General features: G+C 70.2%; 32 protein-coding genes and 4 pseudogenes. 16 read left to right on the top strand and 20 right to left on the bottom strand.

The annotated features are described in order from the left end of the window. Positions 1-104: 104 nt before the first annotated feature. Positions 105-911: a transposase family protein gene (locus OO47_RS29125; RefSeq protein ID WP_078490018.1), complete on the bottom strand. Its 807-nt coding sequence runs from the start codon at positions 909-911 to the stop codon at positions 105-107. 201 nt (positions 912-1,112) lie between these two features. Here OO47_RS29125 and OO47_RS35635 point away from each other — a divergent pair. The 3 genes from OO47_RS35635 (at position 1,113) to OO47_RS29110 (ending at position 3,842) form a co-directional block, all read left to right on the top strand. Then, a protein-coding gene (locus tag OO47_RS35635; protein WP_167345363.1) for an IS5 family transposase occupies positions 1,113-1,902 on the top strand; the annotation gives its coding sequence in 2 pieces (ribosomal slippage) (positions 1,113-1,429 and positions 1,428-1,902; 792 coding nt in all). 900 nt (positions 1,903-2,802) lie between these two features. Then, a complete protein-coding gene (locus OO47_RS29115; protein WP_033210665.1) occupies positions 2,803-3,180 on the top strand; it encodes a hypothetical protein in 378 nt (125 codons plus the stop codon). Continuing rightward, positions 3,177-3,842, top strand: coding sequence for a restriction endonuclease (locus OO47_RS29110; protein WP_106969497.1), 666 nt, complete (start codon positions 3,177-3,179; stop codon positions 3,840-3,842). Before OO47_RS29115 ends, OO47_RS29110 begins: the two co-directional genes overlap by 4 nt. A gap of 925 nt (positions 3,843-4,767) precedes the next feature. Here the strand turns inward: OO47_RS29110 and OO47_RS37440 are convergent. The 3 genes from OO47_RS37440 to OO47_RS29100 form a co-directional block, all read right to left on the bottom strand. Beyond that, positions 4,768-4,944: a hypothetical protein gene (locus OO47_RS37440; protein ID WP_167345362.1), complete on the bottom strand. Its 177-nt coding sequence runs from the start codon at positions 4,942-4,944 to the stop codon at positions 4,768-4,770. 835 nt (positions 4,945-5,779) lie between these two features. Further along, positions 5,780-5,983: a hypothetical protein gene (locus tag OO47_RS29105; protein WP_030221644.1), complete on the bottom strand. Its 204-nt coding sequence runs from the start codon at positions 5,981-5,983 to the stop codon at positions 5,780-5,782. Between the two features lie 229 nt (positions 5,984-6,212). Next, positions 6,213-6,809 carry a TetR family transcriptional regulator gene (locus OO47_RS29100; RefSeq protein WP_030221641.1) on the bottom strand — a complete coding sequence of 199 codons (597 nt, stop codon included), beginning with the start codon at positions 6,807-6,809 and terminating at the stop codon, positions 6,213-6,215. Between the two features lie 71 nt (positions 6,810-6,880). Here OO47_RS29100 and OO47_RS29095 point away from each other — a divergent pair, with 71 nt between their 5' ends. Then, positions 6,881-7,396, top strand: coding sequence for a GNAT family N-acetyltransferase (locus OO47_RS29095; RefSeq protein WP_030221638.1), 516 nt, complete (start codon positions 6,881-6,883; stop codon positions 7,394-7,396). 176 nt (positions 7,397-7,572) lie between these two features. On the opposite strand, the gene OO47_RS29090 is transcribed toward OO47_RS29095, so the two are convergent. The 6 genes from OO47_RS29090 to OO47_RS29060 form a co-directional block, all read right to left on the bottom strand. Continuing rightward, on the bottom strand, positions 7,573-8,175 hold the full coding sequence (locus tag OO47_RS29090) for a hypothetical protein (protein WP_030221634.1): 603 nt from the start codon (positions 8,173-8,175) through the stop codon (positions 7,573-7,575). Further along, positions 8,175-9,974, bottom strand: coding sequence for a hypothetical protein (locus tag OO47_RS38215; RefSeq protein WP_030221631.1), 1,800 nt, complete (start codon positions 9,972-9,974; stop codon positions 8,175-8,177). Before OO47_RS38215 ends, OO47_RS29090 begins: the two co-directional genes overlap by 1 nt. 284 nt (positions 9,975-10,258) lie before the next feature. Then, complete coding sequence (locus OO47_RS29075) at positions 10,259-10,453, bottom strand: hypothetical protein (RefSeq protein ID WP_030221628.1); 195 nt, start codon at positions 10,451-10,453, stop codon at positions 10,259-10,261. Positions 10,454-10,624: 171 nt separating this feature from the next. Then, on the bottom strand, positions 10,625-12,328 hold the full coding sequence (locus OO47_RS29070; RefSeq protein WP_030221624.1) for a CocE/NonD family hydrolase: 1,704 nt from the start codon (positions 12,326-12,328) through the stop codon (positions 10,625-10,627). A gap of 205 nt (positions 12,329-12,533) precedes the next feature. Next, the gene (locus OO47_RS34220; RefSeq protein WP_051716349.1) at positions 12,534-13,067 is read right to left on the bottom strand and encodes an SRPBCC family protein; all 534 of its coding nucleotides are present in this window, start codon (positions 13,065-13,067) and stop codon (positions 12,534-12,536) included. Further along, positions 13,064-14,083 (bottom strand): sterol desaturase family protein, encoded by a 1,020-nt coding sequence (locus OO47_RS29060; protein WP_063831947.1) that lies wholly within the window; start codon positions 14,081-14,083, stop codon positions 13,064-13,066. Before OO47_RS29060 ends, OO47_RS34220 begins: the two co-directional genes overlap by 4 nt. A 78-nt stretch (positions 14,084-14,161) precedes the next feature. Here OO47_RS29060 and OO47_RS29055 point away from each other — a divergent pair, with 78 nt between their 5' ends. The 5 genes from OO47_RS29055 (at position 14,162) to OO47_RS33650 (ending at position 19,277) form a co-directional block, all read left to right on the top strand. After that, entirely contained in the window at positions 14,162-14,824 is a 663-nt protein-coding gene (locus OO47_RS29055) for a TetR/AcrR family transcriptional regulator (RefSeq protein WP_199812356.1), read from the top strand. A 246-nt stretch (positions 14,825-15,070) separates the two neighbouring features. Further along, complete coding sequence (locus OO47_RS29050) at positions 15,071-17,176, top strand: hypothetical protein (protein ID WP_158708716.1); 2,106 nt, start codon at positions 15,071-15,073, stop codon at positions 17,174-17,176. A 247-nt stretch (positions 17,177-17,423) separates the two neighbouring features. After that, on the top strand, positions 17,424-18,614 hold the full coding sequence (locus OO47_RS29045; protein WP_051716348.1) for a low temperature requirement protein A: 1,191 nt from the start codon (positions 17,424-17,426) through the stop codon (positions 18,612-18,614). A 112-nt stretch (positions 18,615-18,726) separates the two neighbouring features. Continuing rightward, complete coding sequence (locus OO47_RS38525; RefSeq protein WP_267883725.1) at positions 18,727-18,858, top strand: hypothetical protein; 132 nt, start codon at positions 18,727-18,729, stop codon at positions 18,856-18,858. Further along, entirely contained in the window at positions 18,858-19,277 is a 420-nt protein-coding gene (locus tag OO47_RS33650; RefSeq protein WP_051716347.1) for a hypothetical protein, read from the top strand. The genes OO47_RS38525 and OO47_RS33650 overlap by 1 nt, the downstream gene beginning before the upstream one ends. Positions 19,278-19,362: 85 nt before the next feature. On the opposite strand, the gene OO47_RS29035 is transcribed toward OO47_RS33650, so the two are convergent. Further along, positions 19,363-19,716 carry a hypothetical protein gene (locus OO47_RS29035; RefSeq protein WP_051716346.1) on the bottom strand — a complete coding sequence of 118 codons (354 nt, stop codon included), beginning with the start codon at positions 19,714-19,716 and terminating at the stop codon, positions 19,363-19,365. A gap of 235 nt (positions 19,717-19,951) precedes the next feature. Continuing rightward, positions 19,952-26,038: a DNRLRE domain-containing protein gene (locus OO47_RS29030; protein WP_234323332.1), complete on the bottom strand. Its 6,087-nt coding sequence runs from the start codon at positions 26,036-26,038 to the stop codon at positions 19,952-19,954. A gap of 1,010 nt (positions 26,039-27,048) precedes the next feature. On the opposite strand from OO47_RS29030, the pseudogene OO47_RS38210 reads away from it, so the two are divergent. The 3 genes and pseudogenes from OO47_RS38210 to OO47_RS29015 form a co-directional block, all read left to right on the top strand. Next, positions 27,049-27,201: pseudogene (locus OO47_RS38210) on the top strand (IS5/IS1182 family transposase); the annotation flags it as partial. 590 nt (positions 27,202-27,791) lie between these two features. Beyond that, positions 27,792-27,989, top strand: coding sequence for a hypothetical protein (locus tag OO47_RS29020; protein ID WP_030221598.1), 198 nt, complete (start codon positions 27,792-27,794; stop codon positions 27,987-27,989). A 152-nt stretch (positions 27,990-28,141) separates the two neighbouring features. Then, a complete protein-coding gene (locus OO47_RS29015; protein ID WP_033210672.1) occupies positions 28,142-28,813 on the top strand; it encodes an NADPH-dependent F420 reductase in 672 nt (223 codons plus the stop codon). A gap of 126 nt (positions 28,814-28,939) precedes the next feature. Here the strand turns inward: OO47_RS29015 and OO47_RS29010 are convergent. Further along, positions 28,940-29,140, bottom strand: a pseudogene (locus tag OO47_RS29010) (IS5/IS1182 family transposase); the annotation flags it as partial. Between the two features lie 698 nt (positions 29,141-29,838). Then, complete coding sequence (locus OO47_RS29005; protein ID WP_030221588.1) at positions 29,839-30,666, bottom strand: oxidoreductase; 828 nt, start codon at positions 30,664-30,666, stop codon at positions 29,839-29,841. A gap of 89 nt (positions 30,667-30,755) precedes the next feature. On the opposite strand from OO47_RS29005, the gene OO47_RS29000 reads away from it, so the two are divergent. Further along, positions 30,756-31,730, top strand: coding sequence for a LysR family transcriptional regulator (locus tag OO47_RS29000; RefSeq protein WP_078490012.1), 975 nt, complete (start codon positions 30,756-30,758; stop codon positions 31,728-31,730). A 104-nt stretch (positions 31,731-31,834) separates the two neighbouring features. Here OO47_RS29000 and OO47_RS38205 read toward each other — a convergent pair whose 3' ends face one another. Then, the gene (locus OO47_RS38205; RefSeq protein ID WP_407696367.1) at positions 31,835-33,454 is read right to left on the bottom strand and encodes a serine/threonine-protein kinase; all 1,620 of its coding nucleotides are present in this window, start codon (positions 33,452-33,454) and stop codon (positions 31,835-31,837) included. Between the two features lie 320 nt (positions 33,455-33,774). Between OO47_RS38205 and OO47_RS35620 the strand changes: the two are divergent. Next, positions 33,775-34,572, top strand: a pseudogene (locus OO47_RS35620) (IS5 family transposase). A 108-nt stretch (positions 34,573-34,680) separates the two neighbouring features. Here OO47_RS35620 and OO47_RS28985 read toward each other — a convergent pair. After that, positions 34,681-35,892, bottom strand: a complete 1,212-nt coding sequence (locus OO47_RS28985) for an MFS transporter (protein ID WP_030221574.1) — start codon at positions 35,890-35,892, stop codon at positions 34,681-34,683. Positions 35,893-35,964: 72 nt separating this feature from the next. Between OO47_RS28985 and OO47_RS28980 the strand changes: the two genes are divergently transcribed. Next, complete coding sequence (locus OO47_RS28980; protein WP_030221571.1) at positions 35,965-36,807, top strand: LysR family transcriptional regulator; 843 nt, start codon at positions 35,965-35,967, stop codon at positions 36,805-36,807. A gap of 395 nt (positions 36,808-37,202) precedes the next feature. On the opposite strand, the gene OO47_RS28975 is transcribed toward OO47_RS28980, so the two are convergent. The 3 genes from OO47_RS28975 to OO47_RS28965 all read right to left on the bottom strand — a co-directional run bounded on the left by OO47_RS28975 (position 37,203) and on the right by OO47_RS28965 (position 39,595). After that, positions 37,203-37,607: a RidA family protein gene (locus tag OO47_RS28975; RefSeq protein ID WP_030221567.1), complete on the bottom strand. Its 405-nt coding sequence runs from the start codon at positions 37,605-37,607 to the stop codon at positions 37,203-37,205. 895 nt (positions 37,608-38,502) lie between these two features. Continuing rightward, a complete protein-coding gene (gcvH, locus tag OO47_RS28970) occupies positions 38,503-38,886 on the bottom strand; it encodes a glycine cleavage system protein GcvH (RefSeq protein ID WP_234323330.1) in 384 nt (127 codons plus the stop codon). A gap of 301 nt (positions 38,887-39,187) precedes the next feature. Beyond that, on the bottom strand, positions 39,188-39,595 hold the full coding sequence (locus tag OO47_RS28965; protein WP_033210660.1) for an ATP-binding protein: 408 nt from the start codon (positions 39,593-39,595) through the stop codon (positions 39,188-39,190). A 229-nt stretch (positions 39,596-39,824) separates the two neighbouring features. Here OO47_RS28965 and OO47_RS28960 point away from each other — a divergent pair, with 229 nt between their 5' ends. Next, positions 39,825-40,187, top strand: coding sequence for an STAS domain-containing protein (locus tag OO47_RS28960; protein ID WP_030221557.1), 363 nt, complete (start codon positions 39,825-39,827; stop codon positions 40,185-40,187). Between the two features lie 273 nt (positions 40,188-40,460). On the opposite strand, the pseudogene OO47_RS28955 reads toward OO47_RS28960, so the two are convergent. Continuing rightward, positions 40,461-40,654: pseudogene (locus OO47_RS28955) on the bottom strand (ATP-binding protein); the annotation flags it as partial.

The raw sequence follows: 40,654 nt of genomic DNA, 5'->3' as shown, positions 1-40,654 counted from the left end.
CCGCTGGGCCGTGATCGGCATCATGGTCCACCGACTCACCCGCGGCCGACCGGCAACCCGACCAAGCCCCCGACCCCTCACACACGTCAATCATTGAGCCTCTTTCATCCTGAATAGTTGCAGGTCATCAGGGTGTGGATGGCTTGGACGATGGTGCTGATGCGGCGGGTGGAGCATCGGGCCCGGCGGAGGATCCGCCAGGATTTGAGCTGTGCGAAGGCGCGTTCGCCGGGAGCTCTGAGTCGGGCGTGGTCGCGGTTGAACTGCTGGTAGTGATCGGGCTGTTCGCGGTGGTTTTTGTACGAGGTGCGGACGGTGGCGCCGGCGCCCTGGTAGGCGCGGTCCGCCAGGACAAGGATCTGCCGCGTCAGACAGGCCTGCACGATCCCGTGGGCCCGGGCTGCGGCCAGATCATGGGTGCGGCCCGGTGTCGCACGCGAGAACCACAGAGGTGTGCCGTCAGGATGGGCGATGACCTGCACGTTCATGCCGTGCCGGCGGTGCTTCATCGAGTAATACGGCTCGTCCGCACGGATGCGGTCGATGGGGATCAGCGTGCCGTCAACGATGACGTAGTCGCCTTCACCAAGGCCGGTGAGCGCTTCGTGGAGGCCGGGAGCCCAGCCGGCCAGGACGTCCAGAGTCTCGTCGACGTACCACCAGGCGGTGGCCTGCGATATCCCGAAACTGGCTCCGAGCTGGGAGAACGTCTCGTTCTTCCGCAGATGGACCAGCGTGAGCAGAGCCTGTTTGAAGCATCCGAGCTTGCGCCAGCGGGTGTTGCGGGCTTGGCGATGCTCGTGGAGCAGCCGGGCAACGTGCTCGACCAGCTCGTGCGGGACGTCGAGCATGGCAGGATACGGAACCACCAGGGCCCCTTCGGTCGCCAGCGTGTTGAGTGAGATCACCACGCCAACGACGAGGGGCCCTGCCTCGTCACCACACCTGCTGACCAGCCCATTTCACCCTCCAGCACAGGATGAAAGAGGCTCACTGATCGTTTCAGAATGAGGTTCGTAGAGCTCGTAACACGATCTTGTTGAACGTCCGTGGTCGGCCGTGACCGGTGTGATGATTCGGCCGTTCGGGATGGTGCGAGTACCCGGCCGTGGATCGTGGACGATGACCTGTGGGCGCTGATCGAGCCGCTGCTGCCGCCCTGGCCCGAGAAGGCTCCCGGCCCCCGGCCGGTGCCGGACCGGATGCGCCTGCAGGGCATCCTGTACGTGCTGCACAACGACGTAGCCTGGCAACTGCTGCCCCTGGAACTGGGGTTCGGCTCCGGGCAGACCTGCTGGCAGCGCCTGGGGCGGTGGCAGAAGGCCGGGGTCTTCGACCGGCTGCACCGGGTCCTGCTCGCCGAAATAGACGCGGCCGGCGAGTTGGACTGGTCCAGAGCGTGCGTCGACGGCTCCCACGTCCGCGCGAAAAAGGGGAGCTGACACCGGTCCGTCGCCGGTCGACCGGCTGAAGACGGGCAGCAAGCACCACCTGATCTGCGACGGACGCGGCACCCCGCTGACGGTCATCACCGCCGCCGCCAACGTCAACGACGTCACCCAGACCCTCGCCCTGATCGACGGCATCCCTCCCGTCGCCGGCCGCCCAGGGCGGCCCCGCCGACGCCCTCAGTCCCTCCTCGGCGACAAGGGCTACGACTCCCACCCCAACCGGCGCGAACTCCGCAAGCGCCGGATCCTCCCGGTCATCTCCCGCAGAGGCGCCCAGAACATCGAGGGCCTGGGCAAGCTCCGCTATGTTGTCGAGCAGACCTTCGCCCTGCTCCACCAGTTCAAACGCCTCGCCGTCCGCTGGGAACGCCGCACCGAACTCCACGACACCTTCGTCTCCCTCGCCTGCAGTCTCATCTGCTGGAGAAGACTCAAGAAGGCTCGATCATGATCGCGTTACGAGCTCTTAGGGCAACTCCTGGAGCAACTCTGCAGCCCCCTTTCGGTGCACCCCTCGGCCCGGGTCCGGGCTCGTGAGCGGGGGCTTGGCATGGTTGTCAGTGGTGGGTCTTACCGTGAGAGATGCGGCTCAGAGCCGTCATCGCGTACCTCTTCGACTGATCGAAGGACGGTCCCCATGGCTCATCACGTTCTAGGTCACTACCGCAAGGACGGCTCCTACGTCCGGCCCCATACGCGACGGTCCCGTCCGGCGTCGGGCCGTATCCCCTCCCCTCGCAGAGCACCGGAGGCGCAGGCCCTGCCGGAGACCGTCCGCACCATCAGGGTGCGGGGGCACTACCGGGCGGACGGCTCCTACGTACGGGCGCACCACCGGCAGATCGGGGCCCCGGCCGCCGCGGCGGCCGGCGGAGGCGGGCTGCTGTTGCTCTTGCTGATCCTGGCGGCGCTCGGCAGCGGAGGCGGCGGTGCGACGCAGGCGCCGACTCCACCGGCTCCGGCCAGCGTGGCGCCCGGGTTACCCCGGTAGCCAGCAGCACAAGAACGAGGGGCCCGGCCATTGGCCGGGCCCCTCGCCTTATAAGCGGTTGCTCTTTCCCAGTTGTACGCCTGCGTGGGTGTGGCAGCAGTCCCGACGGTGTCGACAGACGCTGCAGCTCTGATGAACCACCACTCCAGCAGGTCGCCGGACTTGGCGGAGCCGGTTTCCGTGTTCTGCCCGGCCCCGCCATGCCGGGAGCAGAAGCGCAGCTCCTCCTGCTCGGGGGCCTGGCCGGGGCACTCCAAGATCACGAGGAGTGGCTTGTGTGTGACCCCCTGTCAGTGCCGGGCCCTATATTGATCGGTCGCGTGGGAGGCGCGCGACCGATCAGGGGAGGGGGCTTCGGCCTTGCCGTTTATCAGGGGATACACCAAGCAGGACGGAACACCGGTGCGGGCGCACTGGAGAGCGCCGGCCGGAACGCACAAGCAGACCGTGCTGGCCATCGGGATCGTGGCAGCCGTGTTCGTCTTCGGCAGCTCCGGCACGACGACAGGCAGCACACCGGGCGGCGGGGAACGGTTACCGGCGCCGTGGTCCTCGTCTGGCGTGACGTATCCGATCAAATGGCCGGGCCGGGAGAAGCCCGCGCCCCGTAAGGCTCCGGTGCCGACGCCGACCGTGTCGTATCCGATCCGGTGGCCCGGGTGGAAGCAGACCGCACCGCGTCCGGTGCCGACGGTGTCCTACCCGATCAAGTGGGACCGCAGCGGAGGCGAGCGGTGAGACGGCGACGCTCCAGGAAGGCCGACGGCAGCGAGCAGCTCCTGCTGGCCCTCGGTGCTCTGATCATCGCGGGATCTGTGATCGCGGCGATCGTGGACTTCGTACGCGCGCACCCCTGGATCCCCGTCGTCCTGGTGCTCGGCGTCGGCGGGGCGGTGGCCCTCTGGGTGGTCGGCAGGCAGCGGGCCGCGCGGTGGGAGCGGGTGCGCCTGCAGGGACTGCGGTATGCGCTGGCGCAGCTGGACGCGCTGCACCACCGGCAGTTCGAGCACGCGGTACGGGATCTGATGCAGCGCGACGGGTGCGTGGACGCGGTGCAGGTCGGCGGTGCCGGGGACAACGGCGCGGACGTGAAGGCCACCGACCCCTACGGGCGGCGCTGGGTGATCCAGTGCAAGCACAGGAAGAACGGCCTGTCCGGAGCAGCCGTGGGCAGCCCGGACCTGCAGGTACTCAACGGCACCGGCCGCCCCGTACACGGAGGCGACATCGTCGTCCTCGTCACCAACGGCAGATTCTCCAAACCCGCCCTCGACTTCGCCCACTCCCAACGGCTGCACCTGGTCGACCGCACCCTGCTCGGCACCTGGGCCGGCGGCTCCAAGCCCCTGTGGGAACTGCTGCGGGCCGTACCACCACCCCGCCGGCCGCTGTCCGGCTGACCGCCCGGGCCCCATCCCGAGGAGTCCCGGAACCCTGTCGGTTCCGGGACTCCTTACGGCATGCGGAGAAAGCCGCACTCGTACAGAGTCGGGGACCGGGCCCGCATACGACTTCTACAGCTCACGGGCAAGCTCAGTGAGGGGCGGTGCTTGCGGGGACGGGGGAGGGCGGCGGGGCCGAGGCTCCATGTCGTGATGAAGAGGAGGTAGGTGTCCGTCCGGAGCACGCGGCCAGGCCAGAGGGCACGGCCCAGCGCGGTGGGTCAAAGGGGCTGGCCCCGACCGGGCACGCGAGACGCCTGACCGGCCGGCCACCCTGCTGTCCGTACGATGATCGTGTGACTTCCTGCCGTGACCTCGGAAAAGGCCCGCAGGCCCAGGGCCACGAGGTCGACCTCCTCGCCACTCTGTCCAACGTCCACCTACCCGACTTCGACGAGCTACGCGCCCGAGGCGTCCTCGGCACCCAGCCCGCGAGCAAGCCCGCCGAACGACGCGCGCTCGGAACCGGCAGGCAGGCCCAGCACCATCAAGAGGAAGCCCGGACCTGGCACACGAAGAAACAGCTACCAGTTACCGGTTGCCGACCTGGCAGCAAACGCCCGCGCCATCCTGAGCAGCCCGGACCGGCACTCCCCCGACCTGTAACCGGCAACCACCCGCGCCGACCAGACAATGCCAGCGAGTCCGTGCCCCCTTTGACCAGCGGGTAGTCAAAGGGGGCCCGCCTCCAACTGCAAAGTGGTCAAGGGGGTGCGCGCCTTCGATTCCGAGCGGGCCAGCCGCCGCCGGGCGGAGCTGTCACATAAGGCGCAGTCACATGCGGCGCCGGGCGGAGGTTTCGGGGTATCGGCCGAGGTCAGCCCGTGTGACCAACAGGTCGTGTGACTCCGTGTGTGACTGGCGGCGGGGCCGGTTCGACGGGTCACCGAAGCGCCACGACGAGGGCGACGAGAGCGACGAAGACGGCGGCCCAGGCGGCGCAGGCACCCAGTGGCTCGGCCAGGCGTGGGTGGCGGTCAGTCAGGTAACCGATGGTGCCGAGGAACAGGACGCCGGTGACGACCAGGAGCAGGACGACGAGCAGGGCGAGCGTGGACACGGTGGTTTTTTCGGGCGCTTGGGGGCGCTCCGGGTGAGCGCTGAGGGCAACAGTCCGGCGTGGCGGGCGGTGGATCGAGTTCTCGCGAGAATCCGCCTGTCCGCCCTGCGGGCCCTGGAACGGAGGGGGTTCGCGAACGCTTGACGGGCACCGTGAGCACGGTCCGCCGAGTTGGTGAGGACACCTTGCGACGCCGCACACCAAGGCCTGCAACTCCTGATCACGATGGGTATGACGAAGGCCGCATTCAATACCTGACCTGGGACTTTCCCGGGCGGTCGGCATATTGAATGCGGCCTGAGGTACTGCTAAGAGCCCAGCCAGACGGCCTTGCTCCTTTAGTTGTTTGGGGGGTAGCAGCCGTTTATTACTCGAAGTGACCCACGTCATGCAGCGAGGGCGAGACCAGGGCGCGGGCGGGTTGCCTTTCAAGTTGCCCCCAGGTTCCCGCACCGGGTGCCTGCGCAAGGCTGTGAACCGCATGTCAAGGGGTGCGAGGAGGAGGCCGGCGCCGCCGACCACTTCCTCACAGGACCCACTTGGAGCTCTACAGGAAGTCCGACCCGAAGATCCGTCGACTTGGACGGGGCCGGACACGGCAGCAAGGGGCGCCGGGACGCATGGCGCGGGCGTGCTCCTGGCCGTGCGCGGCAGAGAGCAGGGGAGGGTGGGGCGGCCCGGCGGTACTGCGTCCCAGAGCGCGTCTGGGCGCCGGACCTCACCCGCGCACGCCATATCGGCACGGGCTGAACGGGACCTTGTCCGCCCCCGGTGCCCTCTGACAGGTGATCTCGACTGGTTACCAGGTGAGTTTGACCGGTGGGAAGACCGCAGGTCAGGTGCAGACGCCCCGCCTGTACTCCTCGCGGCTCACCTGGAAGTCATCCGGCCGGTCGCGGCGGAGCTCCTCGTATCGGACCCCGAAGATGTCGATCGCTTCATGGAGCGTGCGGCCGGACGCGTCCATGATCGCCTTGAGTGCCAGGACGATCCGGTGGTCCAGGATGTGGCGGTCCACGCTCTCGGGTAGGTCTTCCATGGGCTGACCGTACCGACGGGCGGTTCGATCGCGCCGGTCGATGTCGCTTGGCAACCGGTCAGGATCGCTTGTCAGAGGACACCCGGGTGGCTCTGTCCACGAGATGCGACAGCAGTTGTTCACGACTTCGGGAGGCGCGGCCTCATGTCTTGTTCGATTCCCCCCGCGTCGAGCAGCAGTAGCCGGATCCACAAAGAGCAAATTCCCAGGCGACTTCCGTAGCCGGCGGTCAATCACCGGTGCCTTCAGCGCCGCGCAGAAGAGCCAGTTGCTGGTGGACGGCGCCGGTGACCCTGCTCTCGTCGCCGGTGGCCAGCAGGTCGAGCAGCGCGCCGCGCAGTACGGCCAGCGTCAGTGTGCGGCGCGCGACGATCTCCTCGGTGTCCCGCTCGGCCTGCGGCTGGCAGCCGGCGAGTACGTCGAGCCAGTCCTCCACGGTGCTCCTGGCGAACCCGGCCCAGGGGCCGTCGGGATCGACGAGGGAGCGGGCGTATGCCTCGGCCCACAGGCGCAGCAGCGGACGGTGTGCGTCAGCGGCGAGCCATGTCCACACCTCCTGCGCCGCGGTGGCGAGATCGACGGGCCGCTCGGGCCGACGGAGTCCCGCCATGAGTGCCAGCTCTTCCGTGCGGGCTCGTTCCAGCAACGCCCGCACGAGCCCGTCTTTGTTCCCGAACAGGAACATCAGCACGCGCGTGCTGGAGCCGATCGCTTCTGCGAGTGGGCGCAGCGACAGTCCGGCCAGACCGTGGCGAAGCACGTACTGGTAAGCGGCTTCGAGAAGCTCGGTCCGGCGTGCGGAAGGGTTTGCGGTTGTCGAGGACATGGGCCTAGCGTAGAGCCACTGACACAGTCGTTTCAGTAACTATTCGGATTCAATCATTACGGAGAGTGCGCATGCAGGACGGGGCCCGACAGGAGATCGCGGTTCGCCGCGCCGACCACCCAGGCGATCTGGGCTGGATAGTGATGGCCCACGGCGAGCTGTACGACCAGCAGTTCGGCTGGAACACGGAGTTCGAAGCCCTGGTGGCCCGAATCGTCGCCGACTACGCGACGGGACACGCTCCAGCGGCGCAGGCGGCCTGGATCGCCGAGGTCGACGGCGACCGGGCGGGCTGCGTCATGCTTACGGCCGGGGACCAGCCGGGAACAGCCAAGCTGCGCGTCCTCCTCGTCAGCCCGAACGCCCGCGGCCTCGGCGTGGGCAGTCACCTGGCCGAAGAAGCCCTCGCTTTCGCCCGCGCGGCCGGCTACCGGCGTGTGACGCTGTGGACCACCGACAACCTCGCGTCCGCGCGCAGGATCTACCAGCACTGCGGGTTCATCCTCACCGACGAGAGGCCTCACCGGGCATTCGGTCACGACCTCGTCGGCCAGACCTGGAGTCTCGTCCTCAACCCGATGGGATGAGGACGAACAGGCTTCGAGCCCCTGGCGCCGAAGGCTGCCCCGATTTCGGTACCCGTCCGCTCCCTGCACCGTTCGATTCCTCATGTCTCCCGAAGTCATGAACAGCTGCTGTCGTAACTCGTGAACAAAGCCACCCTGGAGGCTGCAACGCCAGCGGGGAGGGACGGGTTGTGTGGTCAGGCGTTGATGCCGACTGAGGATACGTAGGCGTAGGCGTTGTAGTCGGAGTCGAGGTCCGAGAGGACGTCGTCCCAGATCTCGTCCACGCCGTTCTGGTCCTTGTCGGCCCATGCCTTGACGAGGTCGTCCCAGACGTAGCGGACGGTGACGGTGCGCTGGGAGAGGTCGCGGCGGAACTCGGGGGCCACGCCGTGCTGGTCGACGGGGTAGATCTCCATCCGCCGGCCCTGGCCGTCGTTGTCGAGGTGGCGGGTGAGCCAGCCGGAGCGGATCAGGTTTTCGCGGCGGCGGTGCCAGTAGGCGGAGTCCAGCTTCTCGCGGCTCGCGGGGGTGAGGGCGATCTTGCCTTTGTCCTTCATCCATGCGCGGATCGTGCGGGGGCTCACGCCCTGCTCGCGCAGTGCTTCGCGGCCGGCTTTGCTGTCGAGGTAGCGCAGGCGGGCGGCGAGGCCGCGGCGGGAGGTGACCGGGGAGGAGATGCCCGAGGAGTAGACGATCCGGTTCAGCTCCAGGACGAGGGCTTCGCCGCCCTTCATTCCGCGGGTGTCGTGCTTCTCGAACTGGCCCCAGCGCGACCACAGATCGGGTGATCCGGCCATCAGCGTTTGCCTCCGAGGATGTAGGTGTCCTTCTCCTTGACCTCGTTCAGGTCACGGCCTTCCGGGAAGACCGAACGCCAGTCGCCCGCGACGTGGAGTTCGTCGGTACCGGAGATGGCGACGACCTCAAGGCCGGCCTGGTGTGCTCTGTAGGCCTTCAGCCACAGGTTGGCGAATGCCTTGGCACGGATGATGTGCATCCAGTCCGGTCGGCGCAGTTCGCGGTTCGCGGCGGATTCTCCGATGGTGGACACGAATTTAGAATACATGGCCTTGATGTAAGCGATGGTCAGTTCGTCGTTTTCCGCGAGGGCGGTCCGGCGGGTTTCCGCTAGGGCCCGGCGGAGCTTTTCCAGCAGGGATTCCGTGGCCCCGGAGACGAGGGAGCGGTGGATGACCGGAGGGTCTGCCAGGCCCTTGCGGGCGCAGTCGAGGAGCAGGCGCAGCGTGGACTCGCCGACCCACAGCTCCCCCGGCTCCATGCGGTTGCCGAGCGGGTTGGGGAGGTCGGTGTGGTCCCAGGCGGCCGGGGTGATCAGGTGGACGCCGGCCTTCTTCGGGTCGTGGACGCCGCTAGTGTCCTCCACGAGCTTCCCGATCGGCAGCCACGCCTTGAACGCCGACAGGTAGGCGGCGTTCATGTCGAGTGCGGTCACCTGGACCTGTGCACCGTTCCTGGCAGCCGCAAGCAGGTTCGCGTTACGCCACTTCGGACGCCCCTCCCAAATATCGTCCGAGCCCTTCTGTGATTTCTTGCTGAGAATGTCGTGGGTCGGCGGGAATTCGGAATGCTCGTACCGGCCGCCCACCCGGGAAAGCTTGAGCAGTGCCATCACGTCGGGAATCGCGAGCTTGATCAGCGCCGCCTCGGCCGCCGCCAGATCCCCGCCAGCCTCCTGAAGGACGTCGTGGACCCGTCCGGTGATCTGGTCCACGAGGGTGCTCGAGGCGTACCCGGGTGCGCCCTTACGCCGCAGGGCCGCCGGCGCGGCGGGTGCCGGGGCGGCCGGGGCGAGGGGCACGGGAGCGGACCCGACCGAATTCGACTCGGCAGGACCGGGGGCCACACCGGCCAGCGCGGGCGCGACGGCGGGAACGGACGGGACTGCGGCATGCGCAGGCCCGGCGACCGGCGGCGGGGCCGGAGCCACAGGGGGCAGGGCTGGAGTTACCGGAGGAGTCGGGGGCGAGCCCTGCGGCGACGCTGGGACGGCGATCGCGGGTGCTGCGGGCGTACTCGCGGCGGCGACGGCCGCCGCGCAGTCCTCGGCCGCCAAGTGCTGCGGGAAGCCGTCCACTTCGTCCGTGGCAGGCTGCCCGCACAGCACACACGGCGGCCCCGAAGACACGACCGGGGCGGCCAGGGGCACGGGGGCGGAGACGGGGCGGGGGGCCGGATGACAGGCAGCGCGGGCGGTCTGGGCAGCCGGGCCGGACGGGTCGCAGTCCGCGGACTCCTGCACGGCGGGCTCCTCCAGGACCGGAGCGAGCGCCGGACCCGGAGCGCCGACCCGGGCGGAAAACAGCGAACCGCCCGCCGCCGCCTGGAGACTGGGCAGCACGCCATGCAGAACACCGACCGCATGAGTGGGCCCGGCCAGCACATCCAGAGCATGCAGACGATAGTGCGCGGCCAACAAGTCGACATCATCCAGCGACCAATGCTGACGGCCGGACTGTTTGCGCGACACCTGCGCCTGGGACTGGCCGATCCCGGCAGCCAGATCGCCCTGCCGCTCACCACTCCGCGACATCAACGCCGCGACCGTGAGCCGCAGCACCTCTTCCGAACTCATCATGAATACCACCCCAGTATTAACAATACTGATTCCGCATAAGAAATGCGAAGAGACCCGCACACAGGCGAAGCCGTAGGGCGGGTCCGGAGATCGTTTTCCGGCCGGAGTCTGCGCGGCGAGACAAGCCGGGTGCCGTGGCGCGGCCGGGAACAGGTGTGGTCCGGGCCGCCTGCTCCACCCTTCTGCGCCGAAACCCCGCCCGCGGCAACGGACGGGGCGACGGGGTGCCGGCTACGGATGCCGGCGGGGGCGGGCGGCAGGCCTGCCTTCGGGGAGAACGTGGTTCAGGGGGTGGTGCGGTCGAGGATGTCCGTCAGGTCGTCGGCGGCCGCGGACAGCAGTGCCAACTGGCGCGGGTCGGTATCCGCCTCGCGTCCGGCGGCAAAGGCGAGCAGCGGGACGGCGCGCTGGAGCGCGGCGCGCGGGTCGGCGATCTGCTGGTCGCGGATGTCGGCGGCGGGGGTGGGCGGGGCGTTCATGGGTGGCTCTCCTTGGCGGTCGGTCAGGTGATGCGGGCGATCAGGTATACCCAGCGGCTTCAGGAGTTCGCCGAACAGCACAGCGAGCGCTTGGAGAAAATTGCCGCGCTGCTACGGGCCGGGGCAGCGCGCTCGCCGTGCGGAGCGTTTTCGGGAGAGGTCCGGGCGGTCCTATGTCGTCGCGGGGATGACGGGCAGCAGGAGGTGGGCGGGCCGGTCTGGTCCCCAGTGCAGGGTGCAGTGTCCCCGGGTGCGGGTTCGGTAGGAGGCGGGGAACTGTCCGGTCAGCGGGTTGCGCGGGGACAGCCATCGGCCGGCGACCACCAGCCGGAGCTGTTCTCCGGCACGGAAGAGAGTGGAGGAGGCGCCGAGTGCGATGTCGACGGGGACGACCTTCCCCGCCGGGACGGGTTCGCGCGCCAGGCAGGCCGGCACGGGTTCGAAGGGGCGCGATCGGTCGGTGTCGAGTGTCCGCAGGGCGAGGTTCTGCCATCCGGTGGCGACGCGGTCGCGGCCGTATCCGTAGGAGCCTTCGAAGGGGACGAACCTGCCTGCGCTCCATTTCTCGACGCCCACGACGAGGTCCATGTCGTCGGCGTCGTGCAGTTCGACGTACAGGCGTAGCGCCATGGGTCCGGTGAGTTCGGTGTCTTCTGTGACCGTCCAGCCGAACCGGGCCCCTGCCCGGCGGATGTCGAAGGAGAGCCCTCCCGGAGCGGTCGGCGGGTCGGCAGCAAGACCCCGGACCGTGAGGTACGCGGGGGTCCACCGGGTGCGTTCCAGTGGCCAGGTCTCCTCGTCCCGTACCTCCACGACGTGGTCGGCGCGGTCGCGGACCTCCAGCCGGACCCGGGGCAGTGGTGGCACGTCCCGTCCCTTGAGGTGGCGCTCGAAGAAGCGCAGTTGGGCCGCGCGGGCCTCCTGGTCGTAGAAGACGGCCCACTTGCCGCCGCGGTGGGTGTACAGGTGCCGCTCCGCGGAGCCGATCCGCTCGAATCCGGCGAACGAACCGCGGCTGTGGAGGTTGTTGTCGGAGAAACTGCCGCAGACCAGTGCGGGCACTTCGATCGCGGACAGGTCGGGGTCCAGAGACCGGTACCAGTCGTCGATCACCGGTCGGCGGGCGCTCTCCCGCCGGAAGGAGTAGGCCTGCCGGACCTTCTTCAGGCCGAGGTCCCAGAGTCTGAGGAAGCCGTTCTCCTCCACGCCGCCGGGGCGTGCCAGTCCTCGGTAGGCGTTGGTGAACCCTTCCCACGGTGCGATCGCCTTCAGCGAGGGCGGCCGGGTGGACGCCGCCCGCCACTGCGTGAGCGCCAGGTAGGAGACCCCGAGCATGCCGACGGCCCCGCTGCTCCACGGCTGCGCACCGGCCCACTCGATCAGGTCGTGGACGTCCTCGCCCTCCTGGGCCGACAGCAGTGCTCCGACGCCGTCCGACGTGCCCGCTCCCCGCAGGTCGCAGTTCACCACCGCGTAGCCCTGCCCGACCCACCACACCGGGTCGGGTCCCTCCCAGGTCGTGAGCGAGGAGAAGACCAAGGGTCCGGTCTGGCGCATGATCCGGTAGCGGAACGACAGCCTGGGGCGGCCCGAGGCGGTGAACTCGGGCAGGTCGTCCTTCCCGTACGGGTGGGCGAAGAGGATCACCGGTACGGGAGTGTCGCCCGGCGGCCGGTAGACATTGACGCGCAGGACGGTGCCGTCCCGGGTGACGACCGGGCAGTCGTTCTCGACATGCACCTTCCCCGGTTCCGGACGGTAGACCGAGATGTCAGGACGCAGCATCCCCGAAAGCCGCGTGAAGGCGTACCCGACTCGCCCCGGCCTGCTCCACGGCTTGTCGTAGCGGGCTTCGTCCTCGTGACCACTGCTCATCGGACCGGCTCCCGTGCCCCGAGTCGACAATGCGGCACCCATGAAAACCATGGCAAGGCTCGGGTACGTCGGCAACTCGAAGGCGCTGGGCACGGGAGTGCGGCGTTCGGCTCCAGCAGGGGCGCAGGTACGCGGCCGGCGAGTGGGCGAGTTCCGGAGCCGGTCGGATGATGGTGGACCCGGCCGGATCCGCCGTAGCGGGCTCCTATCGTCCTGACGCGGCCTCCACGGCCTGCTTCAGCCGACGTAGTGTCGTGACCATGCCGAAGCGGTTGGTGCGGACTCGGGCCGCTGGTGACGTGCCCGCCGCGGCCCGGCCGAGGAGGTCTGCGACGCGACCCCGGCCGCCCCGGCGCAGGTCGTGCCAATACTGGGTGATGTGTGTGGATCCGGAACCTGCGGTGGTGCCGCCGTCGTCCGCGGGGCGGAGCAGGAACCCCCAAGAGGCCAGGGGAAGTCCGGCGATCGAGACGCGGAAGACGAACTCCTCGGGGGCGACGGAGCGGGTCACGCGGCAGAAGGTGAACCAGCGGCGGTGGCCGTTGCGGTTGAATCCGAGGAAGACGGGGCCGGGGTTCCCACGCGCGAAGAGGATCCGGACACCGACGCACTCAGGGCTCCACTCGGGCATCCTGCGTACATCGCTGAGTACGGCGAACACCTCCTCGGGTGGTGCCGCGATGACGACAGACTCGTGCAGTTCCCGTGTTCGGGCGTGTATGCGGCCTTGACCGTTCATGAGGTGATCCTTCCTGGTGACCGTCCTGTCGTGTTCCGTTCGGAGTGCTGTTCGACGTCTCGTGTCCGTAGCGACGGCCTCGCAGGTGCACGGGTGGCGGGGGTCTGATCAGGACAGCAGCCGACGGACCCCGTTCCCTGTGGTTCCGTGGTGGTCCGGTCTACGAGGGGAGCCTCCGCCCCTTCTGCCGGCAGGGGTTGCCAGCCGGGCCTGCCCAGCAGATGGTGCGCCCGGTCCCGCCACCGCGTGGCGCGTGCCAGGTCGCGTCCGATGGCGGCGTACTCGTGCGAGACGATGCGCAGGGGGTTGTGGGTGTCGATGTTCTTGGTGAGCCCGTAGCGGGGGCGTTCGGTCTCCTCGGCCCAGGTGCCGAACATCCGGTCCCAGATCATCAGGATGCCGCCGAAGTTCCGGTCGAGGTAGCCGCCTTGGGAGGCGTGGTGGACCCGGTGGCTGAAGGGTGTGTTGATGGTGCGCTCGATGATGCGGGGGAGCCTGCCGATGCGGTCGGTGTGGAGCCAGAACTGGGTCAGCATGTTGATCGCGCCGCACAGCAGGATCGCCCAGGGCGGGACGCCGGCCAGGGCCAGCGGGATGTAGAAGATCTGCGAGGTGAGGCCGGTCCAGGGCTGGCGGACCGAGGTGGAGAAGTTGTACCTGCGGCTGGAGTGGTGCACCACGTGGCTCGCCCACAGCACGCGCACCAGGTGGTGTTCACGGTGCATCCAGTAGTAGCAGAAGTCCTGGGCCAGCAGGATCAGCGGGAAGGTCACCCAGGTGACCTCGACCCGCAGCGGGGTGAGTTCGTACAGGGCGACGAAGACGGCGACCGCGACCGTCTTGTAGAGGATGTCGACGACGGCGGCGCCCGCGCCCACGGCGAAGCTGGCGGCGGTGTCGCGCACCCCGTAGCCACTGGCGTTCTCGTCCGGGTGGAGCCGGTAGTAGATCATCTCGACGGCGACCAGGAGCACGAAGAGGGGTGCGGACAGGGCCAGCAGGGACGTGTTCTCCATCGGAACCTCCTATCGGAGCGATTCGCTCCGACAGGAGTATCGGAGCGGATTGCTCCGACAGGCAATACCTTGGACGCCATGAAGAACCCAGAAACCGCGGGCATCCGGGCGGGCAGCCGGTTCGGACGCCAGGCCGAGGCCGAACGCAACGACGTCCGGGTGCTGTACGCGGCTCGCGCCGTCTTCGCGGAACAGGGCGCCGACGCCCCCGTGTCCGCCATCGCCGCCCGGGCGGGCGTGGGCATCGGCACCCTCTACCGCCGCTACGGCAGCAAGGAGCAGCTCCTCCAGCGCCTGTGCTCCATCGGCATCGCCCGGACGATCGCCGAACTGGGCGCCGCGCTGAAGGCCGAGGGCACCGGCTGGGAGGTGCTCGCGGACTACATGACCGCGGCGGTCGACGCACGGGCGGGCGCCTTCGCCGCCCTGGCCGGAACGTTCAGTCTCCCGGAGGAGGTCACGGCCGCCAACGAACAGGCCAAGGCGCTGGCGGAACGGGTGCTGCGCCGGGGCCATGACGACGGGACCGTCCGCGAGGACGTCACGACGCTCGACATCACGCACGTCATCGAGATGTTCAGCCGGTATCCCCGCCGCACCGAGGAGGACGACCACGCGCGCCGCAGGATGCTGGCCCTGACCCTCGACGGCCTGCGCGCTCCTCACACCGGGCTGCCGGGACCACGCCCCGACTGGGCCGACTACCACCGCACCTGGGACGGACCGGACGGACCCTCCTGACGGGATTCGCCGCCTCTTCATCACGTGCACCTCGCACCTACCGTTGACGGCCCGTCACTTCCCTGCTCAGAATGCGCAGACGTTAGAGAGCGTTAACTCGCCTTTTCCCGGTCTCCGGCCGAAAGGAACAGTGGCTTGCTCACGTCCGCCCGCCCCCCGCACCGGCGCTCCCACCGAACTCGGCGCGCTGTGCGCGCCGGAGGATCCCTGGTCACTGCCGCGGCCTTCGTCGCTCTGCTCGCTCCCGTGGCGGACGCCGTAACCGCCCGAGCCACGACCCCCACCACTCCAGCAGCCGCAGTCACCCCCGCCGCACCTCCGGCCCGCACCACCGAGATCACGCTGGATTCATGGATGGAGCAGCTGCGCGGTTCCGTCGGCGACCGTCCGTTCAACCGCATCGTCATGCCCGGCAGCCACGACTCCGGATCGTGGAGCATCACCAAGAACAGCGGCACGTGCCCGTACGGTGAGAGCGCCGACGTCGCCCGCAAGTGGCCCGCCCTCGCCGCCAGCATGTCCCGCACCCAGAGCGGCTCGCTCACCCGTCAGCTCGAAGCGGGAGCACGCTACTTCGATCTTCGGCTGTGCAAGGTCGACGGTGCCTGGTACACGTACCACGGCGGACCGCGAGGGGGGCTCTTCTTCGACCGGACCGCACCGGACGGCACGGTCACGCGCGGCGAGGCCGGTGAGATAGCCGCCTGGGTCGCCCGCCATCCGCGCGAACTCGTCACCGTCAAGCTCATCACCGCCGCACCCCCCGAGACCGCGCGCGCCGACAACCAGGAGGCCCTGACCCTCCTGGCCGACGCCCTGGGCGGTGGTGCGGGCCACCCCGCGCTGGCCGACGACACGCTGACGCCGACCTCGACCTACGACCAGTTCATGGCGGCCGGCAAGCACGCCGTCCTCATCGACGCGCGCGGGGACTCCGGCTACCGCTGGACCTGGCGGCAGTCCGCCCTCTCCTACCGGGGAAGCTACGTCGAGGTCGACAAGGACTGGCAGGACATCCTCGAAGAGGTCTTCCTGCCCGGCACCCGCCAGCGCAACTACGACGCGGTCAAGCGCCGCGGCGACGAGGTCCTCGGCCGGGCCCCGGGGGCCGATGCCGACAGGCTCTTCGTCCTGCAGAGCATCATCGACCCCACCCGCTCCATACCGGACGCGGCGGTCGTCCAAGCGCTCGGCGCCCTGCGGCTCCTCTCCCCCGCCGCCGACAACCACCTGCTGACCCTGTCGCGGGAGCTCAACGGCCAGCTGCTCGGAAAGCTGCGCCAGGACTGGAACCACTCCGACGTCGCCGAGAACATGAACATCGTCATGACCGACGACGTCAACCAGAACGGTGACGGAGCCGGTGCCGGAGAACTCCAGCGGGAGATCGTCTCCAGGAACCTCCCGGTCAAGACCACCCCGAACACCTACTACCACACCGGTCTGTCGTCCAGTGGCGCCTGGGCGCCCGCGACCGCGCTCGGCGGAGCGGGCGACTCCTTCCGCTTCTCCGGCGGCCGGCAGTCCATCGCCCCCACGCCCGACGGAGACCTTCAGGTCCTGGGCATCGGCCTGGACGGCAACGTCTGGCACACCGTCCGGTACCGCGACGGCTCCTGGCAGCGGTGGAACGTCCTGCCGGCCGCCGACAACAAGACCCCCGGCTTCAAGGCCACGGACGTCTCGATCACCGCGATGCCCGGTGGTGACACCCAGCTCGTCGCGGTCGGCCGTGACGGCCTGGCCCACCACAACATCCGCCACGCCGACGGAGGGTGGCAGGGCTGGGCCGCCATGCCCGGGCCCGACAACGGACTCGTCCGGGCGAGCCGGGCCGCGGCGAGCGGCATGCCCGACGGCTCCACCCGCGTGGTCGCCTTCGGCGCCGACGGGGCGATGCGCCTGACCACCCGCGCGGCGGACGGCTCCTGGAAACCGTGGACCAAGGTCCCGGGCGTCGGCGCACCCGAGTTCGCAGGCCACGACCTGGCGATCACCGCGGCGGGCCGGGAGGCCCAGATCGTCGCCGTCGGTCTCGACGGCAACATCTGGCACAACGTCGTACGTGCCGACGGCGGCCTCCAGGGCTGGCGCACCCCGCCAGGCGACGGCACACCGGCGATGGCAGCCCGAGCCGCCGCCGTCGCGGGCACGGCGAGCGGAGAGAGCCGGATTCTCGCGATCGGCGCCGACGGCAACGTCTACCACTCCCTGCGCCGCGCGAACGGGACCTGGGAGCCCTTCCGGCCCGTGCCGGTCGGCCCCGGCGGGCGGCCGGCGTTCCCTGCCGGCACGATCAGCGCCGCCCTGCACTCCGACGGATCGGCACAGACTCTGATCAGCGCCCGCTGATGCACCGGCCATCTCACTGAGCGGGGTGCGGTTCACGGAACCGCCGGTTCCTGGTCCGGCCCGGAACAAGCGTCGCGGGCCGGCCTGTCGCGGGCCGGGGCGTTCCAGGACCCGGCCCCTGTCAGGGTGGCATCCGGGACGGCCGGGGTGAAGTCGAGGCGCCTTCCGGCCGATGTTCGCGAGTATGAGTTCCGAGAACGTACCCGTCCCGCCCGCGGGCCCCATCAGGCCCGGCGCGGGGACTTCCATGGAGTCCGCGCGACACGCCTCCTGGCTGGAGCTGTTCTTCGACCTGGTCGCGGTGGCGGGTGTGGCCCAGCTGGCGCACCTGCTGCACGACGCGCCCCCGGCCGGTGACCTCGCCCTGTACTGCGTGCTGTACCTGGCCTTCTGGACGGCGTGGATGTGCTTCACGACGTACGGGAACGTCGCGGCCGGCACGGTCCACACCAGGACCGTCCTCATGGGCATGTTCGGGCTCGCCGTGATGGCGGCGGCGGTGCCGGAGGTGCGCGGGGAACACGCTCGGACCTTCGCCCTCGCCTACGTGCTGGTACGGGTCGTCGCCTCGCGGGTGTGGCGGGGGCGCGGTGAGGTCCTGGCGGACTGGCCGGCGGCCCAGCTGACCGTCGGCGTCCTGCCCTGGCTGGTGTCGCTACGGGTCGAGGGGACCGGCCGCTACTGGCTCTGGGCGGCCGGGCTCGCCGTCGACCTCGGCCTCACGTTCGCGGTTTCACGCAACCGGATGCTGGCCCACGCCCGGAAGGAATGGGGGGAGCACCGCGAAGAGCAGAAGCGGCGGGACGGGACAGCACCGGTGGCGGCGCGCTTCGATCCGCGCCATCTGGACGAACGCCTGGGGCTCTTCACCCTGATCGTCCTGGGCGAGGGCGTCGCCCAGGGAGTCGAGGCGGCGTCAGAGGCGGAGTGGGACCGGCGCCTGGCCGTGCTCGCCGTCGGCTCGTTCCTGCTGCTGCTCGTTCTGTGGTCGCTGTCGGTGCGTCGCTCCTGCGGGGTGCCGCTCCTGGGCTCCGGGGTGCCGGCACCGCGATTCGCCCTGCCGCTGCACTGCGTGGCGACGGGGTCCCTGGCGGCGCTCGCGGCTTCGCTCGGCGGGGCCATGAAACACGCCGAGGGCCCACTGCCGCCGGGGACCCACCGCCTGTTGTGCGGCAGCGTCGCCGTGTTCCTCGCGGTGGGCCTGATCGCCGGGGCAGCGGCCGGGCGGGGAAGACTCTGGGTGGCGGCCGTGGGAGGACCCATGGTGGTGGTACCGGTGTTGCTGGCCGTCTTCGCCGACGGCTGGTACCCGGAGGGGCTGGTGCTCGCGCTGTTCGCGGTGGCGTGCTGGCCGCTGGCGTACGACAACCGCATCAGACGGCGAACGGCACCATCCCGACGCGGCGAGGAAGGGCGTTCCGGTAAAGAAGACCGATAGGAAGTGGGGGCAGGACCCTGGCATGGCCGACGGGGTCCGGGCGCCACGAGCGGGTCCCGGTGACGCGAGCGGCCGGCGCCCACTTCCGCCGAGGCGGGGGGGCAAGGGGCGGATGCGACAGAGCCTGCACGACGGCGAGAAGCCGCCCAGCGACCGCGTCATCGACCAGCACCGCGAGATGTTCGGCCGGGACTACCGCCTGGAGACCGAGGGACCGCACCCGGTCGAAGAGGAGCGCGCGTGATGTCCCGGGCGAAGGACACCACCACGGACGAGCACGCCCGGGCCGGCGACCCGGCGGTCGGGGAGGACGTGGTCGAGGAACGCCTGGCCGAGGAGAAGGCGGCGAAGGAGAAGCCGGCCGCGCTGGAGGGCACGGAGACCTCCGGCCACGGCTTCGTGCCCGCCCTGCTCTCTCCGCGCAACGCCGTCCTCGTCCACGCGCGTTCGGAAGAGCGCTACGATTTCGCCCTTCTGCGCCACACCCTCGGCCGCCCGGCTGGCCGTGATGGCCAGGGCGGTTCGGGCGGCGGAGGCCGCGGCGCCCACTCACCCTCATCCCGGGGTCGAGAGCGCGACCGCCGACCTGACCCTCGGTTCCGTGGCGGCCGTCGCCGATCGGGCGCGGGACGCATCCGCCGCAGCATGGACGGAGAGGGCTGAGAGGGCCGGGCTGGCTGTCAGGACGCAGGGCGCGCGTCCCCGCGGCGTTCGGCCGGCGCGTCTGCCCGAGGGTCGGCCGGGGTGGTCAGCGGTGGGCGCGGCGCAGGGTTCGGGTCAGGCGGACCGCGCCGTACACCAGAAGGACGTTGACGGCCGCGCCGGCGGTGACGAGGGCGGCGGAGGCGAAGGGATTGCCGGTGGCGTCCGGGTCCGGGTCGGTCTCCGTGTCGAGGAGCGCGAGCGGGTACAGGAGCCCGACGGTGACCAGGACCGAGCCGGGGAAGGTCGACAGGTGCAGGAGGTCGAGGAAGCCGTCGGGCCGGGCTCCGGTGAAGGCGCGGACGAGTCCGGCGACCGCGACGAGGCCGGTGTAACCGATCGCGAGGACGCATCCGGTGCGGCGCTTGCGGCCGGTGGATGGGGTGGGGCCGGAGTTCATGGGTCCTCCTCGCGGGTGCCGGATGCACGGTGGGCCCGCGCCCCGTGTTCAGGACGCGGACCCACCGGCCATCATTATTGAACATGTTCAATCGATATGTCGACCCGGGGGCTCACCCGCGGGCCTCACCCGCGGGGCGATCCCCGCGCGTCTCGCCCGTGGACGAGCCGCGCGGGGATCTGCCCCGCGGAGTCGGCCCGGGTGCCCCGTGGGGGCTTCTCCGGGCCGGTCCGGGTCAGAACCTGTCGCGGACGACCTTCCGCAGGTTGCCGCCCAGCTTGTCCCAGTACTTCTTCGCCATCGCCTCGTTGAAACTCCGGCCGAGGACTGCCGCGCCACCGCCGAGGTGACCGCGGATCTCCAGTTTCATCCGGCCCTTCTTCTTGTAGAGGTCGAAGCCGACCCAGCCGCCGGGCCAGTCGGGGTGCCCGAAGCGGGCGCCGAGCTGGAGGTAGCTCTTGCCGATGCTGTTGACGTTCACGGGGAAGTACCACGAGTAGCTGAGCACGACGGGCCGGAGGGTGAAGTCCTGTCCTTCCCGGGTGATCTTGTTCGGGCGGCCGGGGATCGGGAAGACGTCCTTGAAGTGGCTCTTCCAGTAATTGAAGACGGACTTGTCCGACGCGCCGGTCTTGCCCAGGTCGTAGTAGCGGTAATAGTCGGCAAGGCCGCTGGTGTCGCTGCAGCCGACCGGGTCGCCGCCGCAGTAGACGTAGGCGTTCTTGCCGCCCGCGTATTTCGGGTCGGCCTGGAGGAAGCGGCCGGTGGCGGGGTCGTAGACGCGTGCGCCGGTCAGGACCCGGCCGCTGAGGGTCTCGCTGGAGACCTGGGTGGAGCCGAGCCAGCCGTAGCCGGCCGCGCGGGTGTCCTCGGTCGGGAGCCCGTACTCGTCGTAGTGCTGGACCGACGTGCCGGCGGGGGTGGTCAGGTCGAGCTGGACCGCGATGTCCCCGTGCAGGTTGGCCAGCTGGAGCACGACGCCGCCGCCGGGGCCGGTGATCGCGCCGAGTCCGCCGGCGAGGTCGTTGACGAAACGGGTGACCGTGCCGTCGGAGTGCGCCGCCCAGTCGGGGTTCGAGGAGTCGTCGCCGAAGTGCTGGGTGACGGTTCCGACGGCGTTCCACACGCCGTCCTGCCCCTGGGTCCAGGTCGTGGCCACGGCGGGCCGGCTCGCGGCGTCGAGGTCCCAGACGCGGCGCTGCGTGCCGACGGTCTCCGACCGCAGCAGGTCACCGGTGAAGTACTCCAGCGTGGCGGTGCCGTCGGTGGTGGCACGGCCGAAGGCGTCGTACGTCCGGCCGGAGCCGGTCAGCCGGTCCGCGCTGTCGTACGTGTACGACTCGGTGGTGACGGCCGCGTCCGCGGTGGCCGCGTCGCAGTCGTCCCGGGTCGTGGACTTCGACGTCCGGTTGCTGTTGGCGTCGAAGCCGTAGGCGCGGGCCGCGCACCCTGCCGCGGAGGTGTCGGTGGCGCCGGTCAGCCGTCCGGCCGCGTCGTAGACGAGGTCGGTGGAGACGCCGGTGCCGTCGGTCTGGCTGTGGCCGGCCATGCGGCCGTTGACGCGGTGCTCGGCGATGTCGGCGAGGACGGTGGTGCCGGCGGCGTCGGTGTACTCGCGGGCCGTCGTCCGGTCGGCCGGGTCGGTGGTCACCTTCAGCCGGTAGCCGCCCGGCATCGCCTGGGTGACCAGCCGGCCGTCGGCGTCGTAGCCGGCCGTGAAGGTGCCCGCTGCGGAGTCGGTGAGCGTGGCCAGCCGGCCTGCGGCGTCGTATCCGTAGGTGGTGCCGGCCCCGGTGGAGTCGGCCGACTTCACCGGCCGGTCCAGCAGGTCGTACTCGGTGGTGGCGGTATTCCCCGCCCCGTCCTGGTACGAGACGAGACGGCCGAGGGTGTCGTACCGGTAGGAGATCGTTTTCCCGCCGGACGTCTGGCCCGTCGTCTTCCCGGTCTCCGGGTCGTAGGTGAACACGGTCTCCGGCACGGGCGTGCCCGGACCGCCGGTCGAGCTCGTCCGGGCGCGCCGGCCGGCGTCGTCGTAGACGACGGTGCTGGTCAGCGTGGCGCCGTTGGCGGTGCGGGTGGTGGTGGCCACGCCGCCCCAGCGGTTGTACGTGTACGCGGTGGTGGGCGCGTCGGCGGGCGTGCCGCCCGTGACCTTGCCCGCGGGCTCGGTCCGGCACAGCAGGCCGGCCCATTCCGGGCGTCCGGCGCACGCTCCGGTGCCGCCGGCGGTCCAGTACGTATAGGTCAGGGTGCCGGCGTCGGTGCCGTTCGAGGCGGGGAGACTGGTGGTGGCCAGCTTGCCGTCCGCGCGGTACGTGGAACGGGTGTTGCTCAGCTGGTTGCCATCGGCGTCCCGGGTGAGCAGGTCCTCGCCGGTGGTCCAGTTGTAGGTGGTGACCGTGGTCCGGGTGTCGGCGTCCTGGGGGTAGCCCTCGATCGAGGCGCCCGTGACCGAGGAGGTGGGCAGACCGGACACGGCGGCGTCGGCCGGACGGCCCTCGTCGTGCTTGTTGGCCATGTGCTCGCGGGCGGGGACGAGCGCGCCGGCCGGCAGGCCCGGGTTGGCGCCGGAGGCCGCGACCGGTCCCGCGAGGGAGACCAGGTGGAGGGGGCCGTAGGAGTGCAGCACCCGCTGGCCGTCGGTGGAGTACACCGTGGAGGCGGAGAGCCGCTCGGCCCGCTCGGCGGTGCTCAGGCCCGCGATGCCGAGGGCGGAGAGCCGGTCGGCCGCGTCCGGACCGGTGCCGAGGGCGAGGTCGCGGTTGGCGGCGGACAGCGAGGACACCTCGTTGCCGAAGGCGTCGTACTCGGTGGTGGTCAGACCGCCGCCGGGTGTGGCCGTGTTCGTCTCGCGCCCGTTGGCGTCGATGTAGGTGACCGAGGCGCGGCCGTAACCGCCTGCGGCGAGGTCGGCTCCGGTGGAGGAGGCCGGAACGGAGTCGGCGGGGAAGACGGCCGTCGCGTCGGTGGGGACCTCGTTCTGCGCCCAGGCGCCGACCGTGGCCCGGTCCATCGTGCGCGGCGCGGCTGCGCCGGTCAGCGGGACGTCGTAGACGACGGTGCTGGTCGCGGTGGACTCCGCGGTGCCGACCGTGCCCTGCTTCAGGGTCGGGCGGGTCACCTTGAGGAGCATGCCCTCACCGGTGGTGAGGGACGAACCGGCCTTGCCGTAGTGGAAGTTCCACGGCTGCTCGGTGCCCGGCATCATCCAGAAGACACGGCCGGCCGCGTCGTACGAGTACTGGACCTGCGTGGCCTGCGAGTAGTGCGGGTTCCACTGCTGGCGCAGCCGCCCGGACTTGTCGTAGCGGTAGCGGGAGAGGACTTCGTCCCGGGCGGAGGCGGCACCGGGGTCGGTGGCCCACAGCTTGATCTCCTTGACCTGGCCCGCGATGTCACCGAAGTCGGCGGCCGTCGACCAGCCGGTGGCCGTGGTGGCCGTCGCGTAGACGAACTCGACGACCCGGCAGCCCTTGGTGGACGGCGCGGCCTGGCAGGTCGCGGCCGGGACGGCCTCGGTGGGGGAGATGAGGTACCTCGGACGGACGACCGTCGCGGAGTTCTGGGTGACGGTCTCGGAGACGACGGCGACCGTCGAGTCGTCCACGGCGGCGGCGGAGGTCGCGAGCGTCCAGGTGGTGGCGCCCGTACCCGCCTTCGCGAAGACGGTGACCGTCGCGTCGGTGTCCTTCAGGGTGAAGGTGTCACCGGTGAGCGAGCCGGTCAGGGTCAGCGTGCCGGCCCCCGCCTCGGGTTCCCAGCCGCCGCCCGCCTTGGCGGTGAAGGCGGTGGAACCGCCGTCGGCGTCGAGGATCTCCACGGAGGTCGCCGACGTCTTCCGCAGCTGCGTGTAGCCGCTGCCAGAGGTCTCGGCGCTGACGGAGGAGACCCAACCGGGACCGAAGATGGCCGACTGCCCCTCCGAGTCGTCGGGGTTGGCGCGCGAGGAGGCGGCGCGGTTGACCGCCACGTCGAACGCCTGGACGTCCTTGGCGCTCAGCTTGTAGTCACCGGTCAGCAGGTTCACCGAACCGGGGCCGACCTGTGCGGTCGGCGCCTCGCCCGCGTTGCGGTCGACGACGACCTCGGCCTCGGGGGAGGCGTCGGTGGTGGTGCCTCCGCCGAACACCGCGCGGATGTCCACGGGGCCGTCGTTGGCCAGGGTGGCGGTGATGTTCCAGTACAGGGACGCCGGCTTCCCGCCGGTCACGGCGAGCGGCCAGGCGCCGACCGTGGCGCCGTCGAGGGAACGGCGCACGTCGGCGACGGGCACGTCCTTCCAGGCGTCGGCCTCGCCGTGCCGGTACTGGTAGCGCACGCCCGTGTAGGTGGTGCGGCCCTCGGACGCCAGCGTCACCCGGCGGGCCGGGCGGTCGCCCTCGGCCGGGGAGACCAGGGCCGCGCCCTTGCCTGCGGAGAAGGAGTACACGGTGTCGGCCGACACGTTGCCCGCCGCGTCACGGGTGTGCGCGGTCAGGGTGTGCGCGCCCGCCTTGAACACGAGGGACCTGGAGACCGCCGCGCCCGTGGTGGCGGCGGTGATCCAGGCTCCGGAGTCGAGCCGGTACTGGACGTCCTTCACGTCGGCGGCGGGCGGGGTGAAGCTGAAGGAGCCGGTGAAGTCGCCGTCGGCGTTCGGCGTGCCGGACCACTGCCCGGCCGGGAAGTCGGCCGAGGAAACGGCGGTGACGGCCGGCTTGGCGGTGTCGACCGTGAAGGTCTGCCAGGCGGACCAGGTGCCGTTCCAGCTGGTGCCGTCGTGGACCGCGGCGCGCCACTTGTAGCTGCCGGGCGCCAGCGCGGTCGCGGCCGTCCACGGCGCGTTGGCGCCGGAGGCGACGAAGGCCGACTTGCCCGTCTGCACGGCGGCGGTGCCGGTCGGGGTCCAGATCTCGTACGTGAGCTGGACGGTGTTGCCGTCGGCGTCGGTGGCCTTGCCCGTCAGAGTCGGCGTGGTGTCGTTGGTCGACGTGCCCGACAGCGGGGAGAGCGGCGTCGCGGCGCCCGGCTTGGTGTTGTACGTGACGGTGAGGGACGGCTCGTACGCGGCGTTGTGGGAGCCGTCGGTCTGGTTGGCCGAGTGGTAACGGCGCCAGGTCAGCACGTCGGTCTCGTCCACGGCGGCGAGCCGCACGCCGTGGTTCGGCTGCCCGTCGGCCCAGGCCTGGACGATGGCGTCGATGTCCCACGACACGTGACCGGCCGGGCAGCTCGTGCTGTAGCCCTTGGCGGCCTTGTTCACCACGGCGCCCGCGGTGGTGGTGGCCGGCTGGTTGGACCAGGAGATCGCCGAGGGGTCCCAGGCGCCGGTAATCCGGCGGACCTCGTTGCCCGAGTTCGTGGTGGTGCAGGTGGACGAGTAGGACGAGTACAGGCGCAGATCGGTGTCCGTGATCACCTTGCCCTTGTACTTGTCCGCGTTGAACTGCAGGAAGGAACGGGCCTTCTCGGCGCCGTTGTACGTACCCGCCTTGAGTTCGGTCGAGCCGCGCTGGGAGGTCAGGTAGTCGTCGTACTGGATCCAGGTGTCGGTGACCGGACCCATCAGCGAGTCGGTCGGGTCGATCGTCACCGGGTAGACGAGGTTCGGGTCCGCGAGGAACTTCGTGTCCGGCTTGAGGACCAGGACCTGGCCCTCGCCGTCCTTGCCCTTCTCGACCTGTACGTCGACGGCGGCGATGTGCCGGGCGTCGCCGGAGGCACGGTCATAGGAGGAGTCCCACATGACCGGGGCGGGGGCGGTGGCCTTCGCCTTGTTCCGGGCGTCGTCCCAGCGCAGCCGCTTGTCGGCGGTCTCCTTCAGGGTCAGGCCGCTCGCCTCGACCGGAATCCGGTATTCCACCGGGCCCTTGGGCTTCTCGTGGAGGACGACGGAGTGGGAGAAGCCCTCCTTGAGGGCGGTGACGACGAGGTCGCCGCCCTGGACGGCACCCTTGTACGTGGCGGTCGAGCCGCTCAGTTCGGGCGCGGGCAGCTCGCCCGCCCAGCCGATGCCGAGCGACTGCGTGCCGCGGGCCACCTCGACCAGGGGCTCGCCGGAGCCGCCGTCGGAAAGCGTCACGTCGGCCGCGGCCCGCTTGGGCCTGACGGCCGTGCCCGTGTCCACGAGCGAGGTGTCGATGGGCTGCCAGCGGCCGGCCGCGTCCTTGACCCGGATGGGACCGGTGTACGAGCGCACCGACGTGCTGCCGTCCGGCAGCGCGTACGAGCTGGTGGAGTCGGTGCGCTCGTCGAGGATCTCGATCTCGCGCTTCTGGAGCCGCGCCAACAGGTGCGCGGTGGAAGACTCCTGGGCCTCGGCGGCACCGAAGGCCGGCATGACGGCGGCGGGGGTGCTCTCGGGGACGGCGGCCGCTGAGCGGCCACGGCCGTCTGAGCCGCGAGAGCGGCGACGGCCAGGGCGGCGACGGCGCGGAGCCGTCCGCCCGAGCGCCGGTCCGACGGCGCCGAGGCGCCGCCGGACCGGGATATGGAGTGGTTCACGTGGTGCGCGATCCTCTATGCGAAGGGTGCTGACCTGGGAAACCTCACACCATGCCCTCACGACCCCCACACACTGCCCCCCTTCTCGTTACCCCTTCGAGACAAGCACTCTGAGGGAAGCTCAGCTCGGAAAGGGCGGCGACGTAGGAAGGTTGAGACGTTTTGGTCCGGTGTTGATTGTTTGAGAAATTCAGGATGGCTGCGATGGGTACGTTCGGGTTTGGTGGTGCCGAAAGGGACCTACGATTCCTGGGGATCTGGAGCGTTGTGCGGCTGGACGGCGGCGTGCGGTCGTCATCGACGTCCAGCGGGCGGGAGACCCGTCCTGCCCAACCCCGCCCGGCGCCGCCGGCCTTCCGGAAAAGTCACGGGGACTGCCCTGCAGCCCCAGGTCCGCTACCGGGATCGTCATGGCACGGGAACTCCTCAGTGAGACGGCGTAGCCGGAGACCGCCTGTCGCAGGAGCCGGGCAGGATGACCTCATGGACCAGGGGGTGGCGGCTGTCGTAGCGGCCGGAGCGGCAGGGACCGTGGCTGTGGCCAGCAGCTTCATCGGTGTGTGGGCCGGACGCCGACAGGTGCGCGACCAGGCGAAGGTCGAGCACGAGCGATGACTTCGCGGACAGCGGCAGGAAGCGTTCGCGGACTTCCTTGCGCTCTGGGACGAGGTGGTGGCGCAGCTCGACGAACGGACTCTGAACGAGTACGGGATCGAGGTCCTCGACCAGGAGGACGGCTGGGACACGGCGAACGAGGTCGCCGCGGAGCGTATGCACCGGGACCGGATCCCAGTGGCCCGGGCAGGCGAGCGAGTCACCGTGCCCGGCCCCCAGCCCGTCGCGCTCGCCGCTACCGCGAGGACGGGAGCCCTCGAAGACCTGACCGCCGCGCGACACCACGGGATCGCCGAAGTCCTCGCCGAAGCAGGCCTCAGGTGCTGGGCGGACAAGGCGTACCAAGGCGCCGGCAACCCCGTCCGCGTACCGTTTCGAGGCCGGCGCCCCAAGCGGTGGAAGCGCCGCCACAGCACCACCCACACCAGGACCCGCTGCCTCGGCATGAGGCCGCGAGTCGGGGTGCAACCGGACAAACGGATCTGCCTGTGGTGGCGCGCCGGCCTACGCCCTGAGTTACGGGACGGCCCTTAGGGCACCGTTGAACGCCGCAGCCGTCGCGGCCCGGCTCTGCGAGAGGACGACCCTCGTGACCGCCCGGCTCTACCTGAGCACTCGGCGGACAAGCAGACCGACCTCCGCCAGAAGCACCACCTCGCCGAGTACCTCGCCGCCGACGCTCCCGCCTACGAGGACCCGGCGACCTCCAGCCGCCTGCACCCGCTCAAGCGCCCCGGCTTCATCCGGCTCCTGGACGAGGCCGCGGTCGGGGACGTCGTGCGCCTCGCGGACGCGGCCCGCCGCGCCCTCGATGGCGCCGGCGCCCGCAAGGTCCCCGAGGACCTGTCCGCACTGCTCGCCGACACCGGTCTTGCCGACGTGGGCGAGGAGCAGGCCGTGGCCGCCGACGCGAGCCTCGCACTGGACGTGCCCGGCCTCACCGCCGAGCAGCTGCGGACACCGAGGACCAGACGGTGCGCGAGACTTTCGCCGCCGGGCGGACGGTCCGGCGGGGCCAGGGCTACTCGGTACGGGTCATGGCGCCGCTCTCCGTTCACCAGGCCGCACTCGACCTGTGCGCCGGTCTCGCCGCCGAGGGAGCCGCCCCGGCCGGGCGGAAGGCGTACCGGGTGTACGCGGACCGGATCACCACCGCATCGGCCACCGCCTGAGGAGGGTCTGACCTCGTTCCGGCCCCGCGCACCCCCGTACCACCGACCCCCTCTCCGGCACGGACGAGGCGTCCGGCCTAGGACGGGAGAACGAGGGCGGTGGGGGCTTCGGGCCGAGGTGCGGACGGGCCTGCGGCGGCAGGATGATCCGCATGCGTATAGGAATCCTCGGTACAGGACATGTGGGCAGGACACTTGCGTCGGCGTGGTCGCGGGCCGGCCATGACGTGGTCCTCGGTTCACGACGGCCGCGGGACCCGGCACTCCTCGCGGAGCTGGACGAGGTCGTCGCGGAGGGCGTACGGGTCGAGGACCCGTCGGCGGCGGCCGAGCACGCCGACGTGCTGGTGAACGCCACCCCGGGCACGGCCTCGATGGCCCTGCTCGACAGCATCGGCGCTCCCGCACTCGCCGGAAAGGTCCTGCTGGACGTCGCCGTCGGCTTCCGGGAGGACGGGGCGCCGTCCCACCCGGTCGTCAGTCTCGGCGAGGAGATCCAGCGCGCGTTCCCGGACACGCGCGTGGTGAAGACGTTCTCGACCGTCGACCGGGGTGTGATGGTCGGGCCGGACTCCCTCGACGGGCCGAGCAACGTGTTCCTCTCCGGTGAGGACGCGGACGCGAAGAAGGCGGTGCGGGGCCTGCTCGCCGATCTGGGCTGGTCCGAGGAAGCGGTCCTCGACCTCGGCGGCATCAGCACGGCCCGGGGCCAGGAACTCTTCGCCGACCTCTTCATCGCCATCGCCGGGGCGACGGGCACCTACGAGTTCGGCATCCGGGTCGTGCTCCCGGCGGCCCTCGAGAGCGGCCCGTCCGGCGTCTAGCGACGTCTCGCCGACCAGGCCGGCTCCAGGCCCGACACCAGACTGCTCCGATGGTGCGGGTGTCGAGAGGCGGCGACGGGCGCCGCACCCAGGGCACTGAGGGAGGATACTGAGCCTTTTCCAACCTCACGCTGACGCGTGGTGAACGACGAGGACGGCCTGGACAGTCGCTGTGATGCGGTGGGTGCCGCAGCGGAGCTTCCGCAGGAGACGCCAGCCCTTCGGGGTGGCCATGGCCTGCTCGCCGAGGCAGCGGATCTCGGCGTGTGTGCTGTTGTGGCGGCGCTGCCACCGCTTGAGGCGACGGCCGCGGAAGGGCGCCCGGATGGGGAGGAACTCGCGCACCGCGTCGTCGACGCCGACGGCGATCGAGGTGTCCAGTTCGAGCGAACCGCCTGCCGAACAGTCGACCGGTTCGCTCTTGAACTTCGAGGTGAACGGCACGATCACCTGCTCCCCGCCCGGCAGGGTCACCGGAAGCGGCAGCGTCTCGCGGCCCTGGGGGTGAGCTCGGCCAGCCGGGTCAGCGCTCTCGCAACGTTCCGAGAGGGCATGAAGATCTCATAGCTGTAGTCCAGCCCCATGACGTCCCGCCTCCCCTGCCCTGAACCGTCATCCTGTCATGATCGGGATCGATCACCCAGTTGATTCCAACGTGGCTGGCTTCGTCCGGACGCAGTCGGCAACGAAGTGCCCGGTCACAACACGCGGCCACCGCCGACAGGTTGGAAAAGGCCCACTGATGCGGCATGGGACCGGACCAGGCCGCCGTTACCGACCGGTCCGGTCCGGTCGACCGGTCCGGTCCGGTCCGTGAACAGCACCTGGAACGGATCCCCTCGGTGCCCCTGGCGGCGGCCGACGGCGCTGACGGCATTGGCCGGGCCGTATCGAGGGGATCGACCGTCTGCCGAGCCCGTCTGCCGAGCCCGATGCTGTCCTGACCAACCACGCGTACCCTCCCCGCGCGATCCGCACGTACCTCCGGCGCGTTCCCTGCAGAAGAGTACGGAGAGGCCGACCGGTCAGGACAGTTTGGTGTCCCGGCCGACCTCTTCCCAGGCCGCGAGGTCCCCCCGCACCTGCTCCAGGTGGCCCCGGATGGTGTCGATCGCATCATCCCCCAGCGCGAGCCGCAGTGGGGTCTCCTTCGCGTCGAGCGCCGCCAGGACCGCCGCGGCGGCCTTCGCCGGATCACCCGCCTGGGTGCCGCCCCCGCCCTCCACGTGCGCGCGGGTTGCACCGACCGTGTCCGCGTAGTCCGCGATCCCCTCCGCGCTCAGGCTGTGGTTGCCGAAAAGGCTCGTGCGAAAGGCACCGGGTTCCACGATCAGGACGTCGATGCCCAGCGGACGTACCTCGGCAGCGAGCGCCTCGGACATCCCCTCCAAGGCGAACTTGGTCGCGCTGTACGCGCCGAAGCCAGCCATCGACATCTGTCCGCCGACGCTGCTGAGCTGCACGATTGCGCCCGAGCGCCGAGCCCGCATGTGCGGCAGTACGGCCCGGACGAGGGCGGCAGGGCCGAAGACGTGCACGTCGAAAAGAGCGCGTAGTTCGGCGTCGGCCGTCTCCTCGACCGAACCGACGTGTGTGCGGCCCGCGTTGTTGACCAGGACGTCGATGCGGCCGTGCCTTGCGGCGACCTCCGCGACGACCCGGTCGATCGCGGCGGTGTCGGTCACGTCCAGGGCGACCGGGTCCACCTGGTCGGGGTGGGCGGCGACCAGGTCCGCCAGCGACTCGACGCGGCGGGCCGTGGCGACCACGACGTCCCCGACGGCGACCGCCGCCTCGGTGAAGGCGCGGCCGAAACCGCTGTTGGCGCCCGTGACCAGCCAGACCCTGCTCATACCCGTACTCCCTCTTCGTGTCTTTTCCAACGACACAACAAGGCTGCCGCACAAGGGCTTTGGACGTCCAAGACCTCTCGTGATAACCCATGGGCATGACGATCACAGATGTCCACGGGCGCGAACTGCGTTCCTTCCTCACCGTTGCGGAGGAGCTCCACTTCACCCGGGCCGCCGAACGGCTGTACGTCTCGCAGCCAGCGCTCAGCAAGCAAATACGGGCCCTGGAACGTCAGCTCGGCGCGCCCCTCTTCGACCGCGACCCGCAGGGCGTGTCCCTCACCGCTGTCGGTACGGCCCTGCTGCCGCACGCCCGCGCAGTGCTCGCCGCCTGGGAAGCCGGCCACGAGGCGGTGCAGCGGGCGCGTGAGGCCGCGGACGGCACCCTCGTCGTCGGCATGAGCACCAGTCCCGGGCGCGGCGGACTGCTGCCCGCGATCCGCTCCCGCTTCACGGCCACCCACCCGGAGGCCGTCCTCAAACTGCGACAGGTCGGCTGGGAGGACCCGACAGCCGGACTCGCCGACGGCTCCAGCGACGTGGCGTTCGTCTGGCTGCCGCTGGCCGACGCGGAGCGCTTCCACCGGGTCGTCGTGGCCACCGAACCCCGGCTCGTCGCTCTTCCGGAGACGCACCCACTGGCCGCCCGCACGCGCCTGGACTTCGCAGACCTGCTTGACGAGCCCTTCCTCGCCCTGCCGGACTCCGGGCCCGAACTACGCGACCACTGGCTGGCCCTGGACTGCCGAAACGGCTGCCCACCGGTCATCGGCGGGGTGATCGCCGGCACCGACGAGACGTACGAGGCGCTCGTCGGCGGCCTCGGCATCTGCTTGGTCGCGTCCGGCAACGCCCCACTCCTCGCCCGGGACGGCGTCGTGACCCGGCCCGTCGACGGCCTCACCCCCAGCCGCCTTGCCCTCGCCTGGCGCGCGGACGACACGCGGCCCCTGGTCCGCACCTACGCCCACGCGGCGGCCGACATCGCCGGATCCTTGCGGCCGAACCCAATCGGTCGCGATTCCCGAAGTCCGATCGACGGACCAGGATCAGGCAAGTCCTAGACGGTGTCCGATGAGTTCGCAGAGTGACCTCGGTCGGCTCCTGACTGATCGTTTCAAAATGATCCACGAGGGCGCCGGAGGCAGATGATGCTGCAGGCGATCAGTCAGGGCTGTTGAGTAATCGGCTTACGTATGTTGTCGCGTATCTTGCGAGTCTCCGCTGCGGCCGCTTCAAGTGAGCCGGTCGGAGTGAACGCGATCGCGACGGTGGTGTTGTCGTCGCCCCAGCCACATACGGTTTTATTGTCCACCGTCGTGCAGCGGAAATCGACGTCCGAGCCAGGAACGCGGATCGTTCTAGGCGGATCGCTGACGGTCTCGCTACCCGTGACGGTCATGGCTCCTATCAGGCCGTCCCGATCTCCCTCCGGGTCCTTGTACCGTCCGGACGAGCCGTACACATGCACCGTGCGGAAGGCGCCCCCCTTCCCGCTGCCGGCACTGGTGCGGGTGTAGTCGGCGATGTAGTGCGTCGATCTCTTACGGTCTTTGCTGTCCGGCTGCGGGTCCGCGGGGAGGCGGCCCTCGATGTCGCGCGAGTACGCGCCGTCCACCATCGACTCGGGAATGACGAGTTCGTGCGTGGCCTTCGGGAAGGAGGCATCCGAGCCCGGCCCTGCAGCCGCGTAGATGCCGTAGCCGACGCCGCCGAGCACGAGCAGGGCTACGGTCACAACGGCGGCGGCCCGTCCGGTGGGGTTTCCCCCCGCCGGTGCGTTCTTCGCCTCCGGGGTCAGGTCCGATTGCTGCGGGAACCCCGGCGGGGGCTCAGCGCCTCGGGGCTCGGCGTGCGGGGCCGCAGTAGCCGTGGGAGCGTCGGCGATGCTGCTGGCGGTCGGTGCCGCGGCCGACGCGGCTGTCGGCGTGGGCGGAGCGGCCGGGGGCACCAGCGTCGGCGGGTAGGCAGGCTCGTCAGCCGCCCGCGCCCCGGCGGTGGGAGGGGCAAGGAGGTCCAGCAGTCTTTTGGCAGTCGGTCTTTGCGCCGGGTCCTTGGCCAGACAGCAGGCAACCAGCGGGCGGAGGCCCTCGGGCAGGGCGGACAAGTCCGCCGGCTCATGCACGGCCCGGTACATCAGCATCATCGGGGTGCCCTCCCCGAACGCCTGCCCACCAGCCGCCGCGACCAGCACCGCGCCCAGCGAGAACACGTCGGCGGCGCCGCCGACGTCGAGACCCTGAGCCTGCTCGGGAGCCAGGAAGCCGGGTGTGCCGAAGGCCGCGCCGGTCGAGGTCAGCCGGGTCGACTCCAGGGCCCGTGCGATACCGAAATCGAGCACGCGCGGACCGTCGTCGGCCATGATGATGTTGCCCGGCTTGAGGTCACGGTGGACAAGGCCGCAGTCATGGATGGCCTTCAGCGCCTCCGACAACGCCGCGCCGAGCAACCGCAGTCCGGCCTCGTCCATTGGCCCCCGTTCGGCGAGCAGCCCCGACAGCGTCGGCCCCGCGACGTAGGCGGTCGCCAGCCAGGGAGCCGGTGCGTCTGGATCAGCGTCGACGACCTGCGCCGTATGGAACCCGCCGACCCTGCGTGCGGCGTCGACCTCAGCACGGAACCGGGCGCGGAAGTGCGGATCGGCGGCCAGCTCGGGTCGGGCCACCTTGACGGCCACGGTACGTCCGCCCCGGGACCGTGCCAGGTACACCGTCCCCATGCCGCCCGACCCCAGCTCACGCTCCACGGTGTAGTCGCCGATGCGCTCCGGCAGGTCCACGCCGTCCACGCTCCACCCCCTGTGCCGCACTTCCCCGTTGGAATTCCGCGGGTCAGTATGACCGCCCGCTCCACCGTGCGTCACGCGCGGATTCTCACCAGCACGGCTCCCTGCCCCGGGAAGCTGACGCAGCGCTCCGTTGACCCAAGGTGCGTTGGACGAGTTCGTCGTTCGGCCAATGTCCCGCTCTGTTACGAACGGCAAGCTCAGGCGCGATTCGGCGCACTGTAGCGGTGCGGCTGCCCCGGACACCGCACCAACTGATCGCTTGCGAATGAGTTGAGCTGCGAGTCCTGTGCTCGACGATCCCGGTCGGCAGGGTGGCCGGAGTGCGTGCTGAGCTTGTTCCTGACGACCTGTGGGAACGGGTGACCCCACTCTGCCGCCCACTCCCGAACGGAGACGTCGCCCCCCCGGGCGGCTTGGGGTTCCCGACCGGGTGGCACTCGCCGGCATCATGTATGTGCTGCGGACCGGCGTTGCACGGCGTGATGTCCACACGGAGACGGTGGGCTGCTCCGGGGTGACGGCCTGGCGCCGGATGCGGAACCGGACCGAGGTTGGAGTCCGGCCACGCCTGCATGCCGCCCTGCTGACCGAACTTCGCCGCGCCGGCCTGCTGGACCTGGACGACTGTTCCGTGGGCGGATCGCACGTCCGGGCCCTGAAAAGGGGGATCACGTCGGCCCTCACCCGTCGACCGCGCCCGGCCCGGCTCCAAGCACCACCTGATCGTCGACCGACATGGAACCGCTCTCGCCGTCACGCTCACCGGCGGCAACCGACACGACGTCGTCCAACTGCTGCCGCTGCTGGACGCCGTCCCGTCGATTCGGGGACGCCCGCGCCGCAAGCCGCGCCGTTTGTATGCCGGCCGGGGCTACGACTTCGACAAGTACCGCCGACTACTGTGGAAGCGCGGCATCGAACCGCTGATCGCCCGACGCGGCGTCGCCCACGGTTCCGGTCTCGGCAAGGTGCGCCGGGTGGTCGAGCGCGCCTTCACCTGGCTGCACCGGTTCAAACGGCTCCGCATCCGCTACGAGCGACGCGCCGATCTTCATCAGGGCCTGCTTGAACCGGTCTGCAGCCTTACGTGCCTCCGCCGCCTGCGCACCTCATTCTGAAACGATCAGTAAGCGGGAGTAGCCGGCCGGGCTGTCCAGCCCATGTCGCCCCTTGCACGGACTTCGATGTGCTGACGTGCCGCGGCCGTTACGCACCTGGCTCACCGATCACAGGACGCCGGCATCTGTCGTCTTCGTCGGATCGTGGCGGATCGAAGCGGGTGCCCACGGCGACGGCCTGCGGCGGCACAGGAGGTATCCGGTCATCGCGGTGGCCAGGCCGATGAGCCCGGCCACGGCGAAGCCGCTCGCCGGAACGGACACGTCGACCGCCACTCCGGCGATCGGGGACCCGAGGGCGAAACCCGCACTCTGAGCGGAGGATTGCAGACCTGTTGCCTCACCTCGCACACCGGCCGGGGCCAGTCGGGTCACCGTGTCGGCCAGCGCGGAAAGGGCGGGGGCGGCAAGAAGCCCTGTGCCGAGGACCGCCACACACAACCACGGCCATTCGCGGACGAGCCCGATGGGAAGCGTCACGAGCCCGAGCAAGCCGAGCAGGAACCAGGTGGGCAGAGGCCGTGACAACGCACCGTAGACGAGCCCGCCGGTCACGGAGCCCGCACCGAGCACGGCAATGACCACGGCGGCCCAGGGGGCCTGTCCCGCTTCCTCGAGCGTGGCGATGACGGCTATGTCGACGCCGCTGAGCAGCATCGTCGTACCGAACGCCATCGTCAGCACGGCAACCATGCCGACGTCCAGCCACTCCCGTCGCGGGGGCCGTTCGGCCTCCGCCTCGTCCTCTGCCCGCAGTGGCGGGTTCAGCAGGGCCATCCCGGTCCCGCCGACCACGATCAGGGTCCCCAGTCCCCACGCCACCGCGCCGGGGCTCGCCTTCGTGGCGCACAGGATCACGGCCGCCGGGCCCACGAGGTACGACAGCTCGCCCTGTACCGACTCCAGCGCGAACGCGGCCCGGCGTTGTGCCGGCGTCGTGCTCGCGGCGATCGCCTGTCTGGCCACCTGCTGGGCCGGCACCATCAGCAGTCCCGCCACGAAGGCGGCACCCAGCAGGGCTGTGTACGGCAGGAACGGCACGCTCAGCCAGACCCCGGCCTGCACGGCAACGGTCACCCCCAGCACGCGGCGCAGACCCCGTCGGTCGATCAGGCGACCGAGCAGCGGTCCGCTCAGCGCCAGCCCGATGGTCAGAGCCGCCGATACGCCGCCGGCCGCCGTATAGCTCATGTGCAGGCCCAGCACGACGTACATCGTGAGTGCCATCACGGTCGCCGTGACGGCGGTACGGGCGACAAAGGAGACGCCCAACAGCGCTGCCATTCCTGGCACGACGAGAATCTGTCGGTATCGGATCACCTGCGGGACGCTAGACCCACCACCGGCCCACAGGTAGAGGCTCATCTGCTCTGCTGGACATAATGAGTTGTTATAGCGAGAGATCTTGAGACCACCCTGCTGCGGGCCTTCGTCACGGTCGTGCAGGCGGGGAGCATCAGTCGCGCCGCAACCCTGCTCGGGCATTCCCAGCCCGCAATCAGCCAGCAGATACGCAAGCTTGAGAGGGCCGTCGGCCGCCCGGTGCTGCACCGGTCCCCTTCCGGCGTTTCGCCGACCCGGGCAGGCGAGGAGCTCCTGCCGTACGCCGAACGAATTCTGTCGCTCTCGGCGCAGGCACTCACCGCAACCGGCCGCACGCTCACCGGTCGCTGCGGCGTAGGGCTCCTCGAAGACCTCGCTGCATCCCATCTGCCGCAAGCCCTCGCCGACCTCGCCCGGCTGCACCCCGGCGCCACCCTGGAGGTGCTCAGCATGTCCGACACCGCGACGAGGGAGGCCTTCGACACGGACCGCATCCAGCTTGTGCTCGATGAGGTGCCGGCCCTCCCCGGACCGCCGCGCTGGACCGTACGGCGTCCGCTGGTCTGGGCGATCGGCCCCGGCGTGGACGTGGCCGCTGATCCACTGCCGGTGGTGCTGTTCTCCCACCCGTGCTTCTGGCGCACGTCCGTACTGCAGTCCCTGGAACGCGCCGACCGACCCTGGCGGGTGGCGTTCGAAAGCAACAGCCTGGTCGGCGTACTCGCCGCCATCCGGGCCGGACTCGGTGTGGCGGCCCTCATGCCCACCAACCTCGAACAGGCCATGGCATGCCACGACACGGCCGCCCTGCCCGGCCTGCCGGACGTCGAACTCGGCCTCGCACGCCACCCACGATCCGCTGGAGATCCACTGACCGACGCCGTCGAAGCCGCGCTACGGCACACCATCTGAGCTTGTCGTTCAACCTCCGCCCGATCCTGGCCGTTGTCGAACGCGATAGGGGTCGGCAGGATGATGGGCACGGCTGTGTCACCAGCAACACGTCGGCTTTGCGACGCCGCTTTTCCGGATATGGACGCGGTCGCCGAAGCCCTCGGCACGACGGAGAAGGCCGCCCGCGCCCGCCTCCTGCACTACGAACACCTCACCTGGCGCTGACCGGCCGGACGGGCCGGCGGTGGAAGAACGGCCTGGTGCCTGTCCTGTCTCAGCTCGGTGTTCCGAGGGGTTCTGCGTACGCTGCCCCGGCCCCTTCGACCTTACGGAAACCAGGCGGAACGTGCCGGAGCGAGCGGAACGAGCATGGGGGTCCGGTGAAGCCGGGAAGTAATCCAGCCGGACTCCCCCTACGGCTTCACATCGAGACGCACGAGCGCGCCGATCTCCACGAGCTGGTCCGGCAGGGCCAGATCGGAGACGCCCATGACCGTGCTGGTGGGCCGGTGTCGCCCGAAGTACTCGGCGTGAAGGCGTGCTGTCGTATCGAAGTTCTCCCGCAGGTTCCTCACCAGCACCGTGGTCTCCACGACCTGGCTCCGCTCGGCCCCGAACTGCTTCAGTACCCGGTCCAGGTTTCCCAGCGTGGTGCTGACCTGAAGCTCGAAGTCGTCCGCGCCCACGAAGTCGCCGTGGGAGTCGTGGGACAGCTGCCCGGAGATGTAAACGGTGTCACCGGCCCGGATGGCCTGGCTGTACCCGTACAACGACTCCCACGGCATGCCGAAACCGAATGCCTGCGCCGGAGAACCCATGATTCGCTCCCTCAGAATGGTGTGCGGAGCCAGTCATCACCGACAAGCTCCCCTGTCTGCAGAAGCTACAGATCCACAGGAGCAACACTCGCCTCACAGCGCACCCGCACTGTTCTCTCCGCGCACAAACCTGGCCCTGCCGTATCCGGTCCATCACAGGCGCAGGCCGACAACAGCCGACCGGAACCACACTCCTGCCACCGGAGTCGACCGGTCATGGCCTCGGGAAGATCTGGCGCACATGTTCGCGGCGATGCGAAGAGCCCGTGGCGAGCTCGAAGCGACCGTCACGGTCCAAAGGCCGTTCGGGCACTTGCCCGTAAGCAGGACGAGTCGATGCCCGCGATCTCCGAGACCCTCGGCGTGACCGAGAAGGCCTCCACGTCAGCCTCTTGCCGTACGCGCTCCTCACCTGCCGGTGAAGAGCGGCCTCGCACGGTCTCGTCCTCGTGGGTGAACCCGAGTACGGCAAGGCGGAGCGTTTCTCCGCCGGACTCCGGCGCTCTGCGCGGTCGATGAGCACCCCGGGCCCGGCGTGTTCGCGGGCCTGGGTCCGCCATGCCTACGGGCGTGATCACCAACCTGCTGCGCGGCGCTGCCGCGTTCTGCCTCGCCGTGACCCCGCTCATCCTCTCCTCCCCCACCGCCGCCGCGGCCGCAATCGCGACCACGGCGGCGGTGCCTGTTCCGGAGGTGCTGCCGCTGGAGGACGCCGTCGGCCGGCTCCCCGTCGCCGAGGAGGACCGCAGCGGCTACACCCGTATCTCCTTCCGGCGCTGGAACACCGGCCTCGGGGTAGGGGCCGGGCAGGCGAAAAGAGTCGGCCGTCCGGGATTCCCGGGTGGCCGACCCTCGCTGTTCCAGGCTGGTGCGGGGCGCCGTGGCGGAGGGCTGTTCAGCCCTGGCTGGCGAGTTCCTGGTACGCCGCCGGGTCGAGGAGGTTGTCCAGCTCGCCGACGTCGGTCAGGTCGATCTCCACGAGCCAGCCCAGGCCGTAGGGGTCTTCGTTGATCTCCCCAGGGGTCGCCGCGAGTTCGTCGTTGACCGCGACGACCTTCCCGGCGAGCGGGGCGTAGACGTCGAAGGCTGCCTGCGTGGACTTCACCTGCCCCATGCGCTGACCCGCGGTGAGCACGTCTCCCACCCGGGGGAGCTGGACGGAGACGATAGCCCCGAGTCGCTCCTGGGCGTCGTCGGTGATCCCGACCCGCACCCTCTCCTCGCCGGTCCTCAGCACCCACGCGTGCTTCTCGGTGTACCGCAGCTCCTCCGGGATCACCGCTCCTCCTTCGTACCGCATCTGTGTCCGACGCCCGGTGAAACGACGACCTCATCCCAGAGGGCACGCTGCGCCCTCCTGGTCAGTCGCCGAGGAAATTCCGCCCAGCCCCGGCCGGGCCGCCGCGCATCCCGGGGCAGGAGAGGAGGAACTCCGCCGGGTCGGGAAGGACCGGCGCTCACCGCTCTCCCTCCACGTCCGAAGACGGAGCGGATCGCAGGACTGCCTGCGGAGCACGAAGGGCGGCTTCCCGGCAAGGTCCGGGTGGCCGTCTTGCCGGGTGCCGGGTGTGCGGTGTCTTCTACGCCGGGCTGGGGTCGTCACTCAGGACGATGCGGGCGGTGATGCGCTTGCCGACCGGCTCCTGCTCGATGAGCAGGTCCGTGGTGACGGCTTTGACGATCTCCATGCCGTGCCGGCCGACCCGGCTCGGGTCCGCGGACAGAACCGCGGGGACGACCGGGTCGCTGTCCCACACCACGACCTCCACGCTCTCCGTGCTGATGCGCAGTTCCATCAGGACGGGGCCGGGGGCGTACTTGCAGGCGTTGGTGACCAGTTCGCTGACCACCAGGACGGTCAGGTCGCGTGCGCGTTCCGAGAGGGTCAGGTCGTGCGCGGCGCGGGCCTTGTCCAGGAAGGCGGTGGCGTGGTGGCGGGCGTCGGCGATGCGGGTGCCGTCGCCGTCGAGCGCATAGCCGGCGCGCATCAGATACCCGTCCGAAAAGGGCTGCGCGCCGCTATCACTGTCGCCACGGGGTTCCACCGGCTTCGTCCTCGTTCCCGCCCACACGGCGGCTGTTTACCGCCCAGCCCGATCCGCATGTGCCGCAAGCCTTCCCACACCGCCGTCCGGGTGGAACCGGCCCGATCAGGCGGGGCAGAATCGTTCGCGCATGCCCTTGTCGGAAAGCAGCTTATGCGCTGTTGAGGAGACCATGACCAGCAACGACGAAGCGGAGCGGATCGCCCGGCTGTCCGCGGAGCACCGCGTGGTCGACGGTGTCCGCATCACCACTCTGCGCGGGGAGATCGATTACGACGAGCAGGATGTCCTGCGCGAGGCCCTGCTGCCCGAAGGTGCGTCGGCACTGCCGGTCGTGGCCGACATGAGTAGCGTGACCTTCATCGACTCCAGCGGCATCAACGTCCTGCTCAGGACGAGTCAGCAGATGGCCCGGGCACACAGCCGACTGTCCATCGCCACTCCCACGGACGCCGTCCGGCGCGTCCTGGTCCTGACCGGAACCGACACCGTCATCGACTGCCACGCCACCCTTGAGGACGCGCTGAAGAGCTGACGCAGGCCACACGGCGAAGAGCACGACGGGGCGGTCGCCCCGGGGAGAACCCGGACGGCCGCCTCGTGCCGTACAAGCTCCCCTCCAGCGGCTGTTTCAGTACCGTACTCACCACCCCGTCCGTCTCCACCCGCTTGCGGGAGGAACGGTTCAGAGGGTGTCGCCGGGGGCCACACCCGGATCGCGGAGGACAGTGCCTCGCATGGGCCCGACCAGGGCTTCGGGGGGGGCTGGGACGGAAACATACACGCGGGCGGGCGCCGGGCCTGGCCCTTACGCCGGGTTCGGCGCCTCGGACAGGGCGAGGCGGGCGATGACGCGCTTGCCGACCGGCTCCCGCTCCACGAACAGCTTCTCGGCGACCCTCTTGATGATCTCCAGGCCGTGATGGCCCACCCTGCCGGGATCCGCGCCGCGCACCACCGGAACGGCCGGGTCGCTGTCCCACACCACGACGTCCACACCGT

This window comes from Streptomyces bikiniensis, assembly GCF_000716625.1.
Lineage (GTDB): Bacteria > Actinomycetota > Actinomycetes > Streptomycetales > Streptomycetaceae > Streptomyces > Streptomyces bikiniensis.
This window is presented reverse-complemented; position numbering and strand designations above follow the sequence as displayed.

Excerpts from the sequence above, each read along its gene's own strand:
- OO47_RS28975 (WP_030221567.1), bottom strand. The coding sequence starts at position 37,607 with ATGGGTTCTCCGGCGCAGGCATTCGGTTTCGGCATGCCGTGGGAGTCG.
- OO47_RS29055 (WP_199812356.1), top strand. The coding sequence starts at position 14,162 with ATGAAGAACCCAGAAACCGCGGGCATCCGGGCGGGCAGCCGGTTCGGA.
- OO47_RS29000 (WP_078490012.1), top strand. The coding sequence starts at position 30,756 with ATGGGCATGACGATCACAGATGTCCACGGGCGCGAACTGCGTTCCTTC.
- OO47_RS29060 (WP_063831947.1), bottom strand. The coding sequence starts at position 14,083 with ATGGAGAACACGTCCCTGCTGGCCCTGTCCGCACCCCTCTTCGTGCTC.
- OO47_RS38525 (WP_267883725.1), top strand. The coding sequence starts at position 18,727 with ATGCGACAGAGCCTGCACGACGGCGAGAAGCCGCCCAGCGACCGCGTC.
- OO47_RS38215 (WP_030221631.1), bottom strand. The coding sequence starts at position 9,974 with ATGATGAGTTCGGAAGAGGTGCTGCGGCTCACGGTCGCGGCGTTGATG.
- OO47_RS29075 (WP_030221628.1), bottom strand. The coding sequence starts at position 10,453 with ATGAACGCCCCGCCCACCCCCGCCGCCGACATCCGCGACCAGCAGATC.
- OO47_RS34220 (WP_051716349.1), bottom strand. The coding sequence starts at position 13,067 with ATGAACGGTCAAGGCCGCATACACGCCCGAACACGGGAACTGCACGAG.
- OO47_RS29030 (WP_234323332.1), bottom strand. The coding sequence starts at position 26,038 with ATGCCGGCCTTCGGTGCCGCCGAGGCCCAGGAGTCTTCCACCGCGCAC.
- OO47_RS29100 (WP_030221641.1), bottom strand. The coding sequence starts at position 6,809 with ATGTCCTCGACAACCGCAAACCCTTCCGCACGCCGGACCGAGCTTCTC.
- OO47_RS29035 (WP_051716346.1), bottom strand. The coding sequence starts at position 19,716 with ATGAACTCCGGCCCCACCCCATCCACCGGCCGCAAGCGCCGCACCGGA.
- OO47_RS29105 (WP_030221644.1), bottom strand. The coding sequence starts at position 5,983 with ATGGAAGACCTACCCGAGAGCGTGGACCGCCACATCCTGGACCACCGG.
- OO47_RS29045 (WP_051716348.1), top strand. The coding sequence starts at position 17,424 with ATGGAGTCCGCGCGACACGCCTCCTGGCTGGAGCTGTTCTTCGACCTG.
- OO47_RS28960 (WP_030221557.1), top strand. The coding sequence starts at position 39,825 with ATGACCAGCAACGACGAAGCGGAGCGGATCGCCCGGCTGTCCGCGGAG.
- OO47_RS29095 (WP_030221638.1), top strand. The coding sequence starts at position 6,881 with ATGCAGGACGGGGCCCGACAGGAGATCGCGGTTCGCCGCGCCGACCAC.
- OO47_RS33650 (WP_051716347.1), top strand. The coding sequence starts at position 18,858 with ATGTCCCGGGCGAAGGACACCACCACGGACGAGCACGCCCGGGCCGGC.
- OO47_RS29070 (WP_030221624.1), bottom strand. The coding sequence starts at position 12,328 with ATGAGCAGTGGTCACGAGGACGAAGCCCGCTACGACAAGCCGTGGAGC.
- OO47_RS29015 (WP_033210672.1), top strand. The coding sequence starts at position 28,142 with ATGCGTATAGGAATCCTCGGTACAGGACATGTGGGCAGGACACTTGCG.
- OO47_RS29090 (WP_030221634.1), bottom strand. The coding sequence starts at position 8,175 with ATGGCCGGATCACCCGATCTGTGGTCGCGCTGGGGCCAGTTCGAGAAG.
- OO47_RS29005 (WP_030221588.1), bottom strand. The coding sequence starts at position 30,666 with ATGAGCAGGGTCTGGCTGGTCACGGGCGCCAACAGCGGTTTCGGCCGC.
- OO47_RS28965 (WP_033210660.1), bottom strand. The coding sequence starts at position 39,595 with ATGCGCGCCGGCTATGCGCTCGACGGCGACGGCACCCGCATCGCCGAC.